A 57671-nucleotide genomic window follows, 5' to 3' on the forward strand; every position below is an offset into this window, starting at 1 on the left:
TCCTGATCGTCGTGTCGGCCAGGTTCGGGCGGGTGATGTGGACGTACGAGGAGATGCCGTACGCCCTCATCCTCAAGCATGTCGGGGTGCTCTTCTGCGGCCCCGGCTGAGGTCGGCCGTCGCGGCCACCACCGCGGCCTCGCTGCGCCCGTCGAGCCGGGCGGTCGGCTCGTCCAGCAGCAGCACCGGGGCGTGCGGACGGCAGAAGGCCCGGGCCAGGGCGACCCGCTGCCGCTGCCCGGCCGACAGGTTGGCGCCGCGCTCGCCCACCTGGGCGTCGTAGCCGCCGGGCAGTCGCTCGACGAACTCGTCGGCGCGCGCGGCCGCCGCCGCCCGCCGTACGTCCTCCTGGGACGCCTCGGGGGCTCCCAGCCGGATGTTGTCCGCCACCGACGTCGCGAACAGGTGGGGGCGCTGCGGCACGAACGCCAGCCGGTCGCGCCACGCGCCCGGGTCGAGGTCGCGCAGGTCGGCGCCGTCCACGAGCACGCGGCCCTCCGACGGCTGGACGAAGCCGAGGAGCAGGTGGAGCAGCGTGCTCTTGCCGCCGCCGCTCTCGCCGACCAGCGCGACGCGCTCGCCCGGCTCGATGGTGAGGGAGACGCCGGACAGGGCCGCGTCGTCCCGGCCGGGGTAGCGCACCGTGACGTCGTGGAGCTCGATCCGCGGCGGCTCGCGCCCCGGCGGTGCGGCCCCGTCCCGGGACCCGGCGGGGCCGGCGGTCCGGTCGGGGACGGCTCGGGACTCGGCGGGGTCGGCGGTCAGATCCGGAACGGCTCGGGGCTCGGCGGGGTCGGCGGTCCGGTCCAGGACGGCGAAGGCGGCGTCGGCGGCGGCCACGCCCTCCATCGAGGCGTGGAAGCGCGTGCCCATGACCCGCAGCGGCAGGTACGCCTCGGGCGCCAGCAGCAGCACCAGCAGCGCCGTCGTCAGGTCCAGCGACCCGCCCAGCAGCCGCAGCCCGATCGGCACGGCCACCAGCGCCAGCGACAGCGACGCGCACAACTCCAGGACGAGCGACGACAGGAACGCCACCCGCAGGGTCCGCATGGTCGCCGAGCGGTGGGCGTCGGCGACCTGCCGGATGACCGTCGCCTGGTAGCGGGCCCGGCCGAAGGCGCGCAGCGTCGGCAGCCCGCGCACCACGTCGAGGAAGTGCCCGCCGAGCCGGGACAGCGCATGGAACTGCCGCTCGGTGACCGCCTTGGTCGTCATGCCCACCAGCGCCCCGAACACCGGGATCAGCGGCAGCGTCACCAGCACGATCACCGCGCTGGTCAGGTCGGCGGCGAACAGCCGGACCAGCACCGCCACCGGCACCACCCCGGCGACGGCCACGGCCGGCAGGTAGCCGGTCAGGTAGGCGTCGAGCCGGTCGAGGCCGCGGCCGGCGAGCGTCACCAGCTCGCCGGAGCGGTGGCCGCTCAGCCGCGCCGGGCCGAGCTCCTGGAGCCGGCCCAGCAGCCGCCGCCGCAGGGCGGACTTCACGCCGGTGGCGGTGCGTCCGCCGAAGACGCCCTGCGTCCAGGCCAGCAGGGCGCGCAGCGCGACCACGGCGACGAGGCCGGCCAGCGCCGTGGCGGCGAACCTGCCGGACAGCACTCCGGCCAGCAGCTCGGCCTGCACCAGCACGAGCAGGCCGGCGATGACCGCGGCGGCCAGGGTGACGGCCAGGTGGCGGCGTACCGACTGCTCGGCCCGCATGAGCCGGAGGAGATCCTTGTGCACGTGTCCTCAGAAGAACGAGGGGGCCGGGACGGCGCCTCTCCCGGGGCGGAAGACGCGCCACACCCATACTTGCGCGCCGACCATGACGGGCGCGAACGGCAGGATCATGAGACCCATCACACCCAGCGTAGAAGACGGGGCGCTGTGGTCGAGCAGGTACGGGAGGCAGGACGCGAGCACGGCGAGCACGGGCACCGCCGCGGCGAGTCCCGACAGGGCGAGGGCGCGCCCGGAGCGGGTGATGCCGGCGGTCTCGGGCGCGCGCCAGCCGAGGAACGTCCAGCCGTGCCAGGCGAACAGCAGCGTCACGACCACGCCCAGGAGCAGCCCGATCGGGTGGAGCAGCGAGGAGCCGAAGCCCGTGGCGACGGCGTGCAGCGTGACGCCCCAGCCGAACGACAGCCCCAGCGACCCCAGCATGATCATCAGGTCCCAGAACCGCCGCCAGCCCGCCCCGTCGATCCGGCGCCGGAACCACAGCCCGGCGTCCCGCACGACCCAGGACAGCAGCATGGCGACCACCATCGGGTAGAGGCCGAACAGCACCTCGCCCTCCAGGCTCGGGTACACGCCGAACAGGGCGCCGGCGACGGCCACCAGCCACACCTCGTTGGCCAGCACGAACGGCGCCATGGCGGCCACCATGCGGTCGCGGGTCTCCTGGGTCCGGCCGATCACCGGCATGAGCAGCCCCACGCCGAGGTCGAAGCCCTCCAGCGCGAAGTAGCCGGCGAGCAGCAGCGTGAAGACGACGAACCAGATCAGTTCCATCGGGGGTGACTCCTAGTAGCTCAGCGCGGGGGCGGGCCGCTCCTCGGCGGCGCCCAGGTCGAGGTCGCGCGGGCCCCGCCTGACCAGCCGGGCGATGAGCGCGTAGTCGGTCAGGGCGAGCAGCCCGAGCACGACGGTGAAGCCGACGAGCGAGGCGGTGATCATGCCCGGGGTCAGGCCGGGGGACAGGGCGTCGGCCACGGTCAGCTTCTCCCAGACCATCCACGGCTGGCGGCCGATCTCCCTGGCCAGCCAGCCGCAGATGGCCAGGGCGAACGGCACGGGCGTCAGGATCATGAGGAAGCGGTGCGTCCACCGCCAGCGCGGCAGGAAGCGGACCAGCGGCAGCATGAAGAACACCGCCACGAGGAAGAGCAGGTTGCCGATCTCCATCATCAGGGCGAGCGGCGTGCTCGCGGTGTCGCCCTTGAACTTGCCCTCCTGCAGGCCGCCGAACTGGGCGTACCCGAAACCGACGGTGAGCGTGATGCCGATGGCCGCGGTGACGACGCCGGTCCGCATCGAGCGGGTGAAGAACGCCACGTCCTCGGTGCCGCGGCGCAGCCGGTAGGCGCTCGCGCCGACCAGCACCATGCCGGCGGTGAACAGGGCCGCGCTGATCACATGGGGGAAGGCGAAGACCAGGGTCTTGTTCGTGAAGAGGGCGGCGGCGTCGACCAGCTCCATTCGGCCGCCGCGCTCGACGGCGCCGGCGGGGTTCTGGAGGAAGGAGTTGGCCGCCATGATGAAGTAGGCGCTGGCGTACGCGGTGACCGTGACGGCCCAGATGCACGCCAGGTGCAGCCACTTCGGCAGACGGCCCCACCCGAAGATCCACAGTCCGAGGAACGTGGACTCCAGGAAGAACGCGATGAGCGTCTCCATGGCCAGGGGCGCGCCGAACACGTCTCCGGCGTAGTGGGACAGCCCGCTCCAGGACAGCCCGAACTGGAACTCCATCACCAGGCCGGTCACGATCCCGACCGCGTAGTTGGTGACGTAGAGCTGCCCCCAGAACCTGGTCGCCCGCTCGCGCTCGGGGGTGCCGGACAGCGCCCATCGCGTGTGCATGATCGCCACCAGGGGCGCGAGTCCGAGCGTGAGCAGGACGAACAGGAAGTGGAGGCTTCCCGTCACCGCGAACTGCGTTCGCGCCAGGTCCAGCACGTCCATGCGCGTCAACTCCTTATCAAGACAGCCTACATGTAGGGAGTCTACATGTAGGCTGTCTATATGACGCATGGTTGCCTAGGATCGAGGGCATGAACCCCGACGCGCTCCGCGGCCACATGGACGCTCTGTTGCTGTCCGTGGTGGAGGCCGGGCCGCTGCACGGCTACGCCATCATCGAGGCGCTGCAAGAGCGGAGCGGGGGTGCGCTGACCGTGCCGACGGGGACGGTGTACCCGGCGCTGCGCAGGCTGGAGCGCATCGGCTACCTGTCCAGCGAGTGGGCCACGGTCGGCGGTCGCAAGCGCCGCACCTACCGGCTCACCGACTCCGGGCGCAAGCGGCTGGAGGGGGAGCGGTCGGCGTGGCAGGAGTTCACCAGCGCCATCGGCAGCGTCCTGCGGCCCGGCGCCTCATCGTCCTGAGGCGCGCGGCTGAGCGCCGGCGTCGTCCTGAGGCGCGCGGCTGAGCGCCGGCATCGTCCTGAGGCGCGCGGCTCAGCGCCGGCTCGTCCCGTGGCGGGCCGTACCGGTCAGGCGGTGGCGGGGGCCGTGCGGGTCAGGCGCAGGCAGCGGGTGGCGCCGTACAGCTGCACGCCCCAGAAGGCCGACGTCACCAGCTCGGCCAGCATGACCGGCACCAGGGTGTCGAAGTCGCTCGGCAGGCCGGAGACGGCGGTGAGCGCCGAGCTCAGCAGGCCGCACAGCGGAAGCAGGATCATGACGGCCAGCCCGAGGGAGCGGGTGACGAGCCGGGGCCGCCGGATCCACCGGCCGCCGCGGCTCAGCGCCGCCAGCGCGAACCCGCCGTACACGCCGCCCCCGGCCTGCAGGCAGTCGAGCACCCGCGCGATCGGCCCGTACCAGGCCGGCCGGTCCTCCCAGGCGGCGCCGGAGTCGGGGTAGATGCGCCAGACCATCGACCAGATGAGGACGCTCACGGGCAGGCTGAGGAACAGCACCGCCGCCAGGCGCCGGCCCGCCGCCGCGGTCAGCTCGTCCTGGTAGCCGGGGGCGATCTCCGCCACCTCGCCGAACTCCGCCACGGCCATCCGCTCGGCCTCGGCGCGGTCGAACCCCTCCGCCTCCAGAGCGTCGGCCGCGTCGGCCAGGCTGTCACGTGCCTCGACGACCAGATCGCGCTTGGGGCCGGCGGGTCCCGCCAGCGCCCTGCCGAGATCGGCCACGTAGTCGTCGATCAGCATGTCCCCAGTGTACGGGCCACCTCTTCGGGGGCCCATCCGGGTTTTCCCCGATCCTCCGTGGCTCCGCCCCCTTGGTCCCCGGCGAGCACGGCCCTCGCTCCGCTCGGACGTCCCGTGCGGGGCCTGCGCCCCTCGCCCCCGCCGGACGATCAAGGTGCGTTCACTCACCGGGGATCGGCCGGTCGGCGGCCCGTCCGTCTGGCGATCAGCACCTCGGTCAGCAGCTCCTGCTCCCACCGCCCCGCCGGATTGTCGGCGAGCAGCGCCTCCCGGAGCGCCTCGACGAAGGCGTGCAGCCGGTCGCCGAGCGCGGCGGGCGAGCTGTAGGAGTAGGAGAGCTGGAGCCCGACCAGCCCGTCCACGTCCCAGCTCAGCCGGCGCGTGAACGTCCGCGACTCCAGGTGGTCGAACGGTGAGGCGGCCAGGACATCGCGGTGGGGCTCGGCGGTGGCGTGAAAGGAGGTGGCCGCCGCACTCATGCCGAGGCCGAAGTCCGCGCATACCCGCTGCTCGACCGGCTGCCATGGCTGGGCGTTCGGTTGCCACGGCTCTCCCCGCCGGCTGACCGGGCCGATCAGCGCCACCGAGCCGCGGGGCGGCAGCAGCTCGTCCAGGTCCGCCAGCACCGCCCTGCGGTCCATCCAGTGGAACGACCTGCCCATCACCACGTGATCGAACGGCGGCAGCGCGCGCAGCGTGGTCGAGTCGCCGCGCAGCCACGTGATGGTGGGGGCGCCGGCGGCCAGCCGCCGGCCTGCCGCGAGCATCTCCTCCGCCGGGTCCACGGCGAGCACCGTTCGCACCCGGCCGGCGAGCGGGACCGCGATCGTCCCCGGACCGCAGCCCAGGTCCAGCACCCGGCTGTCCGGGCCGAGCGCTCGGGCCAGGTGCTCGATCGCCGCTTCCCCGTACGCGGGGCGATACCTGGCGTAGTACGGCGCGGCGCCGCCGAACAACTCCTCCACGCACCAGAACCCTAGACGAACCCGGCCCCGGCCGGGCCTGCCGTTCAGTCCTGCCGGGATCCTCCGCCACCCCCGTGGCGCAGCGGCCGGCCCACCTCGTGCAGATGGCGCAGGGCCTGCCCCCAGGACGCGAACAGCCCGCACTCGGCGTATTCGACGCCCAGCGAGCGGCAGTAGTCGCGCACGATGGGCTGGGCCCTGCGCAGGTTCGCGCTGGGCATGCCGGGGAACAGGTGATGCTCGATCTGGTAGTTCAGGCCGCCGAGCGCGACGTCCATGAGGCGCCCACCGCTGACGTTCCTGGAGGTCAGCACCTGACGGCGGAGGAAGTCGAGCTCGTCCTGCGCGGTCAGCACCGGCATGCCCTTGTGGTTGGGAGCGAACGTGCAGCCCAGGTAGACGCCGTAGCAGGCCTGGTGGACGGCCAGGAAGGCCAGCGCCTTGGCCGGCGGCAGCACCACGAACAGCGCACCCGCGTAGGCCAGGACGTGCGCGACGAGCAGCAGCCCCTCGGCGAGGCGGTTCTTCAGCGCCGGGCGGCGCAGCGCGCGGAAGCTCGACACCTTCAGGTTGACGCCCTCCAGTGTGAGCAGCGGGAAGAACAGCCACGCCTGCCGGCGCCCGACCAGGCGCGGCAGCCCGCGCGCGGCCTCGGCCTGCTTCCGCGACCAGAGGAGGATGTCCGGCGAGACGTCGGGATCGTGGTCCTCGTGGTTGGGGTTGGCGTGGTGGCGGGTGTGCTTGTCCATCCACCAGCCGTAGCTGAGGCCGACGGCCAGGTTGCCGACCAGCAGCCCCGCGATCCTGGCGGTACGGCGCGAACGGGAGATCTGGCCGTGCGCGAGGTCGTGGGCCAACAGCGTGACCTGGGCGAAGGCCACAGCCAGCAGCACCGCCACCGGCATCTGCCACCAGGAGTCCCCCACCACGGCGAACGCCGCCCAGCTCCCCACGAACAGGGTCGCGACCAGTCCGATCCGGACCGCGTAGGAGCCGGGCCGCCGTTCCAGCAGCCCCGCCTCCGCGACGCGGCGCGACAATCTCGCGAAGTCGCTGCCCCGCTGCGGGCGGGACGCCTCCACCACAGTCACATCTGTCTCCCATGCTGACGAAGCCGGTCATGCGTGATCGCTTGCCAGCATCGCGCGAGCCAGGGGGTGCGCGGACCCCCGCTGTCGCCCGTTCTTCCGGTAGTGCCAGCCCTACCACCGAAGCGAGAACGCCGGAAGGCGACTCACAGGCCCGATCGTGCTCCGGGCCACGGGGGTTCGCGATGTGTCAGGGAACAAGAATGATCTTGCCGCGGGTCCGGCCCGTCTCGCTCCGGTGGTGGATCGAGGCCAGTTCCGCCAGCGGGTGGGACTCGGCGATGTCGACGGCGAGGTCCCCGGCATCGACCAGGCGGACGAGCCGTGAAAGCTGGGCGGGGTCGTTGCGGGTCACGAAGTGTCCGGAGAAGGGGGAGGGGAGGGGGACGGTGATGGACACCGCCACACCGCCCGGCCGCAGCAGTGCCGCCAGCTCGGCGGCGGCGTCCGGGGTGATCGGGGCAAGGTTGATCACGGCGTCGACCTCGCCCGGCAGCGGCTCGACGGTGTAGTCGACGACCTGGTCGGCGCCCAGGGCGCGTACCGCGGCGGCGCTGCGCGGGCCGGCCGTGGCGATCACGGTCGCGCCCGCGTGCCTGGCCAGTTGCACGGCGAACCCGCCGACCCCGCCGCCGGCGCCGTTGATCAGCACGCGCCGGCCCGCGCCCACCTGGGCGTGCTCGAACAGCGCCTGCCATGCGGTCAGCCCGGCGACCGGGATCGCCGCGGCGTCGGCGAGGGGGATCGCGGACGGCGCCGCGGCCAGCACGTCCGCCGGGGCGGTGACGTACTCGGCGGCCGTCCCGCCTCCGTCCAGCCGGCCGATCACCCGGTCGCCCGGGGCCCACCCGGTCACGCCGGAGCCGACGGCCGCGACCGTGCCGGAGACGTCCCAGCCCAGCGTGTACGGCAACGCCACCGGCAGCACGGCGCGCAGCATCCCGGCCCGCAGCGCCGTCTCCGACGGGTTGAACGAGGTCGCGGCGACGCGGATGAGCACCTCGCCGGGACCGGGCGACGGCAGCGGCGCCTCCTCGTGGCGGACGACCTCCGGCCCGCCGTAGGAGTGGATGCGCGCGGCCCGCATGGTGGCCCGGAACGCGTGGGCGTGCTCGGCGGCCCAGGAGCGGAACGTGCGCGCGGCGCTCCCGGTGACCCGCTCCACGGTGGCGGTGACCGGTGCAGGGCCGCCGGTCATCTCGGCCTGCGCGCGCAGGACGCCGTCCACGGCCTCGGCGGGCCAGCCGCGGGCGAGCATGCTCCGTCGCGCGTCCTGCGGTGAGGTCTCCTCCCAGCGCACCGGACGGCCGATCGCCTCACCGATGACGCGCGCCTGCTCGGCCTGGGTCAGTGACTGCGGCCCGGTCAGCTCGTGGACGGCGCCGTCGTGCCCGTCGCCGGTCAGCGCCCGCACCGCGACCGCGGCGATGTCCCGTTCGTGCACCGGGGACATGGCGGCCCGGCCGTACGGTTCGCGCACCACGTCCCCGGTGCGGATCTGCCCGGTCCAGCGCAGGGCGTTGGCCGCGAAGGCGTGCGGGCGCAGGACCGTCCATTGCAGCCCGGACCCGGCGACGAGCCGCTCGGCCTGCCGTTCGTGGTCGCGGACGGCCGCCGACGACAGGTAGACCACCCGGCGGGCGTGCTCGGCGATCATCGCCAGCACCGGTTCCAGCCCCTCTGCCGAGGCGAACGGCCAGACCAGGAACACCGCCTCGACGCCCTCGACGGCGGCGCCCAGGGAGCCGGGCACGGTCAGGTCCCCGCGCACGCCCTCCACCGCGGGCGGCAGATCGGCCGGTTCCCGGCTCAGGGCGCGAACGCCGGCTCCGGCCTCCACCAGTTGGCGGGTCACGTGGCGGCCGACCGTGCCGGTCGCCCCGGTGACCAGTATCTGTCGCGGCATCACACTGCTCCCTTTCGACGATCTCTACTGATCGTCAACCGTAGGGGGAGGAGGAGGCATGACCAATGCTGCAATGTCTCCGTTTCATGCGTGATCGTCTTGTGTTAGCTTCTCCGGGTGGACGTGCTCAGCGACGCGATCGCGATCATGCGCTCCGGGCGGCCCCGCTCGGCGCGCGTCGCCTGGCGGGCCCCGTGGGGACAGCGTTTCCCCGCGGTGCCGGGATCGGCGGGTTTCCAGGTGATCCTGCAGGGCTCCTGCCGGCTTGTCCCGCCCTCCGGCGACCCCCTCGTGCTCGGGGCCGGCGATGTGGTGTTCTTCCCCCACGGCCACGGGTACGGCCTCGCGGACAGCCCGTCGACGCCGCTCGCCGAGCCCGCGTGCGACCCGCTGGAGGACGCCGGCCTGTTCGTCTCCGACTCCGCCGGGCACGACGGGCCCCTCACCGTGACCCTGTGCGGCGGTTACCGGCTCGACCCCCGCCACGCCCACCCTCTGCTGCGCGACCTGCCCGAGACGATCCACCTGCCCGCCCGGCCGGGCCGCCATCCCGAGCTGCGCGCGGCCGTCGACCTGCTCGGCAACGAGGTCGGCGACCCCCGCCTCGGCGCGGACACCGTCGTGCTCGCCCTGCTCGACATGCTGCTGCTCTACATCTTGCGCGCCTGGTTCGAGGAGCGTCCCGCGCAGGAGAGCGGCGCCGGCTGGGCCAGGGCGCTGACCGACCCGGCGGTCAGCGCCGCCCTGCGGGCCGTCCACGGCGACCCCGCCCACCCGTGGACCGTCCAGACCCTCGCCGCCGAAGCCGGCCTGTCCCGCGCGGCCTTCTCCCGCCGCTTCACCACGCTGGCCGGCAGACCGCCCCTGACGTACCTGACCTGGTGGCGCCTGACCATCGCGGCCGAGCTTCTGCGCGCGGGCGACGCCCCGCTCGGCGAGGTGGCCGCCCGCGTCGGCTACGGCTCCGAGTTCGCCTTCGCCAACGCCTTCAAGCGCCAGTTCGGCATCGCGCCCGGCAGGTACCGCCGCCAGAGCTCCATCGACTCGCTCCGTGAGGCCGCTCCCGGTCGCTGAGTCGCGGCCCGTTCCACGCTCGCCCGCCCCGCGGCGCGTGGCGCGAGGCGAGTGAGCGGCGCGACGTCGTGAGCGCGTGGTGCGGCGGTCAGGTGCGGACCACGATGACGGGCGCCCGCGCGTGGTGCAGGACCGCGTGAGCGGTGCCGCCGAGGCCGAGCAGGGTGCGCGTCGCGCCGTGCGCGGCCCCCACGATCACGACGTCGGCCTCCGCCGAGGCGCCGGCCAGCGCCTTGGCCGGGTGTCCGCGCACCACCTGCGCGTCGAGCTCCACGTCCGGGAACTTCTCGGCCGATCCGAGGAGGAACTCCGCCAGCCGTTGCGCCTCGTCCCGCCCCGCCGCCTCGGTGTCGAAGACCACGGGCTGCACGGTCCAGGGCTCGACCGTGCCGGGGTGCGTCCACGCGTGGACGGCGCGCAGGACGGCACCCCGGAGCACCGCCTCGCGGAAGGCGTACTCCAGCAGGGCTTCCTCGCCGGGCTGCCCCGACACGCCCACGACGATGACCCCGTGTTCGCCGGTCGGCCTCTCCCGGACGATCGCCACGGGACGCGGCGCGCGGGAGGCCACGTGCCGGCTCACGGAGCCGAGCAGCAGCTCGGCGAACCCGCCACGGCCCCGGTTCCCGACCACCACCAGTTGCGCGGCCTCGGCGGCATGGACGAGCGCGTCCTCCGGCCGGTCCGAAGCCACCTGCGTGGTGACCTCCAGGCGCGGCCTCCTCGACCGGATCTCGGCCGCCACCTGCCTGAGCTGCTCGTGCGCGGCCTTGTCCGCCTCGATGTCCCAGCCGGCGGGCTCGGGGACCAGCAGGACGTCGGGCGACCAGAGCGCCATGGCGTGAAGGACGCTCAGCGGGGCGTCACGGACGGCCGCCTCCTCCTCCGCCCAGGCGAGGGCCTGCCGCGAGGAGTCTGATCCGTCGAACCCGACGACGATCGGCTCTGTCATGGTCGTCACCTCACACGCTCCCGCGACCCCCCGTCGCGCCGGAGCCCTGCCATGGGTATCGCCGTTTCACGCCCTTCGAACCAACCCCGAAGGCATGCGCGTGGGCAAGCGGGCGATCTCTCGACGGGACGCCCGGCCATGGCGGCCCTCACCGGCGACATGCCTCAGGCGCCGGCGCGGGTCAGCAGGTCGCGGATGAGGGCGGCCACCTCGTCGGGGGTGAACTCCGTCGCGTTCTCACCCACGGTGACCTCGAAGCTGCAACGCGACGGATCGGGCCCTGAGCGCACCCGTCCCCAGAGCTGGATGCCGTGCTCGGCGAGGATGGCCGACCCGGCCCGCTCGACGGCCGCTCGGGGAGCCGGCAGGTGGATGTGGAAGATCGGTGTCTGCGGCGGATCGGGGTAGGCGCGCGCGACGCCGTCGGCGTTGACGGCGGCCGCGATGGCGATCGCGTGGTCCCGGAAGGCCGCCATGCGCGGCGGCAACGCGTCGAGGCCGACCATGGCGGCCACGGCGAGCGGCCACGCGTCGGCTATGCCGCCGCCGAGTCGCTGCCGCCACACTCCGGCGGCGCGCACCGTGTCCGCGTCCGCGGCGAGCACGGCGCCGCGTACGCCCTGCAGGCTCTTGTAGAGCGAGACGTACACCGAGTCGAACAGGCCGGCGATCTGGTCGAAGGGCCGCCGGTAATACGTCTGCGCCTCCCAGAGCCGGGCGCCGTCCAGGTGCGCGGCGGCGCCGGAACCCCGCACGAGCGCGACCTGGTCGCACAGGTCGTCCCACTCCGGGAGCAGGCCGCCGAGGTCGCGCTGCGGCAGTTCCCAGACGGCCGCCGCGAGGGGCTCGCCGATCGCGGCGAGATCTCGCGCCGTCATCAGCTCGAAGGGATCCCCGGTGCGGTGGAACCGCAGACCGTGGACGGCGTTGTAACCCTGCTCCTCCCACACGTCCAGATGTGACTGAGGGTGGGCGGCGAAGGTGCGGCGTCCGCGCGCATCGGCGTGGAGACGGAGCGCGACCTGCTGGGCCATGGTCCCGCTCGGGAAGAAGAGCGCGCTCTCCTTGCCCAGCAGGTCGGCCAGCCGGCGCTCCAGCACCGCCACGGGACCCTCGGGGCCGTCCGGCGGGGTGTCCTCGTCCACCAGCCGGAGCATCTGCTCCAGCATCGCGCGCGGTCCGCGCCGGATGGGTGCGTGGAGGAACAACGACCGCCGCACGGGCGTACCGCCATCAGGCATGGGGAACTCCGCCATTATCGCCAATAGTCTGCAAAAGCATAGTAATCGCAATAAGGGCACCCCGTGTGGCGGGCTCTTGAAATGTTCATCGCCTCACGCCTGGCCCCGCCGAGGGTTTCCCCTGCTGGGACGCGACCCCTTCGAGGCGGCCGGCCTCCGCCACCCCGCTCTCCACCGCGAACGTTTTACGCCTTCCGCCCGGCTCCGTCATGCTCGGGGGTCACCGCCCCAGAGGTCCGCCGGAAGGGACACGACATGCGGTTACGCACCACCGCGACGACGGCCGCCGCCCTCGCCCTCGCCGCCGCTCTCACCGGCCCACCCGCCCCCGCTCATGCGGTGAGGCAGGCGGCCGGACCCGCCAAGCAGATGGAGGACCTCGACCGCGGCCTGGTCAGCGTCCGCTCCGGGTCCGGGAACCTCGTGTCGTGGCGGCTGCTCGGCACCGACCCCGAGGGCGTCACCTTCAACCTCTACCGGGGCTCCACCAGGATCGCCTCCCTCGCCGCCGCCACCGACCACCTCGACGGCGGGGCCGCCGCCGACGCCACGTACACGGTCAGGGCCGTCGTCGGCGGCGTCGAGCAGGCCGCCTCCCCGCCGTCGCTGCGCTTCACCGGGGGCGCCTACCTCGACGTGCCGATCCAGCCTCCCCCCGGCGGCACGACCCCGGACGGCGTCGCCTACACCTACAGCGCCAACGACGCCAGTGTCGGCGACATGGACGGCGACGGCCAGTACGAGATCGTCCTCAAGTGGGACCCGTCCAACGCCAAGGACAACTCCCAGTCCGGCTACACCGGCAACGTGTACGTCGACGCGTACCGGCTGAACGGCACGCGGCTGTGGCGCCTGGACCTGGGCCGCAACATCCGCGCGGGCGCGCACTACACGCAGTTCCAGGTGTACGACTACGACGGCGACGGGCGGGCCGAGGTGGCGATGAAGACCGCCGACGGCACCCGGGACGGCGCCGGCGCGGTGATCGGCAACGCGTCCGCCGACCACCGCAACTCCAGCGGATACGTGCTGTCGGGGCCCGAGTACCTCACCATGTTCGACGGGCTGACCGGCGCGGCCAGGTCCACGGTCTCCTACGACCCGCCGCGCGGCACCGTCTCGTCGTGGGGCGACTCGTACGGCAACCGGGTGGACCGCTTCCTGGCCGGCACCGCGTACCTCGACGGGGAACGTCCGTCGCTCATCATGGCGCGCGGCTACTACACCCGCTCCGTCATCGCCGCCTGGGACTTCCGCAACGGCACGCTCACCAAGCGGTGGACGTTCGACTCGAACACGGCCGGCTCACGCTGGACGGGTCAGGGCAGCCACAGCCTGTCGGTCGGCGACGTCGACGCCGACGGCCGCGACGAGATCGTGTACGGGGCGATGGCCGTGGACGACAACGGCACGGGCCTGTGGAGCACGGGCACGGGCCACGGCGACGCGCAGCACCTGGGCGACTTCGAGCCGGGCCGGGCGGGCCTCGAGTACTTCAAGGTGAGCGAGAGCGGCTCCCAGCCGTCCTCCCTGTACATCGACCCGCGCACCGGCCAGATCCGCTGGTCCACTCCGGCGTCCGGCGACAACGGGCGCGGCGTGGCGGGCGACGTCTGGAGCGGCTCGCCCGGCGGCGAGTTCTGGTCGGCCGCCGACACGAGCCTGCGCAACGTCAACGGCGGTGCCCTCGGCCGCGAGCCGTCCTCCGTGAACTTCCTCATCTGGTGGGACGGCGACCCCGTCAGGGAGCTGCTCGACCAGACCAGGATCGACAAGTACGGCCCGGGCGGCGACACCCGGCTGCTCACGGCCTCCGGCGTGCACTCCAACAACGGCACCAAGGCCACCCCGTCGCTGTCGGCGGACCTGTTCGGCGACTGGCGGGAGGAGGTCGTCTGGCCCACCGGCGACAACCGCGCCCTGCGCGTGTACGCCACGACCACGCCCACGGACCGGCGCCTCTACACGCTGATGCACGACCCGCAGTACAGGGTGGCGATCGCCTGGCAGAACACCGCCTACAACCAGCCGCCGCATCCCGGCTTCTTCGTCGGGGACGGCATGCCCACGCCTGCCCGGCCCTCCATCTATGTGCGCTGAGAAAGAACGGGCGTCGTCAGGGACGTGACGCGCACGTGCACGCCAGGGTGACCAGGATGCCGCGGTCCCGGTTCACGTGCGACACCGTGCCGCAGCCCAGGCAGTAACGGCAGGGGAAGGCGCCGGCGACCATCGGGTCGAGCCAGCGCGGGTCCTCCCAGACCGGCGGCGGCTCGTAGACGGGCCGGGGCCGCTCCTCGGGCTCCCTCCCGCCGCTCACCCAGCCGCGTCCATGGCAGAGCATGCAGGCGAGGAACAGGCCGCCGAGCCGGTGCCCTCGGTGGCCGCCGCACTCGGGGCACATCATCGGGCCGGTCACCTCGCCCTCCCGGGGGCGCTCCGGCCGGTCCGCTCTCCACCGGCGCCCGCGCGCACGCCGCGTGTCGCGGGCGTCTGCTTTTTGCCCATGCCGGAACCGTAACCGCACGAGCACGAACTGTCCGTGACTTCGGGCAGATCGCACGATCCCACCGGCCCAACGGCCCACCGCCCACCGGCCCATCGCCACCGGGCTGCCCGCGCAGGAAGGCCCGGACCGCCCCGCTACGTCAGGGCCGGGGCCGTCAAGGAGAAGCGCCGGGCGAAGGCGGACATCTCCTCCCGCTGCCCGTCCACGTCGGGAGCGGACGTGCTGATCACGAGGCGGGTCGCGCCCTGCGCGGCCAGCTCCTCGACCCGATCGCCGGTCATGTCGATCGTCCCCCACCGGGTCTGCTCCAGCGCGTCCGGGTCGCGGCCGGCCTCCGCGGCGGACGACCGGACGAGCTCCCACTGGGCGGCCCGCTCGGCGCGGGTCAGCGCGCCGCCGGGGAAGTAGCCGTCGCCGCGCTGCCCGGCCCGGCGGGCCGCCGCCCGGCTCGACCCGCCGACGTGGATCGGCAGCCCCGCGCCCCCGGACGGCTTGGGGAAGCTGCACAGATTCTCGAACGCGAAGAACTCCCCGGCGTGGCTGACGCCTTCCTCCCCGCCCTCCCACAGCAGCCGCAGGACGTCGATCGCCTCGTCCGCCCGCCGCCCCCGCGTGCCGAAGTCCACCCCGACCGCCCGGGCCTCGCCCGGCAGCGCGCCGACGCCCACGGTCAGCAGCCGCATCCGGCCCCGGGACAGCAGGTCGATGGTCGCCAGCCGCTTGGCGAGCGTCACGGGATGGTGGTACGGCAGCAGCAGCACGCCCGTCCCCAGCAGGATGCGGCTGGTCGCGGCGGCGACGAAGGTCAGGGTGTCCAGCGGGTCGGCGAACGGCAGGGTCGGCGGGATCTCCCACGGTCCGAGCTTCGCCCCGGGGTACAGCGCGACGTGCTCCGGAACGTACAGCGCCTCGAAGCCGCACTCCTCGGCGTGCCGGGCGAAGGCGGCGATGGCGTCGGGGTCGACGCCGCTGTGGGCGGTGCTGTAGCTGATCGCGAATCTCATGGTCGTTCCTCTGGCTCGCCCGGCGGCTGACGGCGTCAGGGTAGAACCCTGTCACCGGTGTCAAGGCAAGCCGCCGGCGGCCGGGGGAGGCCGCCGTTCATCACGGACGAACGCCCCTCGACGGGGAAGCCCGCGTTCGCGAGGGGGATAGGGTTGACGGGGAGCCGGCCCCGGCCGGGACCGGCCGCCGCGTCAGGCGGTGAGGGGCACGGGGTGGATCTCGTCGGCGGGGTGGCCCGCCCGCTCGTGGACGCGCTGGACGGCCTCGGCGCTGGGCGCCTCCGACAGGCAGTAGACCACACCGTCCTCCGGGTCCGCCCAGGCCCGCTCGAAGGTCACCTTCTCCTCGTCCTGGATGGCGAGGTCGGCGCTGTGCGCCTCGTTGAGCTGCTCGGCGGTGATGCCGGCCATGCCATGGTGAACGTCGATGAATGTGGCCATGGGTCCCTCCTTGGGCCGTGTTCCACCAGCCTAGGACGGACATAAGCCCTTAAACACCCAACAAGGGGCCAAAGGCTCGCCGCGCGGCCGGCTCGGGGCTCAGTCGAACAGGTCGGGATCGGAGCGGACGATCTGGTCGTACAGGGGCTGGAAGTTGATCCAGCCGACCAGGTCGTTGCCGATCTGCCCGTGGGTGAGCTTGGCCTGGTCGTGCTCGATGGACACGGTCGGGCCCGCGGCCATGGCCAGCAGCTGGGCCTGGCACGAGCGCTCCATCGTGATGAACCACCAGGCGGCGGCGTCCACCGAGTCGCCCACGGTCAGCAGCCCGTGGTTGCGCAGGATGACGGCCTTGTGCGAGCCCAGCGCCCGCGCGATCCGCCTGCCCTCCTCGGTCTCCACCACCACGCCGGTGTAGTCGTCGAACAGGCCGTGGTCCTCGTAGAAGGCGCAGGCGTCCTGGGTCAGCGGCTCCAGCGGGCGGCCGAGCGAGGACAGCGCCTTGCCGTGCACCGAGTGGGAGTGGGCGGCGGCGACCGCGTCCGGACGGGCCTGATGGACCATCGCGTGGATCGCGAAGGCGGCCTGGTTGACGTGGTACCTGCCGTGGACCACCTGGCCCTGGTGGTTGACCAGGATGAGGTCGCTCACCCTGACGTGCCTGAAGCTCATGCCGAACGGGTTGACCCAGAAGTGGTCCGGGTGCTCGGGGTCGCGGGCGGTGATGTGCCCGGCCACCCCCTCCTCGAAGCCGAACCTGCCGAACAGCCGCAGCGCGGCGACGAGGCGCTCCTGGCGGTGGCGGCGCTCGTCCTCCACGTCGTCGAACTTCTGCGGCAGCCGGAAGATCAGCTGGTCGGTGGGGACCGGTTCCAGGTTCATCGTGCCTCCAGCACTCAGGGGTCTGGTCCAGACTGCCGCGCGCTCCCGTCCGCATCAACGTCCTGACGCGGGTGATTCACGGGGCAGTGACGCCGGGGGAGCCGGGCTCCCCCGGGGAGGCGTCAGCGGTGGGCGGACGGGGGCTGATGGGGTGAGCTGTGGGCGGCGTGCTGGGCCGTGGACAGGAGCATGGCGCCCGCCGCGATGGCCGTCAGGAGGACGATCCAGCCGGCCGCCCGGCCCATGCGGGCCCCGGCCGCCACCAGAGGCCAGGAGGCGGCCTCCCACCAGCGGTGGCCCGCCAGGCGGCGCATCTCCGTCGCGGCGAAGGCGAAGTCGAGGGACAGGCCGCGGTCGTCGGCGCGCCGGCCGAGCTCCGCGTACAGGGTGGCGAGCCAGCCGGCCCGCAGGTCGCCGGGGTCGCGGGGCTCCGGCCCCGAGCCGGCGGGGTCGAGGAGGCCGGAGCCGCCGCGTAAGGCTCGTTCGTCCGCCAGCACGCTGCGCCGCGAGAACCAGCGCACCATCGGCCGCCGCATGCTCACCCGCACGCCGCGTCCCGTGAGCGCGAAGCGGCAGTCCTTCAGCCGCACGCCCGCCGGATGCGCCAGCCCCGCGAAGCGGCAGGCCGACAGGTCCAGCCCGTACAGCGCGAGGCTCCGCGCGTCCACGTGCCGCAGCGAGGTGATCGACGCGCCGCCGCGGCCCGTCACCGTCGCCTGGCCGCGCAGCACCGCGCCCTCCAGGTCGGCGTGCGAGCCGGTCAGCCGGAGCGTGGTGCTCCCGGCGACCTCGACGCGCCGCAGATCGACGCCGCAGCCGGTGACCGACACGTCGAGCGAGGCGTCGGCGCGGGCGCGGGCGGCGGACAGGCGGCCGGTGGCCGACAGGTAGGCGTTGGCGGCGAAGTGCGCGGCGTCGAACCCGGCGCTCCCGACGACCTTGCGGAACGACAGCGTCCGCCCGAACCGGGCGCCCCGGAACGTCGCGCCGTCGCCGAGCCGGGCCCCGTCGAAGGTGGCGTACCCGTCGAACCTGGCCCGCTCGCACGACAGTCCGCGCCCGAAGGACGCCTGGCTGAACAGCGCGTCGCGGGCCATGACCGCCCGGTCCAGGGACACGTGGCCGCGCACGGTCACGCCGTGCATCGACAGCTCCCGGGTGAACCGGGCGTCGGCCAGCGACAGGTTGCCCTCGAAGCGGGCTCCGAAGAACGAGGCGAGCCGCTCGAAGACGGCGCCGTCGAGCGACACGTCCCCGGCGAACACGACGCCGGTGAGCCGCACGTCGCCGCCGAACCGGGCCCGGTCCAGGCGGGTCCGTCCCGGTCGCCCGCCCGTCGCCTCGATCACGCGGGCGAGCAGGTCGCCGCCGATGACCGTGCCGCGCAGGTCGAGCAGGCGGCCGGGGTGCATCTCGCCGATCGCGGCGGCGAGCTGGTCGGGGGGCAGATGCGCCAGGCAGAGGTCGTACGGCCGGCGTGCGATGCCCGTGCAGGCAGCGGAATGCGTGCAGGTGACCCAGTCCATGCAGTCGTCATACCCCGGGCACTCGCGTGTCAAGGTTCGCTAATTTAATGCTCTATCCACATTTATGTAGACATATGTGGGCGGTCGTCCCTCTAAAGTGCCGGTCATGCGCGTTTTACCCCGGGCCCCTCTCGCCGCGCTCGCCGCGGCCGCCCTTTCCGCCTCCCTGCTGGCCGTTCCGGCCGCCGCGGCGTCCCCCACCACGCCGGACCCCACCGGTGCGCCGGAGACAGCGGCGGCGCCGTGTGACACCGCCGCCACCCACCGGATCTCGCAGGTCCAGGGCAGCGGCGACGCCACCCCGCTCGCCGGGCAGACCGTGCGCGTCGAGGGAGTCGTCACGGGCGACTTCCAGCGCTCCGACCAGCTCGGCGGCTTCTTCCTGCAGGACCCGCGGCCGGACTCCGACCCGGCGACGTCCGAGGGCCTGTTCGCCTACGCCCGCGACACGCTCAAGGACGTCAAGCCCGGCGACCGGGTCCTGGTCACCGGCAAGGCCGTCGAGTACAACGGCTGGACCGAGCTGTCCCCGGTGACCGCCGTGGACGTCTGCGGCACCGGCACCGTGCCCGCCCGGCCGTACACGCTGCCCGGTGACGCGCTGGAGAGCGTCGAGAACATGCTGCTCACCTTCCCGCAGCCGCTCACCGTCACCGACCACTACAACCTCGGTCGCTACGGCGAGGTCACCGTCTCCGCCGGCGGCCGGCTCTACCAGCCGACCGACCGCCCCGGCGTCGACCCCGGGCAGCAGGCGCGCCGCACGCTGCTCATCGACGACGGCTCCACCCGGCAGAACCCCGCCACGCTGCCGCCCATCGTCCGCACCGGCGACGTGGCCGCCGGCGTCACGGGCGTCCTCGGGTACGGCATCGGCGCCTACCGGCTCCAGCCCACCAGGCCCGTCGCCTACCACGACGCCAACCCCCGGCTGCCCCGCCCGTTCCCGGTGATCGGCAACGTCAAGGTCGCCTCGTTCAACACGCTCAACTGGTTCACCACCCTCGGCTCCCGCGGCGCGACGAACGCCGAGGAGCAGGGGCGGCAGCTCGCCAAGCTGGTCGCGGCGCTCAAGGGCATCGACGCGGACGCCGTCGCCCTCATGGAGGTCGAGAACAACGGCCAGAGCGCGCTCCAGGCGCTCGTGGACGCCGTCAACGCCGAGGTGGGCGCGGGCACGTACGCGGCGCTGACCCACCCGTACCCGGGCACCGACGCCATCCAGGTCGGCATCCTGTACAAGCCCGCCAAGCTGGAGCCCGTCGGCGAGCCGCGCGCCTCGCAGGACCCGGTGTTCAGCCGGCCGCCGCTCATCCAGACGTTCCGGCGGCCGGGCGGCGGCCAGCCGTTCACCATGGTCGTCAACCACCTCAAGTCCAAGGGCAGCTGCCCGGCCGGCGACGGCCCCGACGCCGACCAGGGAGACGGACAGGGCTGCTGGAACGCCACCCGCGTCAAGCAGGCGCAGGCCCTGCTCCAGCTCGTCGAGGACCTGCCGAACCCGCTCGTGCTCGGCGACCTCAACTCCTACGGCGAGGAGGACCCGATCGACACGCTGGAGGCGGGCGGCCTGACCAGCCTCACCAAGCGGTTCGTGCCGGCGCCGCTGCGCTACAGCTACCTGTTCGACGGGCTGTCGGGCGAGCTGGACCACGCCCTGGCCGGCCGGCAGCTCCTCAAGCGCGTCACCAGCACCACGATCTGGCACATCAACGCCGACGAGCCGCGCGTCCTGGACTACAACACCGAGTTCAACCCGGACGGCCTCTACCGGCCGGACGCCTACCGCTCCTCCGACCACGACCCGGTCGTGATCGGCCTCACCCTGCCCGGCGGCAGGGGCTGAGCGGGACGGAACCGGGCCCCGCCACGCGAGTCGTGGCGGGGCCCGCCCGGGTGCTGGAATGAGGGAAGACGGGTAGGGGTTTCTATCCGGTGACAGCTTCGTCGACGAGCGAGGAGCCACTTGTGGCGACCATCGAGGTAACCGAGACCAACTTCAACGACATCGCCGACAAGGGGATCGTCCTGCTCGACTTCTGGGCCGAGTGGTGCGGGCCGTGCAAGATGTTCGGCCCGATCTTCGAGAAGGCGTCGGACAAGCACGGCGACATCACCTTCGGCAAGATCGACACCGACGCGCAGCAGGCGCTCGCGCAGGGCTTCGACATCTCCTCGATCCCGACGCTGATGGCCATCCGCGACGGCATCGTGGTCTACGCCCAGCCGGGCGCCATCCCCGAGCCCGCCCTGGAGGACCTCATCCGCCAGGTCCGCGCGCTCGACATGGACGCGATCCGCACCGAGCTGAGCGAGGAGCTCGACGGGGCCGAGCAGCGGAACGGCTGACCCCGGCCCGGCCGGACGGCCGGCAAGCCCCGCCCATGACGGCGGGGCTTTCGCATGCCAGGACCCGGACTCGCGGGATCAGGCGTTGCGGTAGAGCTCCGCGACGCGGAAGGCCAGGTCGAGGGACTGGCCGCGGTTGAGGCGCGGGTCGCAGGCCGTCTCGTAGCGGGTGGCCAGGTCGCCCTCGGCGATCTCGTGGCCGCCGCCCACGCACTCGGTCACGTCGTCGCCGGTGAACTCGATGTGGATGCCGCCCGGGTGGGTGCCGAGCGCGCGGTGCACCTCGAAGAAGCCCGCCACCTCGTCGAGCACGGCGTCGAGCCGCCGCGTCTTGTGGCCGCTCGGCGCCTCGAAGGTGTTGCCGTGCATCGGGTCGCAGATCCACGCGACCTGGGCACCGGCGGAGGTGACCTCCTTGACCAGGCTGGGCAGCAGCTCGCGGATCTTGGAGGCGCCCATGCGGGTGATGAACGTCAACCGGCCCGGCTCGTTGTCCGGGTTGAGCTTCTCGACCAGCTCCAGCGCCTGGGCCGAGGTGGTCGTCGGGCCCAGCTTGACGCCGATCGGGTTGCGGATGCGGGCGAAGAAGTCGACGTGGGCGCCGTCGAGCTGGCGGGTGCGCTCGCCGATCCACACCATGTGCGCCGACACGTCGTACGGCAGGCCGGTGCGGGAGTCGATGCGGGTCAGCGCCCGGTCGTAGTCGAGGATCAGCGCCTCGTGCGAGGAGAAGAACTCGACCGTGTGGAACTCCTCCGGGTCGGCCCCGCAGGCGCGCATGAACGCCAGCGCCTGGTCGATCTCCCGGGCGAGCTGCTCGTAGCGGCGGCCGGCGGGGGACTCGGCGACGAAGTCCTGGTTCCAGGCGTGGACCTGGCGCAGGTCGGCGTAGCCGCCCTTGGCGAAGGCGCGGGCCAGGTTGAGCGTCACGGCGGAGGAGTGGTACGCCTTCAGCAGCCGCCACGGGTCGGGCCGGCGGGCCTCGGGCGTGAAGTCGAAGCCGTTGACCATGTCGCCCCGGTAGGCGGGCAGCTCCACGCCGTCGCGGGTCTCGGTGCCCTTGGAGCGCGGCTTGGCGAACTGCCCGGCCAGGCGCCCGATCTTCACGACCGGCACCTTGCCGGCGTAGGTGAGCACGATCGCCATCTGGAGCAGCGTCTTGAGCTTGTTGCGGACGTTGTCGGCGGTGGCGCCGGCGAACGTCTCCGCGCAGTCGCCGCCCTGCAGCACGAACGCCTCGCCGCGCACCACGGCGGCCAGCTGGTCCTTCAGCAGGTCGCACTCGCCGGCGAAGACGAGGGGAGGCAGGCCGCCGAGCTCGGCGACGACCTTATCGAGCTCGCCGCGGTCGGGCCAGTCGGGCTGCTGGGCCGCGGGGAGGGCTCTCCAGGAATCGAGATTGCTCTGTGCGCTCACGATATACGAGGGTATTCCACCTGCCCCGCCGGGCAGACCCCGATGTCCACGTTGTGAGAAGGTCGTTTCACGGGGACGCGGGCACCTCGACGTGCTCGGGCCGTACGCCCAGGCCGATGAAGCGCCGCGGGACCCGGTTGAGCAGGGGGATCCGCGTCACGTCCGGCCGGATCGGCGGGGACCCCAGGCGGTTGCGCAGCGCCGGGCCGATCAGCAGGTCCTGCACGACCCGCTGGGCGGCCTGGGTGACCCGGGTCGGCCACATGCGCCGCCGCTGGAGCCGCCGCAGCGTCGCCTCGGGCACGCGGCCGTCCGCGCGCAGCGGCCCGGCCACCAGGTTCGCCGCGGCCACGGCGTCCTGCACGGCCAGGTTGATGCCGACGCCGAACACCGGCGACATGGCGTGCGCCGCGTCGCCGATGGCCGTGAACCCGGGCCGGTGCCAGCGGCGCAGCCGGTTGAGCACCACGGTGAGCACGCTCACGTCGCCGTAGCCCTCGATCAGCGTCTCCCGGCCGGCCAGGAACGGCACCAGCCGCGCCACCGGCTCACGCAGCGCGCCGATGCCCTGCCGTACGAGGTCGTCGTAGCCGCCCTTGGGGATCACGTACGCGAGCTGCCAGTACGTCTCCCGGTCGATCACCACCATGAGATGGCCGCGCGAGAGCCGCAGGAACGTCTCGTCCGGATCGCCGGGCGCGCGCGGCAGCCGGAACCACAGCACGTCCATCGGCGCCCCGAACTCCCTCGGCACCAGCCCGGCGGCCCGCCGCAGCACCGAGGTCCGCCCGTCGGCGGCGACGGTCAGCCCCGCGCGCAGCTCGTGCTCGCCCGCCGCGTCGCGGTAGCGCACCCCGCGCACCTCGCCGCCCTCCACGATCAGCCCGTGCGCCTCGGCGCTCATCAGCAGCCGGAACGACGGGTAGCGGGCGGCGGCGGAGGTCACGAGCGACAGGAAGTCCCACTGGGGGACGAACGCGATGTAGTCGTACGCGCAGGGCAGCCCGCGCAGGTTCGCGAGCGGGATCGGTCCGGTGTCGGTGACGATGCTCAGCTCGTACGTCTTGCGGTGCGGCAGCCGCAGGAACTCCTCCGCCAGCCCGATCTCGCCGAGCACCTGGAGGGTGGAGGGGTGGATGGTGTCGCCGCGGAAGTCGCGCAGGAAGTCGGCGTGCTTCTCCAGCAGCGTCACCTCGACGCCGGCCCGGGCGAGCAGCAGGGCGAGCATCGCGCCCGCCGGGCCGCCGCCCGCGATCACACAGCTCATGGTCCGTCCCCAGGTGCGGCGTTTCGCTGGATCTTTCCCCGTACGAGGAGGTCCGAACGCGCCCCGGCCCGGGGACGGCGCGGGGACGGCCCGGTCAGGCCGGCGGGCTCCCGGCGAGGCGGCGCAGCACGTGGGTGAGCGACTCCGTGGCGAGGCCGCGGATGTGGGCGTACTCGTCCTCCGGGTACTGCCGCGGCCCGTTCTCGACCAGCAGGATCAGGTACAGGTACGCCCGGTAGAGGTCGAGCCGCACCCGGGCGCGGGGCGTCAGGTCGAGCGGCGTGACCTCGCGGTAGCCCGCGAGCAGCGGGTCGTCCTCGTCCAGCTCGTCGAAGAGGGTGGGCGTGACGAACTCCGCCAGCGGGTCGCCCCAGAACGCCCGCTCGTGGTCGATGATGGCCTGGATGCGCGGCCGCCCCGTCAGGTCGAGGAACACGTTGCCCGCCCACACGTCGAAGTGGACCAGGTGCGGCGTCGTCACCTCCTCCAGCGCGGGCGCGGCGCCGGCGACCACGGCCGCGATCTCGGCGGCGGGCAGCGGCAGCGGCGTCGGGTAGCGCCGGGTGTCGGCGAGCAGCGCCCCCATCATGGCGAGGTACGCCTCCCGCCAGGTGGCCCCGGTGATGCCCGCGTGCGGATAGCCGAACACCTCGCCGGTCACCGCGTTGAGCCGGGCCAGGTGGCGCCCGAGCTCCCGCCGCAGCGCGTCGTGCCCGCCTCCGTCGAGCAGGCCCCTGACCAGCGGGTCGCTGGAGGGCGGGACGTCGTTCCACGAGACGCCGTCGAGCGCGTGCAGCACCAGGTAGTCGCCGCCCAGCACCGGGTCGTCGAACCCGGCGGCCACCAGAGCGGCCACGGGCACCCCCGCCGCCGCGGCCAGCTCGCACACCGCCGCCTCCATGCGCAGCAGGTGGCGCTCGTAGCTGAGCTGCTCCAGCTCGGGCGGCGGCGCCACCTTGAGCACCACGCCGCGGCCGTCGTCGAGCGTGAGCCGCCACACCGCGTTGGCGTAGCCGTCGGTCAGCTCCGCCGCGGCGGCGACGCCGACGCCGAGGGCCCGCCGGGCCAGGTCGTCCAGCTCGGCGGGGGAGAGGCGCCGTTTCGTGCGGCTGTCCATCGTGGGCGTTCCCTGCTCTCAGGCGGACTGGCGGAGCACCAGGTGGGTGTCCAGGATGACCACCGGCTGGCGGACCTCCTCGCCGTTGATGCGGGCCACCAGGAGCTGGGCCATCTGCCGGCCCATCGCCTCCGCCGGCTGGTGGACCGTGGTCAGCGGCGGGTCGGTGTGGGTGGCGGCCTTGGAGTCCTCGAAGCCGACCACCGCCACGTCACCCGGGATGGTCCGGCCCGCGGCCTTCAGCACCTGCAGCGCGCCCACCGCCATCAGGTCGGAGGCGGCGAACACCGCGTCGAGCGCCGGATGCGCCTCCAGCAGCTCGCGCGTCGCCGCGGCGCCGCTCTCCTCGGAGAAGTCGCCGTAGGCGACCAGCTCGGGCATGCCGGAGCTGAGCAGCGCGTCGCGGTAGCCGGCGAGACGGTCGACGCCCACGCCCATGTCCTGGGGGCCGGCGATGGTGGCGATCGACTTCCGGCCGAGACCCAGCAGGTGCTTGACCGCCTGCCGGGCGCCGGCCCGGTTGTCCATGTCGACGTAGCTGTAGGGCGCCGGGCCGACCGGCCGGCCGCCGAGCACGGTGGGCACGCCCATCGACTCCAGCCGGGCCGGCAGCGGGTCCTCGCCGTGCAGCGACAGGAGCAGCACGCCGTCGACGTGCTGCCCCGTCAGGTAGTGCTCCAGCCGCTCGTGCTCCTCGTCGGACTGCGCCATCGCCAGGATGAGCTGGAGCCCCGTCTCCGACAGCGCCGAGCCGATGCCGCGGATCGTGCCCGCGAAGTACGGCTCGTCGAAGACCCGCAGCTCGCTCTCCGACACCACCAGGGCGACCGTGTCGGTGCGCCGGGTGACGAGGGCGCGCGCGGCCCGGTTGGGCACGTAGCCCAGCTCGTCGATGGCCTGGCGGACGGCCTCGCGCGCCTTGTCACTGACGTTGGGGGATCCGTTGATGACCCTGGACACCGTGCCCCGGCCGACCCCGGCCCGGGCCGCGACTGCCTCAAGAGTCGGTCGGTTCATGGCGCCTATTCTGCCGGATGATCTGGGAATACCAGAGCGCGCTGTCCTTCAGCACCCGTTCCTGCGTCTCGAAGTCGACGTGGACGAGCCCGAAACGCTTGCCGTACCCCCACGCCCACTCGAAGTTGTCCATGAGCGACCAGGCGAAATAGCCCTGCAGCGGCACGCCGGCGTCGATCGCCTCACGGCAGGCGCGCAGGTGGCAGTCGAGGTACGCCGTGCGCTGGGCGTCGTGGACGCGGCCGTCCTTCAGCACGTCGTCGAACGCGGCGCCGTTCTCGGAGACCACCAGCGGGATCGCCGGGTAGTCGCGCGCCACCCGCTGCAGCACCTCCAGCAGGCCGCTGTCGTCGATCTCCCAGCCCATCGCGGTGACCGGCCGCCCGCCGTTGACGAACGACACGTGCTCGCTGCCGACCCATGGCGAGCCCGTCTCGGTCGGCGCCGCCGCCGCCGACGCCTTGCCGCCTCCGGCTCCCGAAACGGTGAAGCGGCTGTAGTAGTTGACGAGCAGCAGGTCGATGGGGGCCTTGATGGTCTCCATGTCGCCGTCGGCGATGAAGCCGGTGTCCATGCCGAGGTCGGCCAGGACGTCCTCGGGGTAGCGGCCGAGGAGCAGCGCGTCCAGGAAGAACCGGTTCTGCAGCCCGTCGATCCGCCGTGCCGCGTCCAGGTCGGCGTCACTGTCGCCGGCCGGCGTCACCGCGTACAGGTTGACGCAGCCGCCGACCCTGCTGCCCCGCATGGCCTGGACGGCCAGCCCGTGGGCGAGGTTGAGGTGGTGGGCGGCCCTGATGGCGTTGGCCGGCTCGCGGCGGCCCGGGGCGTGCTCGCCCGAGGCGTAGCCGAGGAAGGCGGCGCACCACGGCTCGTTGACCGTGCTGAAGGTGTGCACGTGGTCCTTGAGCGCGTCGTGGACGCACTGGGCGTACTCGGCGAACCGGTAGGCGGTGTCCCGGTTGGGCCAGCCGCCCGCGTCCTCCAGCGCCTGCGGCAGGTCCCAGTGGTACAGGGTCAGCCACGGGTCGATGCCGTTCGCGCGCAGCTCGTCGGCGAGCCGCTTGTAGAAGTCGAGGCCCTTGTGGTTGAACCGCCCGGAGCCCTCCGGCTGGATGCGCGGCCACGACACGGAGAACCGGTAGGCGCTCAGGCCCAGGTCCGCCATGACGGCGACGTCGTCCTTGTACCGGTTGTAGTGGTCGATGGCCACGTCCGCGTGGTGGCCGCCGACCACCCGGCCGGGCTGCTTGGTGAAGGTGTCCCAGATGGAGACGCCGCGGCCGTCGGCCGTCACCGCGCCCTCGATCTGGTACGCCGAGGTGGCCGCCCCCCACGCGAATCCCGGGGGGAACCGCAGGTCGGAGCTCGTCTGCTCCTCTTGAGTCGTCACGCCTTGACCGCACCTTCCATCAGGCCGCCGACGATCTGCCGGCCGAACAGCACGAAAACCACGAAGAGAGGGAGGACGGAGGCGGCGGTGCCGGTGAACAGCATCACGTAGTCCGTGCCGTGGGCGGAGTTGAGCGCCGCGATCGAGGTCTGAACCACCGGGTTGTCCGGGTTCAGCACGATGAGCGGCCACATGAACTCGTTCCAGGTCTGCATGAACACCAGCAGGGCCAGCACCGCCATCCCGGGCCGCAGCGCGGGCAGGACGACCCGGCCGTAGATGCCCAGGGTGGTCGCCCCGTCGACGCGGGCGGCCTCGACCAGCTCGTCGGGCACCGCCTGGGAGGTGTACTGGGTCATCATGAACACGCCGAACCCGTTGACGAGGAACGGCAGGATGACCGACTGGAGCTGGCCGGTCCAGCCGAGCTTGACCATCATGTCGTACAGCGGCACCACGCCCATCTGCTGGAGCGGCACCATCATGGTGACCAGGATCAGCCCGAGCAGGACCTTGGAGCCGGGGAAGCGGAGCTTGGCGAACGCGAAGCCGGCCAGCGTCGAGATGAGCACCACCGACACGGTCACGGTGACGGCCACGATGGCGGAGTTGACCAGGCCGGTGATGAAGTTGGCGTCCTCGGTCGACAGCAGCCGCTGGACGTTCTCGCCGAGGTGGCCGCCGGGCAGCAGCGGCGGCGGCGTCTCCACGGCGTCGTCGTTGGTGCGCGTCGCCATGATGAACATGTAGTAGATCGGGAACGCGGACAGCAGCAGCGCGAAGCCCAGCACCACCTTGGTCATGAGGCCCGCGTCCCAGAGGCGGTTGTTCACTTGCCTCCTCCGATGCGCCGGGTGAACCAGTAGTTGACCATCGTCCCGAGCAGGATCAGCACGAACAGCAGCCAGGCCGCCGCCGAGGCGTAGCCCATCTCGAAGTCGCGGAAGGCGGACTTGACGATGAACATGGCCACCGTCTGGTACTGGCCGGTGGTGCCGCCCGTCATCATCGGGTTGCCCTCGAACATGACCGGCTCGGTGAAAAGCGTCAGCCCGCCGATCGTCGAGATGAACACGACGAACACCATCGTCGGCCGCAGCATCGGCACCGTGATCCGCCAGAACTGCGTGCGGGCCGACGCCCCGTCGATGGAGGCGGCCTCGTACAGGTCGCGCGGGATCGTCTGCATCGCGGCGAGCAGGATGATCGCGTTGTAGCCCGTCCAGCGCCAGTCGACCATCGTGGCGATCGCGATCCAGGAGGACCACTTCTCGTTCTGCCAGATGATCGGTTCGACGCCGAACCAGGACAGGATCCAGTTGAAGACCCCGTAGTCGCGGCTGTAGAGCTGGCTGAAGATCACGGCCACGGCGACCACCGAGGTGATGAGCGGCAGCAGCACGCCGAGGCGCAGCAGCAGCCGGCCGCGCAGCCTCTTGTTGAGGGCGTTGGCCAGCAGCAGCGCCAGCACGAGCTGCGGCACGGTGGCCAGCACGAACATGCCGAGCGTGTTGACGACGGCGTTCCAGAAGGCGGCGTCGGTGATCAGCTCGCCGTAGTTGGCCAGGCCCTTGAACTCGGTGTCGCCGGCCAGCTCCCAGTCGTGCAGCGAGACCCAGAGCGTGTAGCCGAGGGGGAAGATGCCGAAGACGGCGAACAGCAGGTAGTAGGGCGACACCAGTACATACGGCGTGCCCTTGAGGTCGAAGCGGGCCATCCGCCGGGAGGGGGCCGACCGCCTGCCCGGCGCCCGCCGGGAAGGCGGCGGCGCGAGTTGGATAGTCATGGAAGCCTTTCGAGCCGGGGCGGGGAGGGGTGGCGCCCGCAGAGGGGAAGGGGCGCCACCCGGTCCTGGGGGACGGGGGTCAGCCCGCCGCCTTCACACCCGCCTCGACGAACTTCGACCAGGCCTCGTCGTACTTGATCGCGCCCTGGTCCATGCCCTCGATGACCTTCTCGACCGCGGTCTTCACCTGGGCGTGCTTCTCACCGAAGAACACCGGCTGGAGGTTCTTCACCGACTCGCTGAAGATCTGGCCGGTCGGCGCGTCGTTGAAGTAGGCGTTCTTCAGGCCCGCCACCTCCGGGTCCTGCTGCGCGGGCAGCGAGCTCGGGAACGCCCCGGCCTCCTTGAAGGCCGCGATGTGGCCCTCCTTGCCGGTGAGGTAGTTCACGACCTCGGCGGCTTCCTTGGGGTGCTTGCTCTGCTTGGGCACCGCGAGCCAGGAGCCGCCCCAGTTGCCCGTGCCGCCCGGCACGGCCGCGACGTCCCAGTTGCCCTTGTTGGACTCGCCGGCCTTGCCCTCGATCACGCCGAGCATCCACGACGGGCAGCCCATGGTGGCGAAGCCGCCGCCCTTGATGGCCTTGTCCCACGCCGGGCTCCACGCCTGCAGCTTGGCGGTCATGCCCGCCTTGCTGAAGGTGGTCACCCAGTCGAACGAGGTCTTGACGGCCGGGTTGGACTCGATGACGAGCTTGTTGCTCTTGTCGAAGTAGGAGAGGTTGCCGTTCTTCGGCGCCTCCTGGAAGAGGATCACGTTGTAGATCGTGTTGGGGCCGTCCATGAACTTCGCGCCCGTCTTGGCGGCCTCGAACTTCTTGCCGGTCTCCAGGAACGCGTTCCAGTCCGGCCAGAGCTTGCCGACCTCCTCGCGGTCGGTGGGCAGGCCGGCCTTCTTGAACAGGTCCTTGCGGTAGCACATGGTCATGCCGCCCATGTCCGTGCCCAGCGCGAACAGCTTGCCGTCCGCGTTGAGGCCCGCTTCCCACTTGGCCGCCGGGAAGTCCGCCTTGCGGCTGTCCAGGCCGTACTGGCCGAGGTCGGTGAAGAACTGCGGACGGGCCGCCATGAGGCCCATCGCGCCCTCGTCGATGCCGACCACGTCTCCGGCGCCTGCCCCCGCCTGGAGACGCTGGAGCAGCTGCGGCAGGTACACGTCCTCGAACCGGTCGGTGAGGTTCGTGTACTTGATCTGGATGTTCGGGTGCTCGGCGTTCCACTTCTTGACGGCCTCGTCGTAGCCGAAGTTCTCGCCGCCGCCGAAGGTGTGCACGTTGATCGTGACCGGCTCGGCCGCCGCGCTGCTCTGCGAGCCCGCCGGGGTGGTGCCGCCACCGCCGCTGCTGCACGCCGCGATGGCCAGCAGGGCCGTCATCGCGGCTCCGGTCATGACCAAGCGCTTGTGGTTCTTCATTCGGAACCCCTCTGGGTGGTGAATGTGGGAGGTGCATCGCGGCGATGAGGCCGCGATGGGAAGGTCTTGGGAGCGCTCCCACAAAGAGTGCCCTCATGGCGTGGGGGTCGTCAACGGCCCGAAACGCAACCGTTACCTCGGGCCGTATTTGTCGCTGTGAAAGAGGATTTAGGGGTCCAAACGGCGCGAAAAGGTCGCTGGGAGCGCTCCCATACCATCCGTCCCGTTAACGCCACACGAACGGACAACCCGCTGTGGGACCGGGCGGGACGGTCAGGCGTACGGGGGGATCTTCCCGGAACGCGAGCGAGCGCGCGCCGGGGGAAGGCGCGCGCTCGCTCCCTCTGGGGAGAGGTGGGGGAGTGGTCGGGGGACCGGGTCAGCCGGCGTAGTTCGGGTAGCCGTAGCCGACGACCTGGGAGGTCGGCCGGACGCGCTGCTCGACGCGGCCGTTGCCGGTGTTGCCCTCGATCGTGGAGATCGTGCCGTCGCCGTTGTCCTTGACGACGAACCCGACGTGGTTGATGTCGTCCAGGTCCTTGCTGCCGCTCCAGGAGAAGAAGACGACGGCGCCGGGCTTGGCCGTGCTGCCCCAGCGGTGGTTCTGGGCGAACCAGCGGGCGTGGGCCACGGTGTAGGCGTCCCAGCCGACCTGCGGGCGGGCGCCGGTCTGCTCGCCGACCCAGGAGACGAACATCGAGCACCACGCGGCGTTGAGGTAGGCCTGCGGCGAGCCGCCGTCACGCTTGACGGTCTCCAGCGCGCGCTGCGACTTCGCGTACCACTGCTGGAACTTGGTGCCGCCGCCGTAGGCGTTCTCGGAGGTGCCGACCTGGGCGCGGGCCACGTCGAGGACCTTCTGCGCGGTCACGTTGACCCGGCCGTACTGGGAGCCGGACACGGCCTGCTTGTTGACGGTCTGGCTGACGGACGAGTTGGAGGCCGGCCCCACGTGCTCGGGGGTGTCCGCGTTGGCCGGCACGACGGCGCCGAAGGCGGCCGAGGCGATGATGGTCGCGCCGAGGGTGGCGCGGATCGTTCCGGGCGTGAGGGCACGGATGAGACGGTGCTTGGCCATCGAGAAGGGATGCTCCTTGCTTCCATGCCGCTTACCGGGTTAGCTGACGGGTTCGGGCGTGGAAGCTGCCCTACGGCACAGGGGAGTGCCGATTCACCCCAAGAGAAGTGGGTCCCCGGTTCCGCGCTCAGGCGGATTCAGCGGTCACAGGGGGGTCCTGTGATGATCTGTGCGACTGGCCGGCAACGAACGGGCAAACCGGACGTAAGCCGACGAACAGGATTTAAGGTAATACATCCGGCAAGAGGATTACAAGTGGATAAATGCCCAGCTAGGAGAGCTGAGATCGTGCATCCTCCAGAAGCCCCGCCATGGCAAGGCTTTCGTCCAGTGGCATGATCTCGCTTTCGGTCCGTCCCTCGGCCAGGGCATCCCGTACCTCGCGCAGCTCCCCCGCGTATCCGTTGTCGGCCGGGTCGAGGTCGTGCACCTCCGTCGCCATCGACGCTCCGCTGAGCACGACGCGGTTCGGGGCCCAGAACGGCGCCTGGATCTCGGCCCGCATCCCCGTGCCCACCACGTGGGCGCTGTTGGGGAACGAGGCGAGCAGCGAGGCCTCCACCAGCGCCCGCCTCCCGCCGGGGTAGACGAGCACGCCGCCCGCCTCCGCGTCCACGCCGGACGGCGCCAGGCAACCCGTCATCCGCACCTCCGACGGCGCCCCGAGCAGCAGCTGGGCCAGCCCGAACGGGTAGATCCCCAGGTCCAGCAGGGCCCCGCCGCCCAGCTCCGGAGCCCACAGCCGGTGGGCCGGGTCGAACGGCAAAGCGAAGCCAAAACTGGCCTGCACCGAGCGGATCTCGCCGAAGCGCGGGTCGGCGGCCACCCGCCGGATGAGCGGGTTGAACCGCATCCACATCGCTTCCATCAGGAAGACCCCGGCCTCGCGGGCCAGGCGCACCATGCGCTGGGCGTCGGCGAGCGAGGCGGCCAGCGGCTTCTCGCACAGCACGGCCTTGCCCGCCGCGATGGCCGCCTCGGCCACCGCCAGGTGCTGGGCGTGGGGCGTGGCCACGTACACGGCGTCGACGGCCGGGTCGGCGCACAGCTCCGCGTAGGAGCCGTACGCCGACTCGGCGCCGAGCTCCGCGGCCAGCGCGGCGGCGCGGCCCAGATCACGCGAGCCGACGGCCGCCACCCGCATGCCGGTCTCCGCGGCGATGACCGCGCCCACGGTCCGTGCGATGCCGCCTGTCGCCGCGATGCCCCATGCGAGATCCCTCATGGCGAGGGATCATAGCTTTTTTACCCAAATGTGGCGGGATCGGGCCCAAGGCGGCGATTGGCGTTGAGTGCCCCGATAGCCGCCAGGTCCTCGTCGTCCAGGACGAAGTCGAACACGTCGATGTTCTCCCGGATGCGGGACGGCGTGACCGACTTGGGGATCGTCACGTTGCCGAGCTGGATGTGCCAGCGCAGCACGACCTGCGCCGGGGTGCGCCCGTGCTTGGCGGCCAGCGTCTGGAACACCGGCTCCTCCAGCAGGCCCCGGCCCTGGCCGAGCGGGCTCCACGCCTCGGTGAGGATGCCGTTGGCCTCGTGGAAGGCCCGCAGCTCGTGCTGCTGGAGCCACGGGTGCAGCTCGATCTGGTTGATCGACGGCGTGATCCCGGTCTCGTCCATGAGCCGGGTGAGCGCCTCCACCGTGAAGTTGGACACACCGATGGCCCGGGCCCGCCCGTCACGGTGCGCCTTCTCCAGCGCCCGCCAGGCGCCCACGTAGGCGTCCTGCTTCGGCGCGGGCCAGTGGATGAGATAGAGGTCGACGTGGTCCAGGCCGAGCCGCGCCAGGCTCTCGTCCAGGGCCCGCTCGGCGCGGTGGTGGTCGTCGTTCCACAGCTTCGTGGTGACGAACACCTCCTGGCGCGGCAGACCGGAGGCGCGCACCGCCCGGCCCACGCCCTCCTCGTTGCCGTAGATCCTGGCGGTGTCGACGTGCCGGTAACCGGCCTCCAGAGCGGTCGTCACGGCCCGCTCGGCCTCGTCGGCGGGTACTTGCCAGACGCCGAACCCGAGCTGGGGGATCGAGACGCCGTCACTGGTGAGATTGAGCGAGTTCATGGCCTCCATTGTTCACGCGGCGTTCCCCGCGCCGTCAGGGGGCCGGATTACGGTGAGCGCGTCGTGCGGTCGCGGGCGACCCGGAGCGAAGCCGGCATCAGCCCGGAGTGGGGAGAGCAGGGGTGACGGAGCGGGCATCGGCCTGGGTGGAGTCACCCCTCCAGATGCTCTGCGCCGTCGAGGCGCACCACGCCGGCGTGCTCGGCCCCGCCACCGCCGTCGTGCCCCGCGCCGGGCAGCGCGCGCTGAAGGCCACCCGCCGCGAGCTGCGCCGCCTGTCGCTGCCCGAGGGCCTGGAGCTGGCCGAGCCGTCCGAGAAGCTGCCGCGCCGGATGAACGCCGCCGGCGACGCCTTCTCCGGCAAGGTGCAGCTGCGCTGGCTCACCTCCCGCCCCGGCCGGCTGGTCGTCGTGGACGACGGCCTGGCCACGCTCCGGCTGCTGGAGCTGCTGGCGGCGGGTCCGTACCGTCCGCTGCTGCGGGCCCGCGCCCACCCGGGACGGCTGCGCGCCGTGCTGGGGCTGGCCGCCGCGCTCAGGCTGCGCGCCGGCCGGGTGACCGTCTTCACCGCCCTGCCGGTCACCGAGGAGCTCGAACAGTCGGTCCGCGACGCCGGGTTCGACCTCGTCCGCCATGACTTCGCCTGGCTGCGCTCCCAGCCGCCCACCGAGCCCGGACCGGCCGAGCGCACCGTGGTGCTCGGCACGTCCCTGGTGCGCAACGGCCTGGTGCGCCGCGACCGCTACCTGCGCTGGCTCACCGACCTGGCCGGCGAGGAGCCGCTCGCCTACTACCCGCACCGGCGCGAGGACCCCGCGGACGTGGCGCTCATCCGGGAACGGCCCGGCATCACCGTGCACGACGGCGGCGCGCCGGCCGAGCTGACGCTGCGCGGCCTCGACGCCGGGCAGCGGGTGCTCAGCCTTCCCTCGACCGCCATCGCCTCGCTGCGGGTCCTGCTCGGCCCGCGCGGAGTCGCGGTGGAGCCGGTGGCCGTGCCGGACGACTGGTGGACCAGCGGGGCGGCCCCCGCCCTGCGATCGCATCTGACAGGAGTGACCGGGTGAGAGTGCTGGCGGTCGCCGACTCCGACTCGTACCTGAAGTGGGCGGCCTGCCTGCTCGGCGACCTGCCGGCCGGCTGCGAGACGGACCTCGTGGTGGTGCGTACGCCGATCGCGCCCTCGCCGGAGCAGATCGCCGCGGCGGTGCACGGGCGGCCCGCGCCCCCCGTGCTGTCGGCCCGCGCCCTGCGGCGCGAGGCGGAGCGCAGCCGGCCGGACGTGATCCTCGTCGCCTGCACCGGCCCGGTCGTGGACGTGCTGGTCGCCGAGGTGCTGAGCGGGCTGCGGCCCCGGCCCGTGTTCGCGACCGGGCTGCCCGGCATCTCCGTGCCCGCCACCGAGAAGGCGTGGCTCTTCCGCAGCGGCTGCGACCTGTTCGTGCTGCACAGCCGGCGCGAGGTGGCCGAGTTCGGGGAGATCGCGGCGCGGCTCGGCGGGGGAGGGGCGATCGGGCTGGCCCGGCTGCCGTTCCTGCGTCCCGGCCGCGCCGGGGGCGGCGGGAACCGGGTGGTGTTCGCCACCCAGGCCAAGGTGCCGCGGGAGCGGGCGGAGCGGGAGCAGGTGCTGGTCGCCCTGGCGCGGCTGGCCGAGCGGCGGCCCGACCTGGACGTGGTGGTGAAGCTGCGCGCCCTGGAGGGCGAGCGGCAGACGCACCGCGAGCGCCACCACTACCAGCGGCTCTGGCGCGAGATGGGCGAGCCGGGGCGGCTGTCCTTCGCGGCCGGGCCCATGCACGAGCACCTGGAGCGGGCGGCCGGGTTCGTCACGGTCAGCTCGACGGCCGCGCTGGAGGCGGTCGCCCAGGGAGTGCCGTCGCTGGTGCTCTCCGACTTCGGGGTGAGCGCCGAGATGATCAACCTGGTGTTCGAGGGGAGCGGGCTGCTCGGGACGCTGGACCAGCTCGCGGAGGGCGGCTTCCGGGCCGCCGACCCCGAGTGGTGCGCGACCAACTACTTCCACCCGGCGGGGCTGGACGACTGGACGGGCCTGCTGGCCGCGCAGGCGGCCGGCCGGGAGACGCCGGCCCGGTCGCTGCTGGACGGGCCGGAGCACGCCGCCGCCCGCCGCCGCGCCCGGCTCCGGCTGGAGGTGCCGCCGACCGTGCTGCGCTACGGCTACCGCGCCCGGCGCCGCGTCCGCCGCTACATCAGCGGACGGCGGTAGACGCACGTCGTTGCGTCAGGGGACGGCGGGCGCGTGCGTCACCGGGCGGGCGTGTGCGTCAGCGGGCGGTGGTGAGCTTGCGCCGCAGGCGGGCCAGGGCCGTGGGGCGGCCGGTCAGGCCGAGCGTCTCCAGCCGCTTGCGCTTGAAGTAGCGCGGGTCGAACACCGTCGCCGACGGCCGCAGCTCCGGGTACGCCTCCGCCTGCATGCAGTAACCCACCGCCCGCACCAGCGCCGGCAGGTCCAGGGCGGGCGGAGCCTGCACCGAGCCGTCCGCCGACAGCCGGGGCAGCAGCGCGTCGACCAGGGTGACGGGGATCCGGTTGCTGTTCTCGTACGGGCTCAGCCGGTCCAGCACCAGCTCCGTCCCGTAGGAGGCGACCGGCAGGCTGAAGTACCGCTGGGCCGTGATCAGGCCCGTCGAGAAGCATCCCACCACGAGCTCCGGCCGCAGCGCCGCGAAGCACGCCTCCGCCGGCGTGCTCTCGTCCGCCACCACCAGCCGCACCCCCAGCCGCTCGGCGGCGGGGCGCAGCAGGCGGGCGTGCGCGCGGCCCGCCGACGGGTGCGGCTTGAACACGACCGTCTCGTGCCCCCGGGCGGCCAGCGCGCGCAGCATGCTCTCGTGCAGCGCCGCCTCCTCCTCGGGCGTGACGATGTCGAGCGCGGACAGGTACTGGCCGAGGATCATCGCCCGCGCGTCGAGCATGTCGGGCGCGGTCGCCGTCACCTCGCGCACGACCGACAGGAACGCCGTGTCCGGCAGCACCTCCGCCGGCACCCCGTACTCGCTCAGCAGCAGCGGCTCCAGCCCCGGCACCAGGTCGAGGTGGAGCAGGCGGGTGATCCGCCGGAAGATTTCGGCGGGCAGCGGGTCGCGGGTCGGGCCGTAGCTCATCAGCCCGTCGGAGTAGACGGTGATCGGGCAGTCGCGCACCAGCCCGGCGATGGTCCGCGCCGGCGGCACCGCGATCGACTCCAGCACCAGCTCGTCCACCTCGCCGAGGCCCAGCTGCGCGCGGATCAGCCGCTCCATCATCGGCACCTCGATGACCCGGGCCTTCCAGTCCGACGGGTGCAGCGGCGCGATGAGGTCGTTCCAGGAGTGGATCTCGTCGAAGCGGGAGCGCAGCGCGGCGAAGCCGGGCGCCCGGTCGAGCGGCACGGCGATCTCGGGGATCGCCGCGTTCGTGGAGACGATGAGCACCCGGCGCCCGTCGCCGAACCGGCCGTCGCCGATCGCGGCCGCCAGCGACATGGCACCGAACAGCGTCGAGGCGTAGCAGACCGTCGTCATGAATCCTCCCGATCCCGGCGGAGCCGGACGAGGGGGCTGGGGGGCAGGTCCGGCAGGAGGGCCCGCAGCGCGGCCTCACGCTGGACGGACATCCTGGAGACCGCGTCCACGACCAGGCCGGTGGGCAGCGCCCGCACGGCCTGCGCGCCGCGCTCCTCGAAGCGGGCCCGCAGCCGCGGCGTGAAGCGGCCGGCCAGCTCCAGGTGGTGGGCGAGCAGCGCGCAGAAGTTGCGCACCGCCTTCGGCAGGAACTCCTCCTCCAGGTCCTTGAAGACCAGGTCGAACGCGTCGAAGAAGTGGAGCTGCCGCTCGTCGCCGACCTGCGTCAGCGAGCCCGCCACCTGCCGCCGGTAGAAGACGCCCGCGATGGACACCACCGCGAACGTGGCCGCCTCCCGGTGCAGCCGCCAGATCCACGGCCGGTCCTCGGCGGTGTGCAAGGAGCCGGGGAAGTGCAGCAGGTCCCGCAGCGAGCGACGGTACACCCCGGCCCACGCGTACGGGTAGTCGACCATGGTCCGCACGTTCGCGGGCAGGATCGCGTCCCTGGGATCGAGCACCACGCCCCGCCGCGCCAGCGGAGCGCGGTGCACGACCCGTCTGCGGCCCTCGGCCTGGACGTGGTCGGCCCGCACGAAGTCGCAGCCGAGCCCGTCGATCGCCTCGACGAGCCGTTCCAGGTATCCGGGGGCGAGCCAGTCGTCGCCGTCCATGAACGTGACGTACCGGCCCTCCGCGGCCGTCAGCCCGGCGTTGCGCGCGTCCGCCAGCCCCAGCGGCCGGGGATTGCGGACGAGTGACAGGCCGGGCAGGTCGCCGCGGAAGTCCTCGACGATGTCGGCGGTGGCGTCCACCGACCCGTCGTCCACCACGATGAACTCGAAGTCGCGCCGGGCGTTGCGGCGCAGGGAGGCGAGCGCGTCGGCGATGAAGCGCTCGCCGTCCCGCACCGGCACGACGACCGAGAGAGTGATCAAGTCTTTCCCTTGCAGGAACGGAGTGGCAGGGTCAGGCGGTGACGCGGCGCAGGCGGGCCTTGGGGGCCTCCTCGCCGGGGAAGACCCGCTTGACGCCGTCGCCCAGCGCCTGCTCGATGATCCGGATGTCGCGCACGAGGTGCTCCAGCCCGGACGGCTCCAGCGAGGCGGCGTGGTCGGAGCCCCACATGGTGCGGTCGAGCGTGATGTGCCGCTCCACGCACACCGCGCCGAGCGTCACCGCGGCCAGCGAGATCTGCAGCCCCCGCTCGTGGCCGGAGTAGCCGACCGGCACCCCGTACCGGTCCTTGAGCGTGGTGATGGTGCGCAGGTTCGCCTCCTCCGGAGGCAGCGGGTACGTCGAGGTGGCGTGCATCATGATCAGGTCGCTGGTGCCGAGGATCTCGACGGCCCGGTCGATCTCGGGCAGCGTGGACATGCCCGTGGACAGGATGATCGGCTTGCCCGTGGCGGCCAGGGCGCGCAGCAGCTCGTGGTCGGCGACGCCGGCCGAGGCGACCTTGTGCACCAGGACGCCCATCTCCTCCAGGAACTCCACCGAGGGCACGTCCCACGGCGAGGCGAACCAGTGCAGGCCCCGCTCGTCGCAGTACTTGGCGATCTGCCGGTACTCGTCGACGCCGAACTCGGTGCGCTCCTTGTACTCCAGGTACGTCATCTCGCCCCACGGCGTCTGCCGGATCTGGCCCTTCTGCTCCTCGGGCACGCAGATCGAGGGGGTGCGCTTCTGGAACTTGACGGCCTGGCAGCCGGCGTCGGCGGCGACGTCGATGAGGCGGCGGGCGAGGTTGAGGTCGCCGTTGTGGTTGATGCCGATCTCACCGATCACGTACACCGGCAGGCCGTCGCCCACGAGCACGTCGCCGATGGCCACCGGCGCCGGGGCGGTCCTGGGGCGGTCCTGGACGGCGGCGCCGAGGCTCCTCACGGCGGGAGAGGCGGGGGAGTCGAGGGTGGGCACCGTGGCGGGCGCCGGCGTGCCGGGGACCAGCGGGGTGGCCGGCGCGACCGGGGCCGGAGCGGGACGGGCGGCCATCACGCGGTCGCACAGCTCGCGCACGGCCCCCGACCCGCCCACGCGGGTGAGGACGACGCGGGCGGCGGCCCGCACCTTCGGGTGCGCGTCCGGCACCGCCACGGGCCAGCCGACCTCCGCCATCGGGCCGAGGTCGTTGACGTCGTTGCCGACGTAGGCGACGCGGGCCGGGTCGAGCCCCTCGATCGCCAGCCAGTCGCGCAGCACGGTCCGCTTGTCGGCGAGCCCCTGCAGCACCGGCACGCCCAGCTTGCGGGCCCGGGCGGCGACGACCGGGTTGTGCTCGGTCGACATCACGAGCACCTTCACCCCGGCCCGGCGCAGCAGCGAGACGCCCATCCCGTCGGAGCGGCTGACGAGGACCATCTCGCGGCCCTCGGAGTCGACGTAGGCGCGGTCGTCGGTGTGGACGCCGTCGAAGTCGGTGATGACGGCGTCGACGTCGATCGGCTCCGGCTGGTCGACGAACGGGGCGAGCGCCCGGACCAGCTCCAGGTCCTCGGGGTCGTCGATCTCGATGGCGTGCCGGGTCGGCACGGACTGGACGGCGACGGTGCCGAAGAAGCGGTGACCGTGCTCGCGCAGGCCGGAGGCGCGCATGGCGTAGAAGGCGCCGTTCTCGCGGAACTGCGGCTCACGGTCCTGCCGGCGGGGCCGTACCGCGGGGTCGTGGTTGACGCCGCGACCGGCGGCCGTCCAGAGGAACTCGTGCGTCGGCAGCCCGGACACGACCGAGTCGGCCTCGCCGTCGAGGACCCTGCGCACGGCGGCGGACAGGTCGGCGGGGTCGATGAAGGCGCTCGTGCACTGCACGAGGACGACGACCTCGGGCTCCTCACCGAGCGCGTCCAGGGCGTGCAGCACCGCCGACTCGCTGGAGGCCGTCGCGCCGCTGAGCTCCTCCGGGCGCTCGACGACGAGCGCCCCCGCCTGCCGGGCGGTCTCGGCGATGCCGGCGTGGTCGGTGCTGACCACCACCTGGTCGATCAGCTCGGCCCGCAGGCACGCGCGCACGGCGCGGGCCACCAGCGGCACCCCGCCCACCGTGGCGAGGTTCTTCAGGGGGACGCCCGCCGAACCTCCGCGGGCGGGAACTACGGCCAGGACTCGCAACGTGACTCCTCAGTGCTTCAGGGATGCACCAGAAGCTAGAGGCCCGGATTGAACGACCAGCGTCACTCCCCTGAACGTTGCGTGGGCATCCGGTAGAGCAACTCTGGACGGCCCACCCCGCCGTACTGCGGGAAGCGCACCGCGACGCCCCGCTCCACCAGGTACTCCAGGTAGCGGCGGGCCGTGACCCGCGACACCCCGGCCGCCGCGCCGACCGCCTGCGCCGACACGCCCTCGGGCCGGCCGCGCAGCTCGGCCGCGACCGTGTCGAGGGTGTCCTGCGTCATGCCCTTGGGCAGCTCGGTGGCGACGCCGCGCAGCGTGCCCAGCACCCGGTCCACGTCGCCCTGGCCGACGATCTCGCCGGCCGCCCTGCGGAAGCGGGCGTAGCGGGTCAGCTTCTCCTGCAGGGCGGCGAACGCGAACGGCTTGAGCAGGTACTGCGAGATGCCGAGCGACACCGCCGAGCGCACCATGGCCAGGTCGCGCGCCGAGGTGATCGCGATGACGTCGCACAGCAGCCCGCCGGCCCGCACGGCGCGGCACACCTCCAGCCCGTGCATGTCCGGCAGGTACAGGTCGAGCAGGATGAGGTCGACCGGCGTGTGCCGCAGGAAGCGCAGCGCCTCGCCGCCCGAGCGGGCCACCCCGGCGACCCGGAAGCCGGGCACCCGCTCCACGTAGATGCGGTTGGCCTCGGCGGTGATCTCCTCGTCCTCGACGACCAGCACGGAGATCATCGGACCCGCTCCGTGACCGGGAGCCGCACGGTGAACTCCGAGCCCGTCACGTCGATCACGCCGCCCAGCCGCCGCACCGCCTGCCCCACCAGGGCCAGCCCGAGCCCGTGGCCGTCGCCCTTGGTCGTCCAGCCGCGCCGGAACGCCTCGGGCGAGACGAGCCCCGGCCCGTCGTCGGCCACCCGCACCAGCACCTCCCGGTCGTCGCCGCGCAGGCACACCTCCACCCGTGAGGCCGCGTCGATCGCGTTGTCGATGAGGTTGCCGAGGATGGTCACCAGCTCCCGCGTCTCGACGCCCCTCTCGACGCCCAGGTCGTCGAGGTCGCTGTCCTGGCTGATGACGAGCTCGACGCCCCGCTCGGCCGCCTCCGAGCTCTTGCCGAGCAGCAGCGCCGCCAGCACCGGCTCGCGCACCGCGCCCATCACGCGGTCGGTCAGCTCCTGCGCCGCCCGCAGCTCGGCCGTGCCGAACGCCACCGCCTGCTCCGCGCGGCCCAGCTCCACCAGGGTGATCACCGTGTGCAGCCGGTTGGCGGCCTCGTGCGCCGCCGACCGCAGCGACTCGGCGAACCCCCGCTCGGCGTCGAGCTGCCCCGCCAGTGCCTGCAGCTCCGTGTGGTCGCGTACGGTGACGACGGTACCGAGGCGGCTGGCCGCGCCGTTGACCGCGAGCACGCGGTCGCCGACCAGGTGGATGCGCTCCTCCCGGCTGGTCAGCACCTCGGCCAGGCCGAGGCCGGCCACGTGCCGCCCCTCGGCGTCGCCCGGCAGGCCGAGCAGGTGGCGGGCGGCGTCGTTGCACAGCGTCAGAGTGCCGTCCTTGCCCACCAGCAGCAGCCCCTCCCGTACGGCGTGCAGGACCGCGTCGTGGTGCTCGTGGATGCGGCTCAGCTCCACCGGGCCGAGCCCGTGGGTCTGCCGGCGCAGCCGCGAGGTCACCAGCCACGTGCCGCCCGCGCCCAGCCCGAGGGCGAGCGCCGTGATCAGCCCCGTCCACACGAGCACCACGAGCAGCTCGGCGCTGACCCGCTCCTCCTTGATGCCCACGCTGACCAGCGCCGGGATGGAGCCGCCGGCGCGGACCGGGACGACCGCGCGCACGGACGGGCCGAGCGTGCCCGTGTAGGTCTCGGTGAAGGGGTGTCCTTGCAGCGCCTTCTCGGTGTGGCCCAGGAAGCGCCGCCCGATCTCGGCCGGGTTGGGATGCGTGTAGCGGGTGCCGTCCGGCTTCATGATGGTGACGAAGTCGACGCCCGTCTCCGCGCGCACCCGCTCGGCGTACGGCTGGAGCCGGGCCGTCGGCGACGGCCCGGCCAGGGCCGCCCGCACGTCGGGGGAGGCGGCCACGCTCAGCGCCACGGCCTGGGACGTGGCCGCGGCCTGCCCGCTGACCACCTCGCGCGCCAGCACCGACTCCAGCACGGCGCCGCCCGCCACGGCCACGGCGACCACGACGAGCTGCAGGAGCAGCATCTGCCCCGCCAGGCTCCACTGTCGCATCCGGAACCTCTCCGTACTCCTCACCTCGCCCGTCACGAACGCGGTGAACGAAACTTACGCAATGGTGACGTGGATCACCACAGGCCGCATAGTCACGAAGTGAGAAGAGTCCTCCCCGATGCTTGGAGCGCCTCCCATGCGTGACCGCACCCATTACCTCTATCTGGCCGTCATCGTGGCCGTCCTGGCCGGAGTCCTGGTCGGATTCGTCTGGCCGGACGTGGGCCTGGCGCTCAAGCCTCTCGGCACCGGATTCGTGGCCCTCATCAAGATGATGATCGGCCCGATCATCTTCTGCACGATCGTGCTCGGCGTCGGCTCCGTGACCAAGGCCGCCAGCGTGGGCAAGGTCGGCGGGCTCGCGCTCGGCTACTTCCTCGTCATGTCGACTGTAGCGCTGGTCATCGGCCTGGTCGTCGGCAACCTCATCGACCCGGGCAGCGGGCTGCACCTGACCGACGCCGCCAAGCAGGCCGCGGCGGCCGAGGCGGCCAAGGGCGAGGCGACGGGCACGGCCGACTTCCTGCTCGGCATCATCCCGACCACGCTGGTGTCGGCGTTCACCGAGGGACAGGTGCTCCAGACGCTGGTGGTGGCGCTGCTCACCGGCTTCGCGCTCCAGGCGATGGGCGCCAAGGGCGCGCCCGTCCTCAACGCCATCGCGCACCTCCAGCGGCTGGTGTTCCGCATCCTCGCCATGATCATGTGGGCGGCCCCGATCGGCGCCTTCGGCGCCATCGCGGCGCTCGTCGGCGCCACCGGCCTCGACGCGCTCAAGAGCCTGGCCGTCCTCATGGCCGCCTTCTACATCACCTGCGCGCTGTTCGTCGGCGTGGTGCTCGGCACGCTGCTGTGGGTGTTCGCCCGGATCAACCTGTGGTCGCTGCTGCGCTACCTCGGCCGGGAGTTCCTGCTCATCCTGTCCACGTCGTCGTCGGAGTCGGCGCTGCCGCGGCTCATCGCCAAGATGGAGCACCTGGGCGTCAGCCGCACCGTGGCCGGCATCACGGTGCCGACCGGTTACTCCTTCAACCTCGACGGCACGGCCATCTACCTGACCATGGCCACGCTGTTCATCGCGTCGGCGACCGGGGCGCCGCTCCAGCCCGCCGAGCAGGTGGGGCTGCTGCTGTTCATGGTGATCGCCTCGAAGGGCGCCGCCGGCGTGACCGGCGCCGGACTGGCCACGCTGGCGGGCGGCCTCCAGTCGCACCGCCCCGAGCTGGTGGACGGCGTGGGCCTCATCGTCGGCATCGACCGGTTCATGTCCGAGGCGCGGGCGCTGACGAACTTCGCCGGCAACGCCGTGGCCACCGTCCTGGTCGGCAGGTGGACCGGCGGCTTCGACCGGGAGCGGGCGCTGGAGGTGCTGGCCGGGCGCGACCCGTTCGACGAGTCCACGCTGCTGGACGACGACGAGCGCGAGCCCGAGCCGCCGGCGGCCCAGACCGACCGCGAGATGTCACCGGTCTGATCCCCGGGTCCGTCTGCCGGCCGGGCGCCCTTTCACGGGCGTCCGGCCAAAGGCGCTAAGGCTTGCGGCCGATGCCCGCGTACCCCATGCGGGCGAGCTCCTCGGCGATCATCGGCCGGTCGGCCGGGTCGATGAACGGCCAGCCGGTCTGCTCGCCCAGCCCCGTGGCCAGGCCCGGCGGGATGAGCTCGAAGTCGCCGAAGAAGGCCGCGATCTCCGAGCCCGGCCGCGGGCAGAACGGCGTGTTGGCCCGCCGGTAGAACTCGACGACCTTGTTGACCAGTTCCGGCGCCGTGTCGCTGCCCACGTGCGAGATCGCCAGATAGCTGCCCGGCGCCAGCGCCTCCCGGTAACGGGCCACGAACCCCTGGGGGTCGTCCCCGTCCGGCACGAGGTGCAGGAAGAACATCATCAGCAGCGCCACCGGCCGGTCGAAGTCGATCAGCTCCCGCACCCTGGGATCGCCGAGGACCTCCTCCGGCCGCCGCGCGTCGGCCTGCACCATGGCCACGCGGTCCGGTTCGGCCAGCAACGCCCGCCCATGGGTCGCGACCACCGGGTCGCTGTCCACGTACACCACCCGGGCGTCGGGGACGTACCGCCGGGCCGCCTCGTGCACGTTCTCCTGCGCGGGCAGCCCGGACCCCAGGTCCAGGAACTGGGTGATTCCCTGGTCGCACAGGTACTTCACCACGCGGCCGATCAGCGCGCGGTTCTGCTGGGTGCCGACGCGGACGTCGGGCATCACGCTCAGCACCAGCTCCGCCAGATCCCTGTCGGCCTGGAAGTTGTCCTTGCCGCCGAGAAAGTAGTCGTACATCCGCGCCGCGTTGGGAACGTGCGGATCAATGCCCAACGGCGCCTGCTCCATCATGAGTCTATGATTCCGGACATCAGAGGCTTCCATCCACTGATTCCCCTGATGTCGCGTTCTTTCCGGTATGTCACTCGGGTGTTCGCGCCGCCGACGGCAGGCGCAGCACGAAGCGGGCGCCGCCCTGGCAGTCCTCGACCGTGAGCGCCCCGCCGTGCGCCACCGCCACGTCGCGGGCGATCGCCAGTCCCAGGCCGGTGCCGCCCGCGTCGCGGCTGCGCGCCGCGTCCAGGCGGGTGAACCGCTCGAAGATCCGCTCGCGGTCCTCCTCGGCGATCTCCGCGCCGTCGTTCTCCACCGCCAGGACTGCCAGCCCGTCCTGAGGCTCCACCGACACCCTGATGCAGCGGTCGGCGTGCCGCGCGGCGTTGTCCAGCAGGTTCGTCAGCACGCGGGAGAGCTGGAGCCGGACGCCGTTGACGATCACGCCGTCGGCGGCCGCCAGCCGTACCGGGATCTTGTCGTTGCGGACGGACAGCTCCTCGCGGACCAGCTCGCCGAGGTCCACCCGCTCCATCGCCGCGTCCACGCGCGAGCCGATCCGAGCCAGCAGCAGGAGGTCCGTGATGATCGCCTCCAGCCGGTCGGTGTCGCGCAGCGCGCTGGACACGAGCGCGTCGAGGTCGGTGTCGTCCGGATAGAGCTGGGCGCTTTCGAGCTGGGCGCGCAGCCCGGCGATGGGGGTGCGCAGCTCGTGGGAGGCGTCGGAGGCGAACTGGCGCTGCTGGTGGGCCGAGCGCTCCAGGCGCGCCAGCGTCCCGTTGATGGAGGCGGCCAGCCCGGCCAGCTCGTCGTCCCGGGCCGGCTGCGTCACCCGGCGGCTCAGGTCGCTGGCGTTGATCTCGTCGAGCTGGGCGCGCATGGCCGCCACGGGACGCAGCGCGCGGCCCATGATCGTCCACGTGGCCCAGCCGGTGAGCGCGATGAGGATCAGGGTCTCGATCGAGGTCACCGTCTCCAGGGTGTGCCCGGCCAGCACGCCCGGCGCCCGCCGCCCCGCGTACACGACGCTGGAGTTCGCAGCGGGCGACACGCGGACGGCGGTCAGGTGCAGGCACACCTTGGGGAGGCAGCGCGTGGTGCTGATGACGCGGTTGTCCGGGGTGGGCCACACGTCGGTGAGGCGCGGCATGGCGAGCGCCGCGCCGCTGACCGCCGTGATGGTGCCGTCCGGGGCGACGATCTGGATGAGCGGCACGGTCGGATCCAGCGCCGCGACCCTGCCGCCGCGCCACTGTGTGCCGTCGCGGGTCTCCGCTGCGATCCGCTCGGCCGTGTTACGGGTGTCCGTCGCCACGCTGGCCGCGACCCAGGTGCGGGTCACGGTGACCGCCCCGATGCCGACCGGGACCAGCAGGATCGCGGCGATCAGTGTCGCGACGAGCGTGACACGCCCGCGCAGGGAGCGCGCCCAGTTGCGGGACACGCCCCGAGGCTACTAACCGTGACAACCGCCGGAAGTCGTGCGAAGGGAAAGATTCCCCCAACGCTCACGACCGCGTGCACGACCGGCGCTCACGTTCGGTCAGCTGGTGAGCGCCAGCCAGATCGTGGTGTCCGGGGCCACCGCGCGGGGGTCCGGCTGGGGGCCGCTGGACAGCAGGACCTCGCCCGAAAGCCCCAGCTCCGCCAGCGTGACCGGCTCCTCGCCGGTGTTGAGCACGACGGCCAGCCCGGGCGAGCGCTCCAGCGCCAGCACGTCCTCACGCGTGTCCAGCACGGAGGACTCCAGCCAGCGCAGGACGCCGCCGCCCAGCGCCGGATGCCGCTTGCGCAGCCGCAGGGCCGCCCGGTAGAGGCTCAGGGTCGAGTCCGGGTCGTCCTGCTGGGCCTCGGCCGACAGCTCCCGCCACTCCTCGGGGATCGGCAGCCAGGGGTCGCGCCAGCCGCAGCCCGGCGCGGTGGTCCACGGCAGCGGCACGCGGCAGCCGTCCCGGCTCTCGCCGCTGCGCTTGAACGCGGGGTCCTGGCGCAGCTCGTCGGGCAGGTCGAGCACCTCGGGCAGCCCGAGCTCCTCGCCGTTGTAGAGGTAGGCGGAGCCGGGCAGCGCCAGCATGAGCAGCGTCGCGGCGCGGGCACGGGCCAGGCCGCCGTGCCGGGTGACGTGGCGGGGCTTGTCGTGGTTGGACAGCACCCACGTGGTGGGCGCGCCGACCAGCTCGGCCTCCGCCAGCGACTTCTCGATGACCGTGCGGAACGACTTGGCGTGGTAGTCGGCCATCATGAAGTCGAAGTTGAACGCCTGGTGCAGCTCGTCGGGCCCGACGTAGCGGGCCAGCCGCTCCGGCGACGACACCCACGCCTCGGCCACCGCCATCCGGCCGCCCGGGTAGGAGTCGAGGATCGGCCGCCACTCGCGGTAGATGTCGTGGACGCCGTCCTGGTCGAAGTACGGCACCCGCTCGTCGCCGAGCAGCTCGACCTGGCGGCCCTCCTTCGGCCCGACGTCCGGGAGCCCGTCGTCCTTGATCATGCCGTGGGCCACGTCGACCCGGAAGCCGTCGACGCCGCGGTCCAGCCAGAAGCGCAGGATGTCGCGGAACTCGGCCCGCACCTCGGGGTGGTCCCAGTTGAGGTCCGGCTGCTCGGGCGCGAACAGGTGGAGGTACCACTGCCCGTCCTCGACCTGGGTCCAGGCGGGGCCGCCGAAGACCGACTCCCAGTCGTTGGGGGAGTCGCGGAAGATGTAGCGATCGCGGCGCTCGCCGCGCAGCGCCTGCTGGAACCACGGATGCCGGTCGGAGGAGTGGTTGGGGACGAGGTCCACGATGACGCGGATGCCGAGCGCGTGGGCGTCGGCGACCAGCGCGTCGAAGTCGGCCAGCGTGCCGAACATGGGGTCCACGCCGCGGTAGTCGGCCACGTCGTAGCCGGCGTCGGCCTGCGGCGAGGTGTAGAAGGGGCTCAGCCAGAGGGCGTCGACGCCCAGCTCGCTCAGGTAGCCCAGCCGCCGGCGCACGCCGGGCAGGTCGCCCATGCCGTCGCCGTCGTCGTCGGCGAAGCTGCGGGGATACACCTGGTAGACGACGGCGTCCCGCCACCAGTCGTCGCCGGTGGGCGGCCCGGTGGGCGGCCCGGTGGGCGGCACGGCGGGCGATGCGTCGTTCGGCAGCGAATGCGGCGTGGTGCCCATGGTCGTCCTTCCCCCGGGTGGTTCGTTCCGATGCAGGATGGCCTGCGGCGTTACGAGAGGTCAAGCGCAACTTGCGGAAAGTTGCAGAAGCGTCCCTTCTGCCGGTCAGGGCGCTGGCTCTGAGGTCAAGCCGGGGTCAGGATGGGTCTGGATCAGGTAACGCTTTTTGCAAGTTCTTCCAATTCTTGCAAAGTCTCGCTAACGTCCCGGAAACATAAGCCGCTCATCCGCGGCCCACATCGACTTCCAGCGGCGGCACCTCGCGCGTGCCGCCGCTCCCTCCGTGACCTCTGGAGGTCCCATGCGCAAGCGAGCTCTGGGTGCGGCGGCACACGTGGCGGCCCTGTCCGCCCTGGCGATGGCCGTGTCTGCCTGCGGCGGCGGCGAGCCGGCCGCCGCCCCCTCCTCGGCGCCCACCGGGTCGAGCGGCGCCACCGCGCCCGCCGCCCAGGGCGGCAAGCTCGTGATCTGGGCCGACCCCAACCGGGTCAAGGCGCTCAAGCCCTTCGCCGAGCAGTTCGGCACCGAGAACGGCGTGACCGTCGAGGTGAAGGAGATCAGCAAGGACAACCAGCAGGTCTTCCTCACCGCCTCCCAGCAGGGCAGCGGCCCCGACATCATGGTCGGCGCGCACGACTGGATCGGCAACCTCGTCCAGAACGGCGCCATCGACCCGGTCAACCTCACCGAGGAGCAGAAGGCCGCCTTCCCCGAGATCGCCATGAAGGCCGTCACCTTCAACGGCCAGGTCTACGCCGCGCCGTACGCGGTGGAGAACATCGCCCTGATCCGCAACACCGAGCTCGCGCCCGACGCGCCCGCCACCCTCGAGGACCTCGTCGCCAAGGGCAAGCAGCTCAAGGCCGCGGGCAAGGTCAAGGAGGTGCTCTGCCTGCCGGTCGCGCAGAAGGGCGACGCCTTCCACTCCTACCCGATCTTCGCCTCCGGCGGCGGCGCCCTGTTCGGCGCGACGGCCACCGGCGACCCGGACGCCAAGAAGGTGCTGGTCGGCTCGCCCGACTCGGTCAAGGCGTTCGGCAAGCTGAAGGAGCTCGGCGAGAAGGGCGACGGGGCGCTCAAGACCTCCATCACCAACGAGAACTACATCCCGAGCTTCGCCGCCAAGAAGTGCGCCTTCCTCGTCTCCGGCCCGTGGGCCATGGGCGATGTGAAGAAGGGCGGCTTCTCCTACGACATCACGCCCGTCCCGCCGTTCAAGGGCGGCAAGCCGGCCACCCCGTTCGTCGGCGTGCAGTCGTTCTTCGTCGCCGCGAAGGGCAAGAACAAGACGCTGGCGCAGGAGTTCGTCACCAACTACGTGACCAACAAGGACGTCGCCAAGGCGCTCTACGCGGCCGACCCGCGCCCGCCGGCGCTGACCGCGGCGCTGCAGGAGGTCCAGGCCACCGACGCCGACGCCGGCAAGTTCATGGACGCCGGCAAGGACGGCTTCCCGATGCCGGCCATCCCCGAGATGGCGGCCATCTGGGAGCCCTTCGGCATCGCCGAGGCCTCGGTCGTCAAGGGCGGCGACCCCGCCAAGGCCGCCGCGGCGGCGCAGAAGACCATCGACGGCTCGCTCAAGAACTGACGTCATGACGCAGGACACGCGCGTGGCCGCGGACACCCGCAGGGGTCCGCGGCCACGCCGGGAGATCACCACGACGTACGTGGTGAGCAGGATCGCGGTGCTGGCCGTGGCGGCCGCGATCCTGCTCTACGCCGTGCCGCCGCTGGTCGCCGCCGAGGCGTGGGCCTCGCTCACGCTGCTCTGCCTGGCGAGCGCGGGCATCGCCTACCTCTACCTGACCCGCCGCTTCGTCCCCGCGAAATACCTCGTCCCGGGCACCATCTGCCTGATCGCCTTCCAGGTGTTCCCCGTCCTGTACACGGTGAGCACCGCCTTCACCAACTTCGGCGACGGGCACCGCGGCGACATGCAGGCGGCGGTCACCGCCATCGAGACCGGCTCCGTGCGGCAGGCCCCCGGCTCGCCCGAGTACGCGCTGACCGCGGCGCTGCGCGACGGCGAGCTGGTGTTCCTGCTCGTGGACCCGAAGACCAAGCGGGTGCAGGCCGGCTCCGGCCAGGGACTGACCCCCGTGACCGGAGCGCGGCTCGGCATCACCGGCAAGGTCCTCCAGGCTCCCGGCTTCACCGTGCTCAAGGCCCCCGAGGCCGCCGCCCGCGGGCAGGAGATCTCCGCGCTGGCCGTCCCCACCTCCGGCGGGGTGATCAAGGCCAACGGGCTGAGCCGCGCCGTGGAGGGCAGGTCCGCGCTCACCTACGACGCCGCCTGCGACTGCGTCAACGGCGAGGGCGGCCCCTGGAAGGCCGACGAGGCGCGCGGCTACTTCGTCAACGCCAAGGGCGAGCACCTGGCGCAGGGCTGGCAGGTGAACGTCGGGTTCGGCAACTTCACCCGAGTCGTGACCGACCCCACCATCTCCGGCTACTTCCTCGGCGTCTTCGGCTGGAACGTGGTGTTCGCGCTGGTCTCGGTCGTCAGCACGTTCGTGCTCGGCATGTGCGTGGCGCTCGCGCTGCACCATCCCCGCATGCGGGGCACGGGCGTCTACCGGATCATGCTGATCCTGCCGTACGCCATGCCGTCCTTCGCGATGCTGATGGTGTGGCGTGACATGTTCAACCGCGACTTCGGCCTGATCAACCAGCTCCTCGGGCTGAACGTCGACTGGCTCGGCCAGAGCGGCACGGCCCGCGCGGCCGTCATCCTGGTCAACCTGTGGCTCGGCTTCCCGTACATGTTCCTGGTGACCACCGGCGCGCTCCAGGCGATCCCGCGCGAGCTGACCGAGGCGGCCTCCATCGACGGGGCCTCGCCCTGGTACGGGTTCCGCAAGGTGACGCTGCCGCTGCTGCTGGTGGCGCTCACGCCGCTGCTCATCTCGTCGTTCGCGTTCAACTTCAACAACTTCAACGCGATCCAGCTCACCAGCGAGGGCGGCCCGTTCCCCGCCGAGAGCCCGCAGGTCGGCGCGACCGACCTGCTCATCACCTACACGTTCCGGCTGGCGTTCGGCGCGGGTGGGGCGCAGTTCGGGTTCGCGGCGGCCATCTCGGTGTTCATCTTCGCGCTCGTGGCGGTCATCTCGGCGGTGGCCTTCCGCCGGACCCGCAAGCAGGAGGAGGTCTACGCGTGAAGCTCGCGCTCAGGCACGGCTTCGTGCTGCTCGTGTGCGTGTTCGCCCTGGTGCCGATCATGTTCGTGGTGTCGGCGGCGATCAACCCGCTCGGCACGCTCGCCTCCACCGACCTGCTGCCGAACGGGGCGAGTCTCGGCAACTTCGCCGCCCTGTTCACCAACGACCGGTACCCGTTCGCCCGGTGGTTCCTCAACTCGGTGTTCATCGCGCTGGCCGCCTCGTTCGCCAGCCTGCTGCTGTCGATGATGGCCGCCTACGCCTTCAGCCGGATGCGCTTCCGCGGGCGCCGGGTCGGGCTGCTGTCGCTGCTGCTCATCCAGATGTTCCCGCAGTTCCTGGCCATCGTGACGATCTTCATGATCTTCACGCGGGTCACCGAGCTGTACCCGGCGTTCGGCTTCGACACGGTGTGGGGCCTCATGCTGCTCTACCTGGGCGGCGCGCTGGGCGCGAACACGTGGCTGATGAAGGGCTTCCTCGACACCGTGCCGAAGGAGCTCGACGAGGCGGCCACGGTCGACGGGGCCACGCACGCGCAGATCTTCTGGCGGGTCATCCTGCCGCTGGTCACCCCCATCCTCGCGGTGACGGGGCTGCTCGCGTTCATCGGGATCATGAGCGAGTTCATCATGGCCAGCGTGTTCCTGCGCGACCCGGCGAGCAAGACGCTCGCCGTCGGCATGTACGGCATGATCGCCGGCGACCAGCGCAACGCCAACTTCGGCATGTTCGCCGCCGGCACGCTGATCACCGCGATCCCGACCGTCGGTGTGTTCCTCTGGCTGCAGAAGTTCATCGTCTCGGGCCTCACCGCCGGGGCCGTGAAGGGGTAGGCGCATGCTGTGTCTCGTCGGGGAGCCGCACCACGACGGCTCCGCGCTCTACGTGTCGGACCTCACGCCGTCGCCGGGCTCCCCGGTGACGGTCTGGGTCCGTGCCCCCCGCTCCGCCGCCGTCACCGGCGTGCACGTCCGCACGGTGTACGACGGCGAGCCCCGCTACACCGAGGCGGCCGTCGACGAGCTGAGGACGTCCTCGGACGTCACCGGGTACGGGCGCCAGGACGTGTGGTGGCGCGCCGAGATCGCCGCCGTCAACCCGGTCACCCGCTACCGCTTCCTGCTGCACACCCCGGGCGGCCAGGCGTGGCTCACCGCCGGCGGGCTCGCCGCGCACGACGTGACCGACGCCGGCGACTTCCGGCTCGTCTCCCACGAGCCGCCGCCGCCCTGGATGGCCGACGCGATCGTCTACCAGATCTTCCCCGACCGCTTCGGCCGCTCCGGCGCGTCCCGGCCGCTGCCCGGGTGGGCGCTGCCACGCGACTGGGACCGTGACCCGGTCATCCCGGAGGGTCCCGGCACCTCCCAGCAGTTCTACGGCGGCGACCTCGACGGCGTGGTCCGGCACCTCGACCACGTCCGGGCCCTGGGCGCCGACACGGTCTACCTCACACCGGTCTTCCCGGCCCGCTCCAACCACCGCTACGACGCCGCCGCCTTCGACCAGGTCGACCCGCTGCTCGGCGGCGACGAGGCGCTGGGCAGGCTCGCGGACGCGCTGCACGGGCACGGCATGCGGCTGCTCGGCGACATCACCACCAACCACTGCGGAGACGCGCACCCGTGGTTCACCGCCGCGGTGTCCGACGTGAACGCGCCCGAGCGCGAGATGTTCTACTTCGACCCCGACACCGGCGACTACGAGGCGTGGTTCGGGGTCAAGACGCTGCCCAAGCTCAACTGGGGCAGCGAGCTCGTCCGCTCCCGGGTGCCGGCCACGCTGAGGAGATGGCTGGGCCCGCTCGACGGATGGCGGGTGGACGTCGCCAACATGACCGGGCGCTTCGGGGCCGACGACCACACGCACGAGGTCGCGGCGCTACTGCGCCGTGAGGCGGGGCCCGGGGCGGCGCTCATCGCCGAGCACTGCCACGACGCCACCGCCGACCTCGACCGCGACGGCTGGCACGGCACCATGAACTACGGCGGCTTCACCCGCCCCGTCTGGACCTGGCTGCGCGACCCCGGCCTCGACCTCGCCCACTTCCTCGGCGTGCCCGGCGGCGTGCCCTCGCGCGCCGGCACGGCGGCCCTCGCCACGGTCCGGACGTTCGCCGCGCACATGTCGTGGCGCTCGCTCGTCCACTCCTGGCAGATCCTCGACTCGCACGACACGCCGCGGATCCGCACCGTCACCGGCTCCCGCGAGCGTCACCTGGTGGCCCTCGGCCTGCAGGCCACGCTGCCGGGCACGCCGATGGTGTTCGCGGGCAGCGAGTTCGGGCTGACCGGCGTCAACGGCGAGCACGCGCGCACCCCCATGCCGTGGAACCGGCCGGCCGACCAGGACCTCGTCACGCTCACGGCGTACCGGGAGCTGTTCGGGCTGCGCCGCGCCGAGCCGGCGCTGCGGCGCGGCGGCCTGCGCTGGCTGCACGCCGACGCGGACCATCTGGTGTTCGCCCGCGAGACCGAGGCCGAGACCCTCCTGGTGAGCGCCCGCCGGGCGCCGGGCGAGCCGCTGCCCCTGCCGGGGCCCGCGACCCCCGTCTACAACACTTCGGACACGAACGCGATCCCGGGCGGCGGGCCGGCCCTGAGGATCTGGCGTCTGGCGCGGCGAGCGGATACGTTGGGCGCTCTCCCTGTGTGAGCGTTCAACTTCTAGGCGTGGTGAGCGTGAACCTGTCCTCGGTGACCGTCCTGGCGTCCCTGCTGCCCGCCGCACCCGCCGTGCCGGTGCTCCCGCCCGCGGCCGCCGTCGCCGCCGTCGCGGCGGGGACGACGTACTACGTCGACTCCGGCAAGGGCGACGACTCCGCCGCCGGCACCAGCGCCACCGCCCCGTGGAAGTCCCTCGACAAGGTCAACGCGGCCGACCTGAAGCCCGGAGACGCGATCAGCGTCAAGCGGGGCAGCCGGTGGACCGGCACCCTCACCCTGTCCGCCGAGGGCACGGCCGCCCGGCCCATCGTCGTCCAGCCGTACGGCCAGGGCCCCCTCGCCACGATCAGCGGCCAGGAGGGCAACTGCGTGGTCGTCAGCGGCGACCACTGGCGCGTCAGCGGCCTGCGCGCCTCCCGGTGCCAGTGGGCGGGCTTCGAGGTCGGCGGCGACGGCAACCACCTGGTCGGGGTGCAGGCGGACCGCAACATCGCCGGCATCTGGATCACCCCGACCGGCTCCCGCAACGTCGTGCGCGACAGCACGCTCGAGGACAACGACAAGATGAGCGTCAACGACGACGCCCCCGACAACGACTCCGGGGCGTTCGGGATCCTCGTCAACGGCGACGACAACCTCGTGACCGGCAACACGATCACCGGCAGCAACGCGCCGAGCCACGACTACCGGATGGACGGCGCGGCCGTCGAGATCTTCGACGGCGACCGCAACCGCGTCACCTACAACCGCGCCCACGACAACGAGACGTTCACCGAGCTGGGCGCGACGAAGGGCAAGACCGCCACGGGCAACGTGTACGCCTTCAACGTCGTCACCTCCTCCCTGCCGCAGAGCTCCTTCCTCGTCACCCGCGGCCCCCGGCACGTGGTGGGGCCGGTGCTCGGCACGGTCGCGGTGCACAACTCGGTGTACCTGCCGGGCCCGCGCACCCTCGGCTGGTCCTGCCACGGCGGCTGCTCCCCGTCGATCCTGCGGCTGCGCAACAACGCGGTCAGGGTGGGCGGCCAGGCCGGCTTCGAGGACGGCAAGGGGGCCGACGAGGCGGGCAGCGTCTACGAGGGCCGCACGGCCCGCTTCCGGCGTGGCCCGAGGACCGTCATGGCCGACCCCCGCTTCGTCTCGCGCACCGACCTGCGGCTGCGCCCGGGCTCCCCGGCGCTCGGCCGCGGCCTGCCGCTGTCGGCCGCCTGGTTCGGCGGCACGGCCCTGACCACGGACATCACCGGCACGCCCCTGTCCTCCCCACCGGCGGCAGGCGCCTACCAGCCCTGACCACCGGCCGCGCAGACGTGGTAATCACCGTTTCCGGACGCCGGCCGGCCGCTTGGCTACCATGCCGCCTCATGAAGAGACGGGCCAAGATCGCAATCGTGGGTGTCGCCACGATGACGTTGACCACCCTTCCCCCCACAGCCCCCGCCGCCATGGCGGCGGGGAGTTACCTGATCAGGAATGTCTCCACCAACATGTGCCTGACCTGGGGCATGGATCCGGAAGGCCGTAGCCAGGAGTACGCCGCGCATACGCAGTACTGCCCGCCTCCACACGGTCGGGACGGCTACCTGTGGACCCGCGACGCCCGATCGGAGCTCGTCAGCCTCTACAGCAGGAACAAGCGGTGCCTGGGTGCGCCGAGAAGGAACTCGATCGTGCCCATGCAACGCTGCGGCACGGCGATCGAGAAGCGCCGCATCACCTTCACCACGGTCGAGCAGGCGGCGGGAGGCGACCGGATCCTGATCACCTGGAAGGGGCGCCCGATCAGGTGGCAGGGACCGGTCAGGGAGACGTGCCTCACGACGAGCTACCGCAATGCGGTGTCCGGCGTCCCCTGCGACCCGTCGAGCACGAACCAGCTCTGGGTCCTCGTCCGCTGACGGGGCCTCAGCTGTGGGGGAGGCCGCGGATGATCATGTCGATGGCGGTCTCGAAGGTCCGGGCCACCTCCTCCGGGTCGTCCCGGCCGATGTGCCCCTGCTGCTCCGTCAGGATGAGGCCCGTCACGAAGCCGTGGAGCACGTCGGCCGTGCGCGTGCGCTCCTCCTCCGGCACCCCGGCCTCGGCCATGATCGGGAAGAGGACGTCCCACAACCCGCCCTCGTGCGTGGCGACCGCCTCCGGGTGGGTGTGGATGTACGCCCACAGCGACGGGTACGTGGAGACCAGCCGCCGGTAGGCGTGGGCCAGCCGGCGCAGCCGCTCCTGCCAGGACTCCCCGCTCTGGACGGGCAGCTCCAGCCGCCCCGCCATGGTGCGGCAGATCTGGGCGATCAGCGCCGTCTTGTTCTCGACGTGGTGGTACAGCGACATGGGGTTCACGTCGAGGGCGGCGGCGAGCTTGCGCATCGACAGCGCGTCGACGCCGCCCTCCTCCACCAGGCGCAGCGCCGTCGAGTAGATCTCCTCGGGACTCAGGGGGGCGCCCCTGCGCGCACTGACAGCCATACGGCGTATGCTAGCGATAGCCATACGGTGTATGGCTGCTTTGTGAGGCGACGACACAGGGAGAGTTTGATGAAGGAGATCCCCTCACCGTCCGGCCTGCCGTTCCTGGGCAACACGCTGCAGATCCCCGCGCACTCGCCGATGGCGCACTTCACCGAGCTGGCGGGCAGGTACGACGAGGGTCTCTTCCAGCTCGACATCGTCGGCCGGAGGGTGCTCTTCGTCTACGACCCCGACATGGCGGCCGAGCTGTGCGACGAGACCCGGTTCCGCAAGCGGATCGAGCCGCCCCTGTCGATCGTCCGCGACTTCTCCGGCGACGGCCTGTTCACCGCCGAGCTGGACGAGCCCGTGTGGGGTCAGGCCCACCGCATCCTCATGCCGGCCTTCAGCCAGCGCTCCATGAAGGCGTACTACCCGCAGATGCTGGAGATCGCCGAGCGGCTGGTCGGCTCGTGGGCCTCCCGCCAGGGCGAGGACCTGCCGGTGTCGGACGACATGACCCGGCTCACCCTCGACGTCATCTCCCTGACCGGCTTCGGCTACCGCTTCGAGTCGTTCCGCTCGCCCGAGCTGCACCCGTTCCTGAAGGCCATGGGCGGCGCGCTGACCGAGGCCATGATCCGCAACCGGCAGCTCCCCGTGGTCACCAAGCTCAAGCGCCGGAGCGAGGAGTCCTACCGCCAGGACATCGCCACCATGCGCGAGCTGGTCGAGGACGTCATCCGGCAGCGCAGGGCCCGACCGGCCGGCGGGGCCAAGGACCTGCTCGGGCTGATGCTGGAGGCGGCCGACCCGCTCACCGGCGAGCGCCTGTCCGACGCGAACATCCGCGACCAGGTGCTCACCTTCCTCATCGCCGGGCACGAGACGACGAGCGGCCTGCTGTCCTTCGCCCTGTACAACCTGCTGCGCCACCCCCACACCCTGGCCCAGGCGTACGACGAGGTGGACCGGCTGCTGCCCGGCGACGAGCCGCCCACGTACGAGACGATCATGAAGCTGGACGTGATCCCGCGCGTCCTCGACGAGACGCTGCGCACCTGGTCGCCGATCCCCGCCTTCGCCGTCACCGCGCTGGAGGACACCACCCTCGGCGGCTACCCCGTGCCCGCGGGCACCCCGGCCGCCCTCGTCCTGCCGGCCCTGCACCGCCACCCGAAGGCGTGGGAGCGGCCCGAGGAGTTCGACATCGACCGCTGGCTGCCCGAGCGCAGGAAGGACCACCACCCGGCCGCCTACAAGCCGTTCGGCAACGGCGAGCGCGCCTGCATCGGCCGCCAGTTCGCCCTCACCGAGGCGCGGCTGACGCTGGCCATGCTGCTGCGGCGGTTCGCGCTCTCCGACCCCGCGGCGTACAGGATGAAGATCAAGCAGACGCTCACCCTCAAGCCGGAGGGGTTCACGCTCCAGGTGCGCGAGCGGCGCCCGCACGAGCGCTTCAGCGGCGCGGCTCCCGTGGCGCAGGCGGAGGAGCGGGACGAGGGGCAGGAGATCGCCGTGACCGGCGTGCCGCTCACCGTCGCCTACGGCTCCAACCTCGGCACCTGCTCCGACATCGCCGAGCGGCTGGCCGAGCGGGCCGGCCGGTCCGGCTTCGCCACCACGCTCACCGCCCTCGACGA

At 72.4% G+C, this 57671-nt stretch carries 49 protein-coding genes and 1 riboswitch (1 of these 50 running past the window's edge); of the genes, 15 read left to right on the plus strand and 34 right to left on the minus strand.

The features are described 5' to 3' along the window. Positions 1-72: 72 nt before the first annotated feature. From cydD to ABZS51_RS20770, 3 genes are read right to left on the minus strand one after another with little or no spacing between them, the layout of a single operon-like run. Complete coding sequence (gene cydD, locus ABZS51_RS20760) at positions 73-1728, minus strand: thiol reductant ABC exporter subunit CydD (RefSeq protein ID WP_355443293.1); 1656 nt, start codon at positions 1726-1728, stop codon at positions 73-75. A 6-nt stretch (positions 1729-1734) separates the two neighbouring features. After that, positions 1735-2499, minus strand: coding sequence for a cytochrome d ubiquinol oxidase subunit II (locus tag ABZS51_RS20765; RefSeq protein WP_355443296.1), 765 nt, complete (start codon positions 2497-2499; stop codon positions 1735-1737). Positions 2500-2511: 12 nt separating this feature from the next. Then, complete coding sequence (locus ABZS51_RS20770) at positions 2512-3672, minus strand: cytochrome ubiquinol oxidase subunit I (RefSeq protein ID WP_355443299.1); 1161 nt, start codon at positions 3670-3672, stop codon at positions 2512-2514. 89 nt (positions 3673-3761) lie between these two features. Between ABZS51_RS20770 and ABZS51_RS20775 the strand changes: the two genes are divergently transcribed. Further along, positions 3762-4094 carry a helix-turn-helix transcriptional regulator gene (locus tag ABZS51_RS20775; protein WP_310711949.1) on the plus strand — a complete coding sequence of 111 codons (333 nt, stop codon included), beginning with the start codon at positions 3762-3764 and terminating at the stop codon, positions 4092-4094. A gap of 107 nt (positions 4095-4201) precedes the next feature. Here the strand turns inward: ABZS51_RS20775 and ABZS51_RS20780 are convergent, their stop codons facing one another. The 4 genes from ABZS51_RS20780 to ABZS51_RS20795 all read right to left on the minus strand — a co-directional run bounded on the left by ABZS51_RS20780 (position 4202) and on the right by ABZS51_RS20795 (position 8832). Further along, positions 4202-4873, minus strand: a complete 672-nt coding sequence (locus ABZS51_RS20780; RefSeq protein ID WP_355443302.1) for a permease prefix domain 1-containing protein — start codon at positions 4871-4873, stop codon at positions 4202-4204. 164 nt (positions 4874-5037) lie between these two features. Next, on the minus strand, positions 5038-5838 hold the full coding sequence (locus tag ABZS51_RS20785; protein WP_355443304.1) for a class I SAM-dependent methyltransferase: 801 nt from the start codon (positions 5836-5838) through the stop codon (positions 5038-5040). Between the two features lie 44 nt (positions 5839-5882). Further along, positions 5883-6920: an acyl-CoA desaturase gene (locus ABZS51_RS20790; RefSeq protein ID WP_355443440.1), complete on the minus strand. Its 1038-nt coding sequence runs from the start codon at positions 6918-6920 to the stop codon at positions 5883-5885. 196 nt (positions 6921-7116) lie between these two features. Further along, the gene (locus tag ABZS51_RS20795; RefSeq protein WP_355443308.1) at positions 7117-8832 is read right to left on the minus strand and encodes an NAD(P)H-binding protein; all 1716 of its coding nucleotides are present in this window, start codon (positions 8830-8832) and stop codon (positions 7117-7119) included. Positions 8833-8949: 117 nt separating this feature from the next. Here ABZS51_RS20795 and ABZS51_RS20800 point away from each other — a divergent pair, with 117 nt between their 5' ends. Beyond that, positions 8950-9906, plus strand: coding sequence for an AraC family transcriptional regulator (locus tag ABZS51_RS20800; protein ID WP_355443311.1), 957 nt, complete (start codon positions 8950-8952; stop codon positions 9904-9906). An 88-nt stretch (positions 9907-9994) separates the two neighbouring features. Here ABZS51_RS20800 and ABZS51_RS20805 read toward each other — a convergent pair whose 3' ends face one another. Together ABZS51_RS20805 and ABZS51_RS20810 are read right to left on the minus strand one after the other, a co-directional pair. Continuing rightward, a complete protein-coding gene (locus ABZS51_RS20805; RefSeq protein ID WP_355443314.1) occupies positions 9995-10858 on the minus strand; it encodes a universal stress protein in 864 nt (287 codons plus the stop codon). Positions 10859-11022: 164 nt separating this feature from the next. Next, complete coding sequence (locus tag ABZS51_RS20810; RefSeq protein WP_355443317.1) at positions 11023-12099, minus strand: beta-eliminating lyase-related protein; 1077 nt, start codon at positions 12097-12099, stop codon at positions 11023-11025. Between the two features lie 255 nt (positions 12100-12354). Here ABZS51_RS20810 and ABZS51_RS20815 point away from each other — a divergent pair, with 255 nt between their 5' ends. Beyond that, complete coding sequence (locus ABZS51_RS20815; protein WP_355443320.1) at positions 12355-14199, plus strand: rhamnogalacturonan lyase; 1845 nt, start codon at positions 12355-12357, stop codon at positions 14197-14199. A gap of 16 nt (positions 14200-14215) precedes the next feature. Here ABZS51_RS20815 and ABZS51_RS20820 read toward each other — a convergent pair whose 3' ends face one another. The 5 genes from ABZS51_RS20820 to ABZS51_RS20840 form a co-directional block, all read right to left on the minus strand. Beyond that, on the minus strand, positions 14216-14518 hold the full coding sequence (locus ABZS51_RS20820) for a hypothetical protein (RefSeq protein WP_355443323.1): 303 nt from the start codon (positions 14516-14518) through the stop codon (positions 14216-14218). Between the two features lie 224 nt (positions 14519-14742). Further along, complete coding sequence (locus ABZS51_RS20825; RefSeq protein ID WP_355443326.1) at positions 14743-15612, minus strand: TIGR03619 family F420-dependent LLM class oxidoreductase; 870 nt, start codon at positions 15610-15612, stop codon at positions 14743-14745. Positions 15613-15804: 192 nt separating this feature from the next. Further along, a complete protein-coding gene (locus tag ABZS51_RS20830) occupies positions 15805-16053 on the minus strand; it encodes an SCO4226 family nickel-binding protein (RefSeq protein WP_355443329.1) in 249 nt (82 codons plus the stop codon). Positions 16054-16152: 99 nt separating this feature from the next. After that, on the minus strand, positions 16153-16935 hold the full coding sequence (locus ABZS51_RS20835) for a class II aldolase/adducin family protein (protein ID WP_310711967.1): 783 nt from the start codon (positions 16933-16935) through the stop codon (positions 16153-16155). Positions 16936-17057: 122 nt separating this feature from the next. Next, the gene (locus ABZS51_RS20840; RefSeq protein WP_355443332.1) at positions 17058-18461 is read right to left on the minus strand and encodes a pentapeptide repeat-containing protein; all 1404 of its coding nucleotides are present in this window, start codon (positions 18459-18461) and stop codon (positions 17058-17060) included. A 106-nt stretch (positions 18462-18567) separates the two neighbouring features. On the opposite strand from ABZS51_RS20840, the gene ABZS51_RS20845 reads away from it, so the two are divergent. Together ABZS51_RS20845 and trxA are read left to right on the plus strand one after the other, a co-directional pair. Continuing rightward, a complete protein-coding gene (locus ABZS51_RS20845) occupies positions 18568-20307 on the plus strand; it encodes an ExeM/NucH family extracellular endonuclease (RefSeq protein ID WP_355443335.1) in 1740 nt (579 codons plus the stop codon). A 122-nt stretch (positions 20308-20429) separates the two neighbouring features. Further along, complete coding sequence (gene trxA / locus ABZS51_RS20850) at positions 20430-20810, plus strand: thioredoxin (RefSeq protein ID WP_310711971.1); 381 nt, start codon at positions 20430-20432, stop codon at positions 20808-20810. A gap of 78 nt (positions 20811-20888) precedes the next feature. Here the strand turns inward: trxA and ABZS51_RS20855 are convergent, their stop codons facing one another. The 11 genes from ABZS51_RS20855 to ABZS51_RS20905 form a co-directional block, all read right to left on the minus strand. After that, positions 20889-22226, minus strand: coding sequence for a class II 3-deoxy-7-phosphoheptulonate synthase (locus ABZS51_RS20855; protein ID WP_310711972.1), 1338 nt, complete (start codon positions 22224-22226; stop codon positions 20889-20891). Between the two features lie 67 nt (positions 22227-22293). Continuing rightward, on the minus strand, positions 22294-23493 hold the full coding sequence (locus ABZS51_RS20860; RefSeq protein WP_355443339.1) for an FAD-dependent oxidoreductase: 1200 nt from the start codon (positions 23491-23493) through the stop codon (positions 22294-22296). 94 nt (positions 23494-23587) lie between these two features. Beyond that, positions 23588-24610, minus strand: coding sequence for a phosphotransferase (locus ABZS51_RS20865; protein ID WP_355443342.1), 1023 nt, complete (start codon positions 24608-24610; stop codon positions 23588-23590). Between the two features lie 18 nt (positions 24611-24628). Then, positions 24629-25627 carry a LacI family DNA-binding transcriptional regulator gene (locus tag ABZS51_RS20870; protein WP_310711975.1) on the minus strand — a complete coding sequence of 333 codons (999 nt, stop codon included), beginning with the start codon at positions 25625-25627 and terminating at the stop codon, positions 24629-24631. Further along, on the minus strand, positions 25608-27017 hold the full coding sequence (locus ABZS51_RS20875; protein ID WP_355443346.1) for a GH1 family beta-glucosidase: 1410 nt from the start codon (positions 27015-27017) through the stop codon (positions 25608-25610). The genes ABZS51_RS20870 and ABZS51_RS20875 overlap by 20 nt, the downstream gene beginning before the upstream one ends. Further along, a complete protein-coding gene (locus ABZS51_RS20880; protein ID WP_310711977.1) occupies positions 27014-27850 on the minus strand; it encodes a carbohydrate ABC transporter permease in 837 nt (278 codons plus the stop codon). Before ABZS51_RS20880 ends, ABZS51_RS20875 begins: the two co-directional genes overlap by 4 nt. Continuing rightward, complete coding sequence (locus ABZS51_RS20885; protein ID WP_355443349.1) at positions 27847-28803, minus strand: sugar ABC transporter permease; 957 nt, start codon at positions 28801-28803, stop codon at positions 27847-27849. The genes ABZS51_RS20880 and ABZS51_RS20885 overlap by 4 nt, the downstream gene beginning before the upstream one ends. 79 nt (positions 28804-28882) lie before the next feature. Further along, the gene (locus ABZS51_RS20890; protein WP_355443352.1) at positions 28883-30214 is read right to left on the minus strand and encodes an ABC transporter substrate-binding protein; all 1332 of its coding nucleotides are present in this window, start codon (positions 30212-30214) and stop codon (positions 28883-28885) included. A 379-nt stretch (positions 30215-30593) separates the two neighbouring features. Beyond that, positions 30594-31292, minus strand: coding sequence for a CHAP domain-containing protein (locus ABZS51_RS20895; protein WP_355443355.1), 699 nt, complete (start codon positions 31290-31292; stop codon positions 30594-30596). A gap of 13 nt (positions 31293-31305) precedes the next feature. Then, positions 31306-31445: riboswitch (cyclic di-AMP (ydaO/yuaA leader) on the minus strand. A 118-nt stretch (positions 31446-31563) separates the two neighbouring features. After that, positions 31564-32517, minus strand: a complete 954-nt coding sequence (locus tag ABZS51_RS20900) for a Gfo/Idh/MocA family oxidoreductase (protein ID WP_355443357.1) — start codon at positions 32515-32517, stop codon at positions 31564-31566. 20 nt (positions 32518-32537) lie between these two features. Continuing rightward, the gene (locus tag ABZS51_RS20905; protein ID WP_355443360.1) at positions 32538-33353 is read right to left on the minus strand and encodes an aldo/keto reductase; all 816 of its coding nucleotides are present in this window, start codon (positions 33351-33353) and stop codon (positions 32538-32540) included. Positions 33354-33475: 122 nt separating this feature from the next. Between ABZS51_RS20905 and ABZS51_RS20910 the strand changes: the two genes are divergently transcribed. Together ABZS51_RS20910 and ABZS51_RS20915 are read left to right on the plus strand one after the other, a co-directional pair. Beyond that, complete coding sequence (locus ABZS51_RS20910; protein ID WP_355443363.1) at positions 33476-34420, plus strand: hypothetical protein; 945 nt, start codon at positions 33476-33478, stop codon at positions 34418-34420. Then, positions 34417-35580: a DUF6716 putative glycosyltransferase gene (locus ABZS51_RS20915; RefSeq protein WP_355443366.1), complete on the plus strand. Its 1164-nt coding sequence runs from the start codon at positions 34417-34419 to the stop codon at positions 35578-35580. Before ABZS51_RS20910 ends, ABZS51_RS20915 begins: the two co-directional genes overlap by 4 nt. A gap of 58 nt (positions 35581-35638) precedes the next feature. On the opposite strand, the gene ABZS51_RS20920 is transcribed toward ABZS51_RS20915, so the two are convergent. The 5 genes from ABZS51_RS20920 to ABZS51_RS20940 all read right to left on the minus strand — a co-directional run bounded on the left by ABZS51_RS20920 (position 35639) and on the right by ABZS51_RS20940 (position 42266). Next, positions 35639-36877, minus strand: a complete 1239-nt coding sequence (locus ABZS51_RS20920) for an alpha-2,8-polysialyltransferase family protein (protein WP_355443368.1) — start codon at positions 36875-36877, stop codon at positions 35639-35641. After that, complete coding sequence (locus ABZS51_RS20925) at positions 36874-37854, minus strand: glycosyltransferase family 2 protein (RefSeq protein ID WP_355443371.1); 981 nt, start codon at positions 37852-37854, stop codon at positions 36874-36876. Before ABZS51_RS20925 ends, ABZS51_RS20920 begins: the two co-directional genes overlap by 4 nt. A gap of 31 nt (positions 37855-37885) precedes the next feature. Continuing rightward, positions 37886-40024 carry an N-acetylneuraminate synthase family protein gene (locus ABZS51_RS20930; RefSeq protein WP_355443374.1) on the minus strand — a complete coding sequence of 713 codons (2139 nt, stop codon included), beginning with the start codon at positions 40022-40024 and terminating at the stop codon, positions 37886-37888. A 62-nt stretch (positions 40025-40086) separates the two neighbouring features. Beyond that, positions 40087-40764, minus strand: coding sequence for a response regulator (locus ABZS51_RS20935; RefSeq protein ID WP_355443376.1), 678 nt, complete (start codon positions 40762-40764; stop codon positions 40087-40089). After that, on the minus strand, positions 40761-42266 hold the full coding sequence (locus tag ABZS51_RS20940) for a sensor histidine kinase (protein WP_355443379.1): 1506 nt from the start codon (positions 42264-42266) through the stop codon (positions 40761-40763). The genes ABZS51_RS20935 and ABZS51_RS20940 overlap by 4 nt, the downstream gene beginning before the upstream one ends. A gap of 136 nt (positions 42267-42402) precedes the next feature. On the opposite strand from ABZS51_RS20940, the gene ABZS51_RS20945 reads away from it, so the two are divergent. Next, positions 42403-43740 (plus strand): cation:dicarboxylase symporter family transporter, encoded by a 1338-nt coding sequence (locus ABZS51_RS20945; protein ID WP_355443382.1) that lies wholly within the window; start codon positions 42403-42405, stop codon positions 43738-43740. 55 nt (positions 43741-43795) lie between these two features. On the opposite strand, the gene ABZS51_RS20950 is transcribed toward ABZS51_RS20945, so the two are convergent. The 3 genes from ABZS51_RS20950 to ABZS51_RS20960 form a co-directional block, all read right to left on the minus strand. Further along, positions 43796-44596 (minus strand): SAM-dependent methyltransferase, encoded by an 801-nt coding sequence (locus ABZS51_RS20950; protein WP_355443385.1) that lies wholly within the window; start codon positions 44594-44596, stop codon positions 43796-43798. An 88-nt stretch (positions 44597-44684) separates the two neighbouring features. Next, entirely contained in the window at positions 44685-46040 is a 1356-nt protein-coding gene (locus tag ABZS51_RS20955) for an ATP-binding protein (protein ID WP_355443388.1), read from the minus strand. A gap of 99 nt (positions 46041-46139) precedes the next feature. After that, positions 46140-47747 carry a glycoside hydrolase family 13 protein gene (locus ABZS51_RS20960; RefSeq protein ID WP_355443390.1) on the minus strand — a complete coding sequence of 536 codons (1608 nt, stop codon included), beginning with the start codon at positions 47745-47747 and terminating at the stop codon, positions 46140-46142. A 301-nt stretch (positions 47748-48048) separates the two neighbouring features. Between ABZS51_RS20960 and ABZS51_RS20965 the strand changes: the two genes are divergently transcribed. From ABZS51_RS20965 to ABZS51_RS20990, 6 genes are all read left to right on the plus strand, one after another. Further along, complete coding sequence (locus ABZS51_RS20965; protein WP_355443394.1) at positions 48049-49338, plus strand: extracellular solute-binding protein; 1290 nt, start codon at positions 48049-48051, stop codon at positions 49336-49338. 4 nt (positions 49339-49342) lie between these two features. Beyond that, complete coding sequence (locus ABZS51_RS20970) at positions 49343-50911, plus strand: ABC transporter permease subunit (RefSeq protein ID WP_355443397.1); 1569 nt, start codon at positions 49343-49345, stop codon at positions 50909-50911. Continuing rightward, positions 50908-51747, plus strand: coding sequence for a sugar ABC transporter permease (locus tag ABZS51_RS20975; protein WP_355443400.1), 840 nt, complete (start codon positions 50908-50910; stop codon positions 51745-51747). Before ABZS51_RS20970 ends, ABZS51_RS20975 begins: the two co-directional genes overlap by 4 nt. 4 nt (positions 51748-51751) lie before the next feature. After that, a complete protein-coding gene (locus tag ABZS51_RS20980) occupies positions 51752-53569 on the plus strand; it encodes a glycoside hydrolase family 13 protein (protein ID WP_355443403.1) in 1818 nt (605 codons plus the stop codon). Between the two features lie 17 nt (positions 53570-53586). Beyond that, positions 53587-54873, plus strand: a complete 1287-nt coding sequence (locus tag ABZS51_RS20985; RefSeq protein ID WP_355443405.1) for a right-handed parallel beta-helix repeat-containing protein — start codon at positions 53587-53589, stop codon at positions 54871-54873. A 71-nt stretch (positions 54874-54944) separates the two neighbouring features. Beyond that, positions 54945-55478, plus strand: coding sequence for a hypothetical protein (locus ABZS51_RS20990; protein WP_355443408.1), 534 nt, complete (start codon positions 54945-54947; stop codon positions 55476-55478). A 7-nt stretch (positions 55479-55485) separates the two neighbouring features. On the opposite strand, the gene ABZS51_RS20995 is transcribed toward ABZS51_RS20990, so the two are convergent. After that, positions 55486-56046: a TetR/AcrR family transcriptional regulator C-terminal domain-containing protein gene (locus tag ABZS51_RS20995; protein WP_355443411.1), complete on the minus strand. Its 561-nt coding sequence runs from the start codon at positions 56044-56046 to the stop codon at positions 55486-55488. 69 nt (positions 56047-56115) lie between these two features. Here ABZS51_RS20995 and ABZS51_RS21000 point away from each other — a divergent pair, with 69 nt between their 5' ends. Continuing rightward, positions 56116-57671, plus strand: the start of a protein-coding gene (locus tag ABZS51_RS21000) for a cytochrome P450 (RefSeq protein WP_355443415.1). Its footprint extends 1564 nt past the window's final position; 1556 of the gene's 3120 nt are visible here — the first part of the coding sequence; its start codon is at positions 56116-56118; the stop codon falls past the right edge of the window.

It is taken from the genome of Nonomuraea sp. NPDC005501 (genome assembly GCF_040605905.1).
In the GTDB taxonomy this organism is placed as follows: domain Bacteria; phylum Actinomycetota; class Actinomycetes; order Streptosporangiales; family Streptosporangiaceae; genus Nonomuraea.

What these genes read in the sequence shown, in the direction of transcription:
- ABZS51_RS20895 (WP_355443355.1), bottom strand. Translation starts at nt 31,292, where the DNA reads ATGGCCAAGCACCGTCTCATCCGTGCCCTCACGCCCGGAACGATCCGC.
- ABZS51_RS20900 (WP_355443357.1), bottom strand. Translation starts at nt 32,517, where the DNA reads ATGAGGGATCTCGCATGGGGCATCGCGGCGACAGGCGGCATCGCACGG.
- ABZS51_RS20805 (WP_355443314.1), bottom strand. Translation starts at nt 10,858, where the DNA reads ATGACAGAGCCGATCGTCGTCGGGTTCGACGGATCAGACTCCTCGCGG.
- ABZS51_RS20835 (WP_310711967.1), bottom strand. Translation starts at nt 16,935, where the DNA reads ATGAACCTGGAACCGGTCCCCACCGACCAGCTGATCTTCCGGCTGCCG.
- ABZS51_RS20825 (WP_355443326.1), bottom strand. Translation starts at nt 15,612, where the DNA reads ATGAGATTCGCGATCAGCTACAGCACCGCCCACAGCGGCGTCGACCCC.
- ABZS51_RS20810 (WP_355443317.1), bottom strand. Translation starts at nt 12,099, where the DNA reads ATGCCTGATGGCGGTACGCCCGTGCGGCGGTCGTTGTTCCTCCACGCA.
- ABZS51_RS20905 (WP_355443360.1), bottom strand. Translation starts at nt 33,353, where the DNA reads ATGAACTCGCTCAATCTCACCAGTGACGGCGTCTCGATCCCCCAGCTC.
- ABZS51_RS20945 (WP_355443382.1), top strand. Translation starts at nt 42,403, where the DNA reads ATGCGTGACCGCACCCATTACCTCTATCTGGCCGTCATCGTGGCCGTC.
- ABZS51_RS20980 (WP_355443403.1), top strand. Translation starts at nt 51,752, where the DNA reads ATGCTGTGTCTCGTCGGGGAGCCGCACCACGACGGCTCCGCGCTCTAC.
- ABZS51_RS20775 (WP_310711949.1), top strand. Translation starts at nt 3,762, where the DNA reads ATGAACCCCGACGCGCTCCGCGGCCACATGGACGCTCTGTTGCTGTCC.
- ABZS51_RS20770 (WP_355443299.1), bottom strand. Translation starts at nt 3,672, where the DNA reads ATGGACGTGCTGGACCTGGCGCGAACGCAGTTCGCGGTGACGGGAAGC.
- ABZS51_RS20815 (WP_355443320.1), top strand. Translation starts at nt 12,355, where the DNA reads ATGCGGTTACGCACCACCGCGACGACGGCCGCCGCCCTCGCCCTCGCC.
- ABZS51_RS20890 (WP_355443352.1), bottom strand. Translation starts at nt 30,214, where the DNA reads ATGAAGAACCACAAGCGCTTGGTCATGACCGGAGCCGCGATGACGGCC.
- ABZS51_RS20870 (WP_310711975.1), bottom strand. Translation starts at nt 25,627, where the DNA reads ATGAACCGACCGACTCTTGAGGCAGTCGCGGCCCGGGCCGGGGTCGGC.
- ABZS51_RS20860 (WP_355443339.1), bottom strand. Translation starts at nt 23,493, where the DNA reads ATGAGCTGTGTGATCGCGGGCGGCGGCCCGGCGGGCGCGATGCTCGCC.
- ABZS51_RS20970 (WP_355443397.1), top strand. Translation starts at nt 49,343, where the DNA reads ATGACGCAGGACACGCGCGTGGCCGCGGACACCCGCAGGGGTCCGCGG.
- ABZS51_RS20795 (WP_355443308.1), bottom strand. Translation starts at nt 8,832, where the DNA reads ATGCCGCGACAGATACTGGTCACCGGGGCGACCGGCACGGTCGGCCGC.
- ABZS51_RS20830 (WP_355443329.1), bottom strand. Translation starts at nt 16,053, where the DNA reads ATGGCCACATTCATCGACGTTCACCATGGCATGGCCGGCATCACCGCC.
- ABZS51_RS20920 (WP_355443368.1), bottom strand. Translation starts at nt 36,877, where the DNA reads ATGACGACGGTCTGCTACGCCTCGACGCTGTTCGGTGCCATGTCGCTG.
- ABZS51_RS20940 (WP_355443379.1), bottom strand. Translation starts at nt 42,266, where the DNA reads ATGCGACAGTGGAGCCTGGCGGGGCAGATGCTGCTCCTGCAGCTCGTC.
- ABZS51_RS20865 (WP_355443342.1), bottom strand. Translation starts at nt 24,610, where the DNA reads ATGGACAGCCGCACGAAACGGCGCCTCTCCCCCGCCGAGCTGGACGAC.
- ABZS51_RS20840 (WP_355443332.1), bottom strand. Translation starts at nt 18,461, where the DNA reads ATGGACTGGGTCACCTGCACGCATTCCGCTGCCTGCACGGGCATCGCA.
- ABZS51_RS20960 (WP_355443390.1), bottom strand. Translation starts at nt 47,747, where the DNA reads ATGGGCACCACGCCGCATTCGCTGCCGAACGACGCATCGCCCGCCGTG.
- ABZS51_RS20995 (WP_355443411.1), bottom strand. Translation starts at nt 56,046, where the DNA reads ATGGCTGTCAGTGCGCGCAGGGGCGCCCCCCTGAGTCCCGAGGAGATC.
- ABZS51_RS20885 (WP_355443349.1), bottom strand. Translation starts at nt 28,803, where the DNA reads ATGACTATCCAACTCGCGCCGCCGCCTTCCCGGCGGGCGCCGGGCAGG.
- ABZS51_RS20845 (WP_355443335.1), top strand. Translation starts at nt 18,568, where the DNA reads ATGCGCGTTTTACCCCGGGCCCCTCTCGCCGCGCTCGCCGCGGCCGCC.
- ABZS51_RS20780 (WP_355443302.1), bottom strand. Translation starts at nt 4,873, where the DNA reads ATGCTGATCGACGACTACGTGGCCGATCTCGGCAGGGCGCTGGCGGGA.
- ABZS51_RS20935 (WP_355443376.1), bottom strand. Translation starts at nt 40,764, where the DNA reads ATGATCTCCGTGCTGGTCGTCGAGGACGAGGAGATCACCGCCGAGGCC.
- ABZS51_RS20765 (WP_355443296.1), bottom strand. Translation starts at nt 2,499, where the DNA reads ATGGAACTGATCTGGTTCGTCGTCTTCACGCTGCTGCTCGCCGGCTAC.
- ABZS51_RS20965 (WP_355443394.1), top strand. Translation starts at nt 48,049, where the DNA reads ATGCGCAAGCGAGCTCTGGGTGCGGCGGCACACGTGGCGGCCCTGTCC.
- ABZS51_RS20990 (WP_355443408.1), top strand. Translation starts at nt 54,945, where the DNA reads ATGAAGAGACGGGCCAAGATCGCAATCGTGGGTGTCGCCACGATGACG.